This window comes from Natrialba magadii ATCC 43099, assembly GCF_000025625.1.
GTDB classification, from domain to species: domain Archaea; phylum Halobacteriota; class Halobacteria; order Halobacteriales; family Natrialbaceae; genus Natrialba; species Natrialba magadii.
Window position 1 is genome coordinate 966,636 of the sequence record NC_013922.1, and the last position, 53,867, is coordinate 1,020,502.

At 61.8% G+C, this 53,867-nt stretch carries 62 protein-coding genes and 1 tRNA gene (1 of these 63 only partly in view); 39 read left to right on the forward strand and 24 right to left on the reverse strand.

The annotated features are described in order from the left end of the window. Positions 1-36, reverse strand: partial view of a methyl-accepting chemotaxis protein gene (locus tag NMAG_RS04470; RefSeq protein WP_004216727.1) — the 5' portion only. Its footprint begins 2,931 nt before the window's first position; 36 of the gene's 2,967 nt are visible here — the first part of the coding sequence; its start codon is at positions 34-36; its stop codon lies beyond the left edge, outside the window. A 184-nt stretch (positions 37-220) separates the two neighbouring features. On the opposite strand from NMAG_RS04470, the gene NMAG_RS04475 reads away from it, so the two are divergent. The 5 genes from NMAG_RS04475 to ribB all read left to right on the forward strand — a co-directional run bounded on the left by NMAG_RS04475 (position 221) and on the right by ribB (position 3,991). Beyond that, positions 221-892 (forward strand): HAD-IIB family hydrolase, encoded by a 672-nt coding sequence (locus NMAG_RS04475; protein WP_004216729.1) that lies wholly within the window; start codon positions 221-223, stop codon positions 890-892. A gap of 104 nt (positions 893-996) precedes the next feature. Beyond that, entirely contained in the window at positions 997-1,323 is a 327-nt protein-coding gene (locus NMAG_RS04480) for a hypothetical protein (RefSeq protein ID WP_004216730.1), read from the forward strand. An 81-nt stretch (positions 1,324-1,404) separates the two neighbouring features. After that, positions 1,405-2,457, forward strand: coding sequence for a 4-demethylwyosine synthase TYW1 (twy1, locus tag NMAG_RS04485; protein WP_004216731.1), 1,053 nt, complete (start codon positions 1,405-1,407; stop codon positions 2,455-2,457). A gap of 98 nt (positions 2,458-2,555) precedes the next feature. Beyond that, entirely contained in the window at positions 2,556-3,263 is a 708-nt protein-coding gene (locus NMAG_RS04490; protein ID WP_004216733.1) for a DUF120 domain-containing protein, read from the forward strand. Further along, positions 3,260-3,991: a 3,4-dihydroxy-2-butanone-4-phosphate synthase gene (ribB, locus tag NMAG_RS04495; RefSeq protein ID WP_004216739.1), complete on the forward strand. Its 732-nt coding sequence runs from the start codon at positions 3,260-3,262 to the stop codon at positions 3,989-3,991. The genes NMAG_RS04490 and ribB overlap by 4 nt, the downstream gene beginning before the upstream one ends. A gap of 31 nt (positions 3,992-4,022) precedes the next feature. On the opposite strand, the gene NMAG_RS04500 is transcribed toward ribB, so the two are convergent. Next, complete coding sequence (locus NMAG_RS04500; RefSeq protein ID WP_004216741.1) at positions 4,023-4,352, reverse strand: DUF7471 family protein; 330 nt, start codon at positions 4,350-4,352, stop codon at positions 4,023-4,025. A 320-nt stretch (positions 4,353-4,672) separates the two neighbouring features. Between NMAG_RS04500 and NMAG_RS04505 the strand changes: the two genes are divergently transcribed. From NMAG_RS04505 to NMAG_RS04520, 4 genes are all read left to right on the forward strand, one after another. Next, positions 4,673-5,197, forward strand: coding sequence for a winged helix-turn-helix transcriptional regulator (locus NMAG_RS04505; RefSeq protein WP_004216742.1), 525 nt, complete (start codon positions 4,673-4,675; stop codon positions 5,195-5,197). Positions 5,198-5,373: 176 nt separating this feature from the next. Next, entirely contained in the window at positions 5,374-6,630 is a 1,257-nt protein-coding gene (locus NMAG_RS04510) for a YncE family protein (protein ID WP_004216743.1), read from the forward strand. A 3-nt stretch (positions 6,631-6,633) separates the two neighbouring features. Next, the gene (locus tag NMAG_RS04515; protein WP_004216744.1) at positions 6,634-8,727 is read left to right on the forward strand and encodes a copper resistance CopC/CopD family protein; all 2,094 of its coding nucleotides are present in this window, start codon (positions 6,634-6,636) and stop codon (positions 8,725-8,727) included. 121 nt (positions 8,728-8,848) lie between these two features. Next, positions 8,849-9,778 (forward strand): branched-chain amino acid transaminase, encoded by a 930-nt coding sequence (locus tag NMAG_RS04520; RefSeq protein WP_004216745.1) that lies wholly within the window; start codon positions 8,849-8,851, stop codon positions 9,776-9,778. 121 nt (positions 9,779-9,899) lie between these two features. Here the strand turns inward: NMAG_RS04520 and NMAG_RS04525 are convergent, their stop codons facing one another. Next, entirely contained in the window at positions 9,900-10,589 is a 690-nt protein-coding gene (locus NMAG_RS04525) for a DUF502 domain-containing protein (RefSeq protein ID WP_004216746.1), read from the reverse strand. 58 nt (positions 10,590-10,647) lie between these two features. Further along, positions 10,648-11,535, reverse strand: a complete 888-nt coding sequence (locus tag NMAG_RS04530) for a proline dehydrogenase family protein (protein WP_004216747.1) — start codon at positions 11,533-11,535, stop codon at positions 10,648-10,650. A gap of 238 nt (positions 11,536-11,773) precedes the next feature. On the opposite strand from NMAG_RS04530, the gene NMAG_RS04535 reads away from it, so the two are divergent. After that, positions 11,774-12,319, forward strand: coding sequence for a CDP-2,3-bis-(O-geranylgeranyl)-sn-glycerol synthase (locus NMAG_RS04535; RefSeq protein WP_004216749.1), 546 nt, complete (start codon positions 11,774-11,776; stop codon positions 12,317-12,319). 62 nt (positions 12,320-12,381) lie between these two features. On the opposite strand, the gene NMAG_RS04540 is transcribed toward NMAG_RS04535, so the two are convergent. After that, entirely contained in the window at positions 12,382-12,924 is a 543-nt protein-coding gene (locus NMAG_RS04540; protein ID WP_004216750.1) for a response regulator, read from the reverse strand. A gap of 170 nt (positions 12,925-13,094) precedes the next feature. Beyond that, positions 13,095-14,051, reverse strand: coding sequence for an alpha/beta hydrolase (locus NMAG_RS04545; protein WP_004216752.1), 957 nt, complete (start codon positions 14,049-14,051; stop codon positions 13,095-13,097). A 109-nt stretch (positions 14,052-14,160) separates the two neighbouring features. On the opposite strand from NMAG_RS04545, the gene pyrE reads away from it, so the two are divergent. Further along, the gene (pyrE, locus tag NMAG_RS04550) at positions 14,161-14,712 is read left to right on the forward strand and encodes an orotate phosphoribosyltransferase (RefSeq protein WP_004216753.1); all 552 of its coding nucleotides are present in this window, start codon (positions 14,161-14,163) and stop codon (positions 14,710-14,712) included. Between the two features lie 142 nt (positions 14,713-14,854). On the opposite strand, the gene NMAG_RS04555 is transcribed toward pyrE, so the two are convergent. Next, the gene (locus tag NMAG_RS04555) at positions 14,855-15,184 is read right to left on the reverse strand and encodes a DUF7322 domain-containing protein (RefSeq protein WP_004216755.1); all 330 of its coding nucleotides are present in this window, start codon (positions 15,182-15,184) and stop codon (positions 14,855-14,857) included. A gap of 402 nt (positions 15,185-15,586) precedes the next feature. On the opposite strand from NMAG_RS04555, the gene thrS reads away from it, so the two are divergent. Beyond that, on the forward strand, positions 15,587-17,539 hold the full coding sequence (gene thrS / locus NMAG_RS04560; protein ID WP_004216756.1) for a threonine--tRNA ligase: 1,953 nt from the start codon (positions 15,587-15,589) through the stop codon (positions 17,537-17,539). A gap of 20 nt (positions 17,540-17,559) precedes the next feature. On the opposite strand, the gene NMAG_RS04565 is transcribed toward thrS, so the two are convergent. Beyond that, the gene (locus NMAG_RS04565) at positions 17,560-18,189 is read right to left on the reverse strand and encodes a methyltransferase family protein (protein ID WP_012996445.1); all 630 of its coding nucleotides are present in this window, start codon (positions 18,187-18,189) and stop codon (positions 17,560-17,562) included. A 90-nt stretch (positions 18,190-18,279) separates the two neighbouring features. On the opposite strand from NMAG_RS04565, the gene NMAG_RS04570 reads away from it, so the two are divergent. Beyond that, positions 18,280-18,987 carry a helix-turn-helix domain-containing protein gene (locus NMAG_RS04570; protein WP_004216759.1) on the forward strand — a complete coding sequence of 236 codons (708 nt, stop codon included), beginning with the start codon at positions 18,280-18,282 and terminating at the stop codon, positions 18,985-18,987. A 99-nt stretch (positions 18,988-19,086) separates the two neighbouring features. Continuing rightward, a complete protein-coding gene (locus NMAG_RS04575; protein WP_004216761.1) occupies positions 19,087-19,797 on the forward strand; it encodes a phosphoribosyltransferase family protein in 711 nt (236 codons plus the stop codon). A gap of 279 nt (positions 19,798-20,076) precedes the next feature. On the opposite strand, the gene NMAG_RS04580 is transcribed toward NMAG_RS04575, so the two are convergent. The 3 genes from NMAG_RS04580 to NMAG_RS04590 all read right to left on the reverse strand — a co-directional run bounded on the left by NMAG_RS04580 (position 20,077) and on the right by NMAG_RS04590 (position 21,730). Continuing rightward, positions 20,077-20,511 carry a universal stress protein gene (locus NMAG_RS04580; RefSeq protein WP_004216763.1) on the reverse strand — a complete coding sequence of 145 codons (435 nt, stop codon included), beginning with the start codon at positions 20,509-20,511 and terminating at the stop codon, positions 20,077-20,079. A 209-nt stretch (positions 20,512-20,720) separates the two neighbouring features. After that, positions 20,721-21,311 carry a 50S ribosomal protein L15e gene (locus NMAG_RS04585; RefSeq protein WP_004216765.1) on the reverse strand — a complete coding sequence of 197 codons (591 nt, stop codon included), beginning with the start codon at positions 21,309-21,311 and terminating at the stop codon, positions 20,721-20,723. A gap of 215 nt (positions 21,312-21,526) precedes the next feature. Beyond that, entirely contained in the window at positions 21,527-21,730 is a 204-nt protein-coding gene (locus NMAG_RS04590; RefSeq protein ID WP_004216766.1) for a hypothetical protein, read from the reverse strand. A gap of 606 nt (positions 21,731-22,336) precedes the next feature. Here NMAG_RS04590 and NMAG_RS04595 point away from each other — a divergent pair. The 4 genes from NMAG_RS04595 (at position 22,337) to NMAG_RS04610 (ending at position 25,914) form a co-directional block, all read left to right on the forward strand. Further along, complete coding sequence (locus tag NMAG_RS04595; RefSeq protein WP_241432090.1) at positions 22,337-22,807, forward strand: metal-dependent transcriptional regulator; 471 nt, start codon at positions 22,337-22,339, stop codon at positions 22,805-22,807. A 256-nt stretch (positions 22,808-23,063) separates the two neighbouring features. Beyond that, positions 23,064-24,026: a metal ABC transporter substrate-binding protein gene (locus NMAG_RS04600; protein WP_012996446.1), complete on the forward strand. Its 963-nt coding sequence runs from the start codon at positions 23,064-23,066 to the stop codon at positions 24,024-24,026. 60 nt (positions 24,027-24,086) lie between these two features. Continuing rightward, complete coding sequence (locus NMAG_RS04605; protein ID WP_004216771.1) at positions 24,087-24,839, forward strand: metal ABC transporter ATP-binding protein; 753 nt, start codon at positions 24,087-24,089, stop codon at positions 24,837-24,839. A 1-nt stretch (position 24,840) separates the two neighbouring features. Then, positions 24,841-25,914 (forward strand): metal ABC transporter permease, encoded by a 1,074-nt coding sequence (locus NMAG_RS04610; protein ID WP_004216772.1) that lies wholly within the window; start codon positions 24,841-24,843, stop codon positions 25,912-25,914. Positions 25,915-26,401: 487 nt separating this feature from the next. Here NMAG_RS04610 and NMAG_RS04615 read toward each other — a convergent pair whose 3' ends face one another. Next, entirely contained in the window at positions 26,402-27,307 is a 906-nt protein-coding gene (locus NMAG_RS04615) for a serine/threonine-protein kinase RIO2 (RefSeq protein ID WP_004216773.1), read from the reverse strand. A 180-nt stretch (positions 27,308-27,487) separates the two neighbouring features. Between NMAG_RS04615 and NMAG_RS04620 the strand changes: the two genes are divergently transcribed. From NMAG_RS04620 to NMAG_RS04630, 3 genes are all read left to right on the forward strand, one after another. Then, positions 27,488-28,324, forward strand: coding sequence for a lipoate--protein ligase family protein (locus tag NMAG_RS04620; protein ID WP_004216774.1), 837 nt, complete (start codon positions 27,488-27,490; stop codon positions 28,322-28,324). Between the two features lie 75 nt (positions 28,325-28,399). Next, positions 28,400-29,380, forward strand: coding sequence for a M48 family metallopeptidase (locus NMAG_RS04625; RefSeq protein ID WP_004216775.1), 981 nt, complete (start codon positions 28,400-28,402; stop codon positions 29,378-29,380). A 136-nt stretch (positions 29,381-29,516) separates the two neighbouring features. Further along, positions 29,517-30,398 carry a deoxyribonuclease IV gene (locus tag NMAG_RS04630; RefSeq protein WP_049916408.1) on the forward strand — a complete coding sequence of 294 codons (882 nt, stop codon included), beginning with the start codon at positions 29,517-29,519 and terminating at the stop codon, positions 30,396-30,398. A 120-nt stretch (positions 30,399-30,518) separates the two neighbouring features. Here NMAG_RS04630 and NMAG_RS04635 read toward each other — a convergent pair whose 3' ends face one another. Beyond that, on the reverse strand, positions 30,519-31,403 hold the full coding sequence (locus tag NMAG_RS04635; protein WP_004216777.1) for a hypothetical protein: 885 nt from the start codon (positions 31,401-31,403) through the stop codon (positions 30,519-30,521). A 554-nt stretch (positions 31,404-31,957) separates the two neighbouring features. Between NMAG_RS04635 and NMAG_RS04645 the strand changes: the two genes are divergently transcribed. Further along, on the forward strand, positions 31,958-32,767 hold the full coding sequence (locus NMAG_RS04645; RefSeq protein ID WP_004216779.1) for a class I SAM-dependent methyltransferase: 810 nt from the start codon (positions 31,958-31,960) through the stop codon (positions 32,765-32,767). A gap of 37 nt (positions 32,768-32,804) precedes the next feature. Here NMAG_RS04645 and NMAG_RS04650 read toward each other — a convergent pair whose 3' ends face one another. The 3 genes from NMAG_RS04650 to NMAG_RS04660 form a co-directional block, all read right to left on the reverse strand. Next, positions 32,805-33,014: a hypothetical protein gene (locus tag NMAG_RS04650; RefSeq protein ID WP_004216780.1), complete on the reverse strand. Its 210-nt coding sequence runs from the start codon at positions 33,012-33,014 to the stop codon at positions 32,805-32,807. 234 nt (positions 33,015-33,248) lie between these two features. Continuing rightward, positions 33,249-34,058, reverse strand: coding sequence for a DUF7095 family protein (locus tag NMAG_RS04655; RefSeq protein WP_004216781.1), 810 nt, complete (start codon positions 34,056-34,058; stop codon positions 33,249-33,251). A gap of 51 nt (positions 34,059-34,109) precedes the next feature. Beyond that, on the reverse strand, positions 34,110-34,583 hold the full coding sequence (locus NMAG_RS04660; RefSeq protein ID WP_004216783.1) for a DUF4442 domain-containing protein: 474 nt from the start codon (positions 34,581-34,583) through the stop codon (positions 34,110-34,112). 163 nt (positions 34,584-34,746) lie between these two features. On the opposite strand from NMAG_RS04660, the gene NMAG_RS04665 reads away from it, so the two are divergent. Together NMAG_RS04665 and ncsA are read left to right on the forward strand one after the other, a co-directional pair. After that, entirely contained in the window at positions 34,747-35,496 is a 750-nt protein-coding gene (locus NMAG_RS04665) for an alpha/beta hydrolase (protein WP_004216785.1), read from the forward strand. 116 nt (positions 35,497-35,612) lie between these two features. Next, positions 35,613-36,572: a tRNA 2-thiolation protein NcsA gene (ncsA, locus tag NMAG_RS04670; protein ID WP_004216787.1), complete on the forward strand. Its 960-nt coding sequence runs from the start codon at positions 35,613-35,615 to the stop codon at positions 36,570-36,572. Here the strand turns inward: ncsA and NMAG_RS04675 are convergent, their stop codons facing one another. The 5 genes from NMAG_RS04675 to NMAG_RS04695 form a co-directional block, all read right to left on the reverse strand. Next, positions 36,573-37,085: a zinc ribbon domain-containing protein gene (locus NMAG_RS04675; protein ID WP_012996447.1), complete on the reverse strand. Its 513-nt coding sequence runs from the start codon at positions 37,083-37,085 to the stop codon at positions 36,573-36,575. 71 nt (positions 37,086-37,156) lie between these two features. Next, a complete protein-coding gene (locus tag NMAG_RS04680) occupies positions 37,157-38,014 on the reverse strand; it encodes a nucleotidyltransferase family protein (protein WP_004216790.1) in 858 nt (285 codons plus the stop codon). Between the two features lie 187 nt (positions 38,015-38,201). Then, on the reverse strand, positions 38,202-39,389 hold the full coding sequence (gene ftsZ, locus NMAG_RS04685; protein WP_004216791.1) for a cell division protein FtsZ: 1,188 nt from the start codon (positions 39,387-39,389) through the stop codon (positions 38,202-38,204). A 2-nt stretch (positions 39,390-39,391) separates the two neighbouring features. Continuing rightward, positions 39,392-39,571: a ribbon-helix-helix domain-containing protein gene (locus NMAG_RS04690; RefSeq protein ID WP_004216792.1), complete on the reverse strand. Its 180-nt coding sequence runs from the start codon at positions 39,569-39,571 to the stop codon at positions 39,392-39,394. A gap of 220 nt (positions 39,572-39,791) precedes the next feature. Next, complete coding sequence (locus NMAG_RS04695; protein WP_004216793.1) at positions 39,792-40,532, reverse strand: double zinc ribbon domain-containing protein; 741 nt, start codon at positions 40,530-40,532, stop codon at positions 39,792-39,794. A gap of 123 nt (positions 40,533-40,655) precedes the next feature. On the opposite strand from NMAG_RS04695, the gene NMAG_RS04700 reads away from it, so the two are divergent. The 13 genes from NMAG_RS04700 (at position 40,656) to NMAG_RS04760 (ending at position 50,712) form a co-directional block, all read left to right on the forward strand. Further along, positions 40,656-40,729: transfer RNA gene (locus tag NMAG_RS04700), tRNA-Tyr, on the forward strand. 539 nt (positions 40,730-41,268) lie between these two features. After that, positions 41,269-41,571, forward strand: coding sequence for a HalOD1 output domain-containing protein (locus tag NMAG_RS22745; protein ID WP_012996448.1), 303 nt, complete (start codon positions 41,269-41,271; stop codon positions 41,569-41,571). A 361-nt stretch (positions 41,572-41,932) separates the two neighbouring features. Further along, complete coding sequence (locus NMAG_RS04710; RefSeq protein ID WP_004216795.1) at positions 41,933-42,394, forward strand: DUF5789 family protein; 462 nt, start codon at positions 41,933-41,935, stop codon at positions 42,392-42,394. 91 nt (positions 42,395-42,485) lie between these two features. Next, positions 42,486-43,097: a translation initiation factor IF-2 subunit beta gene (locus NMAG_RS04715; protein ID WP_004216797.1), complete on the forward strand. Its 612-nt coding sequence runs from the start codon at positions 42,486-42,488 to the stop codon at positions 43,095-43,097. 265 nt (positions 43,098-43,362) lie between these two features. Then, positions 43,363-44,103, forward strand: coding sequence for an HAD family hydrolase (locus tag NMAG_RS04720; protein WP_004216799.1), 741 nt, complete (start codon positions 43,363-43,365; stop codon positions 44,101-44,103). Positions 44,104-44,152: 49 nt separating this feature from the next. Continuing rightward, positions 44,153-45,175, forward strand: coding sequence for an adenosylcobinamide-phosphate synthase CbiB (gene cbiB, locus NMAG_RS04725; protein ID WP_004216800.1), 1,023 nt, complete (start codon positions 44,153-44,155; stop codon positions 45,173-45,175). After that, a complete protein-coding gene (cobS, locus tag NMAG_RS04730; protein ID WP_004216801.1) occupies positions 45,166-45,927 on the forward strand; it encodes an adenosylcobinamide-GDP ribazoletransferase in 762 nt (253 codons plus the stop codon). The genes cbiB and cobS overlap by 10 nt, the downstream gene beginning before the upstream one ends. Next, positions 45,927-46,658 (forward strand): NTP transferase domain-containing protein, encoded by a 732-nt coding sequence (locus NMAG_RS04735; RefSeq protein WP_004216802.1) that lies wholly within the window; start codon positions 45,927-45,929, stop codon positions 46,656-46,658. The genes cobS and NMAG_RS04735 overlap by 1 nt, the downstream gene beginning before the upstream one ends. Beyond that, positions 46,655-47,821, forward strand: a complete 1,167-nt coding sequence (gene cobT, locus NMAG_RS04740; protein WP_004216803.1) for a nicotinate mononucleotide-dependent phosphoribosyltransferase CobT — start codon at positions 46,655-46,657, stop codon at positions 47,819-47,821. Before NMAG_RS04735 ends, cobT begins: the two co-directional genes overlap by 4 nt. Then, positions 47,811-48,962 (forward strand): pyridoxal phosphate-dependent aminotransferase, encoded by a 1,152-nt coding sequence (locus NMAG_RS04745; protein WP_004216804.1) that lies wholly within the window; start codon positions 47,811-47,813, stop codon positions 48,960-48,962. Before cobT ends, NMAG_RS04745 begins: the two co-directional genes overlap by 11 nt. Further along, on the forward strand, positions 48,962-49,828 hold the full coding sequence (locus tag NMAG_RS04750; RefSeq protein WP_004216805.1) for an adenosylcobinamide amidohydrolase: 867 nt from the start codon (positions 48,962-48,964) through the stop codon (positions 49,826-49,828). The genes NMAG_RS04745 and NMAG_RS04750 overlap by 1 nt, the downstream gene beginning before the upstream one ends. Positions 49,829-49,854: 26 nt before the next feature. After that, positions 49,855-50,352, forward strand: a complete 498-nt coding sequence (locus NMAG_RS04755; RefSeq protein WP_004216807.1) for a hypothetical protein — start codon at positions 49,855-49,857, stop codon at positions 50,350-50,352. Positions 50,353-50,493: 141 nt separating this feature from the next. Then, positions 50,494-50,712, forward strand: coding sequence for a hypothetical protein (locus tag NMAG_RS04760; RefSeq protein WP_049916403.1), 219 nt, complete (start codon positions 50,494-50,496; stop codon positions 50,710-50,712). Positions 50,713-50,945: 233 nt separating this feature from the next. Here the strand turns inward: NMAG_RS04760 and NMAG_RS04765 are convergent, their stop codons facing one another. After that, a complete protein-coding gene (locus tag NMAG_RS04765; protein WP_004216811.1) occupies positions 50,946-51,836 on the reverse strand; it encodes a sulfurtransferase in 891 nt (296 codons plus the stop codon). Between the two features lie 105 nt (positions 51,837-51,941). Between NMAG_RS04765 and NMAG_RS04770 the strand changes: the two genes are divergently transcribed. Next, positions 51,942-52,700, forward strand: a complete 759-nt coding sequence (locus tag NMAG_RS04770) for a fumarylacetoacetate hydrolase family protein (RefSeq protein ID WP_004216813.1) — start codon at positions 51,942-51,944, stop codon at positions 52,698-52,700. A 6-nt stretch (positions 52,701-52,706) separates the two neighbouring features. On the opposite strand, the gene NMAG_RS04775 is transcribed toward NMAG_RS04770, so the two are convergent. Then, positions 52,707-52,967 carry a hypothetical protein gene (locus tag NMAG_RS04775; RefSeq protein WP_004216815.1) on the reverse strand — a complete coding sequence of 87 codons (261 nt, stop codon included), beginning with the start codon at positions 52,965-52,967 and terminating at the stop codon, positions 52,707-52,709. A 3-nt stretch (positions 52,968-52,970) separates the two neighbouring features. After that, positions 52,971-53,123 carry a hypothetical protein gene (locus NMAG_RS21975; protein WP_004216817.1) on the reverse strand — a complete coding sequence of 51 codons (153 nt, stop codon included), beginning with the start codon at positions 53,121-53,123 and terminating at the stop codon, positions 52,971-52,973. 130 nt (positions 53,124-53,253) lie between these two features. Here NMAG_RS21975 and NMAG_RS04780 point away from each other — a divergent pair, with 130 nt between their 5' ends. Beyond that, positions 53,254-53,766, forward strand: coding sequence for a YkgJ family cysteine cluster protein (locus NMAG_RS04780; protein WP_012996449.1), 513 nt, complete (start codon positions 53,254-53,256; stop codon positions 53,764-53,766). The last annotated feature ends 101 nt before the right edge of the window (positions 53,767-53,867 follow it).

Sequence of the window (53,867 nt, forward strand, 5' to 3'; positions counted from 1 at the left end):
GAACGACGGGATGAGACGCCGTCCCTTCCACACCATAGGTGCTAACGCCCAGCACCACTCTTAGTTCTTATCGCCACACAGGACATACCAGCCATAGTATAACTACCAGTACACATGCCTCAACCAGTATACGTTCTGTAAAATTCTGGTACGCTGTGGTGGTGTTGCAGTCGCCGATGGCAGTCAGACGTTTTTAGGTGCTGGTCCGCCATCTGCTCGTATGTCCACGCCACCGCTGGTTCTCGATATCGACGGGACGTTGACTCGGCCTGACGGCTGGGGCATTGACTCGCGGGTGTTCGATCCGCTTCGCGAGTGGGACGCGCCGGTCGTGCTCGCCACCGGGAAGGCCTTTCCCTATCCGATCGCGCTCTGTCACTTCATCGGCGTTCCAGAACTTGTCGTTGCCGAAAACGGTGGTATCGTCTACACCGGCGATGCGGTACACGTCACGGCCGACGCCGACGCTGCACGAACGGTCGTCGCGGAGTACCGCGCCGCCGGCTACGACCTCGGCTGGGGTGACGACGATACCGTCAATCGCTGGCGCGAGACGGAGGTCGCTGTCAGTCGCGACCAGCCCGTCGAACTCTTGCGCGAACTCGCCACCGCGGCGGGACTCGAGGTGATCGATACCGGGTACGCCTACCACGTGAAGGATGCCGATCAGAACAAGGGCGACGGTGTCAGGACGATCGCAGACCACGTCGGGTTCGACCTCGCGGATTGCGTCGCGATCGGCGACTCGATCAACGACGTTTCGACGTTCGAAGTCGTCGGTCGGAGCTTCGCTGTTGCAAATGCCGACGACGCGGCACGAGTGGCAGCCGACGAGGTGCTCGCAGAGGCACACGCAGATGGGACGCTCACGGTGCTCGATCGAGTTCGGTAAGTGCGCGTTCGAGCGGGGTCGATGAGAGGCTCTGTGGGGGAGGCGTGTCAGCAGCGGCCGACGCCACGCAGAACGCTTTTGCGTATCCCGGCGAAGGTCCACGTATGGATGCAGTCGACGCGGCGATCGTGCTGTTCGGCGTCGCCGGGACGGTGCTGATATACGTCTATATCGGTCGCGATGCGACCCGAAACGACGTTTCGCGGTCGCAACTCTGGGCTGCAATCGCTGCAGTTCCGTTCCTGCTCGGGGTCGGCCTCTACCTGTTCGCATCAGTCCCAACGACAGGCGTCATTATGACGGCGAACACCGGGCTCGTCCTGTACACGTTCGAACGCGAAATTGCGAACGAGGACGAGGAGCCGGCCGAGCCGGGTGAGTTGCCGCCCGGTCCGAACGTCGGCAGTAGCTCCGAGGAACACACGGAGTAATCCTCTGTATCACTGTGCCTCTGTTAATACAGCGCGCGACACCACACGTCTTTTAGTGGTTCCTGTCCAAGCGAGAGCAACATGAGCGATTCCGCCGACGCAGGCGTCGACGTCGAGGTGGGGGGCGACGCCGATGCCGATTCAGGGACAGACGACGGTAACCGCGACGGTGGACCGGCACAGGTCTCGAGTCCGAACTATCACAGCGAGAACCACACTGCCGCCCAGACCTGCGGCTGGACGGCCAACGCCCTGCGCGGCGAGGGCCGGTGTTACAAGAACATCTACTACGGCATCGAGTCCCACCGCTGCATCCAGATGACGCCGGTCGTGAAATGCAACGAGCGCTGTGTCTTCTGCTGGCGTGACCACCAGGGCCACGCCTACGAGATGGACGACGTCGAGTGGGACGACCCCGAGGCCGTCGTCGACGCCTCGATCAAACTGCAGAAGAAGCTCCTGTCAGGCTTTGGCGGGAACGACGAGGTCCCACGGGAGGTTTTCGACGAGGCGATGGAACCCCGCCACGTCGCCATCTCCCTCGACGGCGAACCGACGCTGTATCCCTACCTGCCGGAACTACTCGCGGCGTTCCACGACCGGGACATCACCACGTTCCTCGTCTCGAACGGCACTCGCCCCGAGGTGCTTCGGGAGTGTGACCCCACCCAACTGTACGTCAGCGTCGACGCCCCCGAACGTCACACCTTCGATCAGGTCGTCAAGGCCGTCGAAGACGACGCCTGGGACCGCCTCCTCGAGACGATGGACGTCCTGCGGCAGAAAGAGGAAACCCGGACGGTCTTGCGGACGACGCTGGTCAAAGGCGAGAACATGCACCACCCCGACTGGTACGCCGGCTTCTACCAGCAGGCCGACCCCGACTTCATCGAACTCAAAGCGTACATGCACGTCGGCCACTCCCAGGGACGACTCGACCGGTCGTCGATGCCCGACCACGAGGAAGTCGTCGAGTTCGCCGAATCTGTTGCCGAGTACATGCCCGAGTTCACCGAGTGCAAGGGCGTCCCTTCCTCTCGCGTCGCACTCCTTTCGAAGACGAGCGATACGTGGGTCCCGAAACTGAAGAAGGGCAGCGAGTTCTGGGCGCGCGATCCGATAACTGGTGACTGAAGCGGTAGTCGTCGATAAACACTCGACAACGCCATAACAGTTCTGTGATGCGTACCACATTCGGTACGCTTTTGACTGGTGCTGACAAAGCCCCGTCTATGTCAACGACAGCGGAATCTGCCGTCGGCCACGACGAACTTGCCGTCCTGAAGCTTCTCGCACTCGAGGGCGGACTCGCGGGCGACGTCAAAATCTCCTGTTCTCACCTCGCGGATCGCCTCGACGCCTCCAATCAGACCGCCTCCCGACGCCTTCAGCGCCTCGAAAGCGCAGCCCTCCTCGAGCGTGATACGGTCAGCGACGGTCAGTGGGTCGCCATCACCGACGACGGCGAGCGCGCACTCCACGCCGAGTACGAGGACTACCGTCGCATCTTCGAGGCAGACTCGGAAGTCGAACTCCAGGGGACCGTCACCAGCGGCATGGGCGAGGGTCGCCACTACATCTCGCTGTCCGGCTACCAGCGCCAGTTCGAAGACCGCCTCGGCTACGAGCCGTTCCCCGGGACGCTCAACGTCGACCTTCGAGCCGAGAGCGTTCGGCGTCGGAGTGCCGTCTCCTCGCTCGACCCCGTCCCGATCGACGGCTGGGAGGACGACGACCGTACCTACGGACCTGCGGTCTGTTACGCCGCAACGATCGAGACCGCCGACGGGCAGACCTACGAAAACGCTCACACCATCGCCCCGGAACGAACCCATCACGACGAGGACCAACTCGAGATCATCGCCCCCGAGAAGCTGCGGGACGAACTCGAGTTAGCCGACGATGACCACGTCACGATTTCGGTGGGTGATCGCGAATGACGGGTCAGCACGCGGGGACAACGCCGAGCGAGACGAGCGGTTCGGGTGATTCGAACGCGAGTCTTGACACCGCCGGCAGGGAGGACGCCTCGGTGGACGACGCGCTGACGGCGTTGCAGGCCGGTGAGCCGATTCTCGTCCACGACGCGGCAGATCGGGAGGGCGAGACCGACCTCATCTATCACGCCGATGCCGTCACCCCCGACGCGGTTGCTCGACTCCGAAACGACGCTGGCGGGCTGGTCTGTGTCGCACTCGGCCACGAGACGGCAGAGGCGTTCGATCTGCCGTTCTACGGCGAGGAGGTCGATCATCCCGCGACCGCAGACCACCAGCTCGGCTACGACGAGCGCTCATCGTTTTCGCTGACGGTCAACCACCGGGACACCTACACTGGGATCACGGACAACGACCGTTCGACGACGATTCAGGCACTCGGCGAGGCTGCGGCCGATCCTAACGCGGCTGCGTTCGCCGAGGAGTTCCGTGTTCCAGGCCACGTCCACCTGTTGAAGGGTGCACCGGACCTGCTGGCACAGCGTAAAGGACACACGGAACTCGGCCTCGCGCTCGCCGAGGCGGCTGCCCTTTCGCCCGCCGTCGTCGTCTGTGAGATGCTAGACGACGAAACGGGTGAGGCACTCTCACCGGCAGATGCGCGTGCGTACGCCGCGGATAACGAGTTCCTGTATCTGGAGGGACGGACGGTTATCGACCGACTCGCCTGAGAATCGCCTCACGACGAATCTGGGAATTGTATTACTCCGCTGGCACTACTGTTCCGCTGCGATAGACGGCATACAGGACGAGGACAGCGATCGCGAAGTCGCTGCTGTGCTCGACGAGGTGATGAATCGTCATCGGGACGAGACCAAACACAGTCCCGAGTCCGACCAGCGACCGCGCGACGAGCAACCCGAGGACGATCGTGATCAACAGATATCGGGTCGTCCGACGTCGCGAGTAGGCTACAATCGCCGCACCAAAGAGGATCGTCGTGCCGGCGACCGCGAGACAGATCACTGCCAGTAAGACGGGTGCAAGTTCGGGTGCAAGCCACTCGGCCTCGAACGGGTTCGTATGGTTCATCGACGCGAAGCTACGTGGGATGGTCTGGAACGAAACGACGTATGTGCTTCGGTCATCTCTTTTCCAGTGTGGATCGGGACACAGCCAGGCAATACAGCCAACCAGGCAATACAGCCACTACACTCACCACTACGACACTCACAATTTCCATAGTTCCCGACAACCGGGAACGAGCAAAACGGGTTATGGTGGTCGCGCCCATAGACGATGCTACCTGTCTCGAGTTGACTCGATTCGCCTTCAGCCGATCCCTCCAATGCGTTCCCGTCCACGCATTCGCCGCTATCCACCCTCCGACACACCACTCAACCGCACACACTATGACCACAACCCGACGCCAGATCCGAACGCACGTGCAGGACAACGCCGGAATCCATTTCAACGAACTCGTCCGCGAGTCTGAGTTCGCACCAGGACAGGTCCAGTACCACATCCGCCGCCTGCTCGCTGCAGACGAACTCGTCCGCAGCGAGTTCTACGGTCGAACCCACTACTATCCTCCCGAGTACGACGAGTGGGAGCGCGCCACTCTCGCACTCTTTCGGCGTGAAACTGCCCGGGACATCGTTGTCCACCTCATCGAACACGAACCCGCAACTCCCGCGGCCGTCGCCGACACGCTCGGCATTGCACGGAGTACACTCGAGTACCATCTCGACCGACTCGTCGAACAGGGTGTCGTCGAGAAGACCTACGACGAGCGCAATCGCGTGACGCTTCGGCTGGCGAACGCCGAGGGGACCGGCCGGTTACTATCGACAGTCGAGCCGACGGTGCCAGACCGACTGGTCGACCGGTTTACGCGGCTGGTGGATGGATTGCTCGACGAACCAGCGAACGGATAACACGCTGCGTTACTCGCCGGTTGGTGCCTGGCATGGTCAGTCAAAGTCACTGCTCGCAGTCGTCGTCTCAGCGGCGGGCGTTCTCACGGTTGTGCTTCTCTGGCAGTCGAGAGTCGAACCACGCTTTCGACAGCCGTACCAGAACTACAAATAACATTACAGTCGGAGAGTGGCGTATGGATCCCTCCACAGATCGACGACGATTCGTGCAGGCAATGGGCGGCGGATTTGCGGTTGCACTCGCCGGTTGTTTGAGTGACGACGAGGAAAACGGTGGGGAGAACGGTGGTGACGGGACTGCCACCGAGAACGGTGACGATGATGGAACCGGTGACGCCGACACCGAGGGCAGCGAGGGCCTCGTCTACGCCTTCGCACCGGATCAAATCGCAATCATCGACCCCGAAGAGGGCGAACTCGTCGACGAGATTACTGACGGGATCGACGACGAAGGATGGGGTGACCCGCGAATTACTGCGGACTACAGCGAGATTTACGTCATTCGAGAGTCGCCGTCGCAGGTGCTCGTCATCGACACCGACACCCGCGAAGTGGTCGACGAAGTCGACGTTGGCCCGGGGCCGACGCACATGTATCACCCGAACGACGACGAGATGTGGGTTCACTCGGACGACGAAGGCACGTTCTACGTTATCGACACTGACTCCCACGAGGTCACGGAGATCATCGAGTCGGGCCGCGAAAACGAGGGCCACGGCAAACTGCTCTACCACGAGGACTTTGGCTCGATGGGGTACGCGACGAACGTGAACGACCCTGGCGCGCCGGTGATCGACCTCGAAAACTACGAGCGAAGCGATTTCATCGAATTCGACGATGTCGACGATCAGGGCACCCATTACAAGGCGTACAGCCCCGAAACGGGGCTCGCGTACTTCGAATTCGGGGACGAGACCGTCGTTGTGGACACCGAGGACGACGAAATCGTCGACACACTCGACTTTGCGGGCGGTATGTACCTCTCGCCCGACGAGCAGGTGCTCGGCTTCCTCGACGGTGACAGTATCCGGTTCATCGACGCGACCAATGAGGACAGCGAAGAACTCGGCGTCGTCGACGTCGGTGAGGGTCCTGACGCGCTCCGCTATCACGAAGGTGAGGACGGTGCGCTGTACGCGGCGACCGCCCACACTCACACCGACGAGGCGTCGATTATCGACGTCGACGAACTCGAGGTCGTCGAGACGGTCGACGTCGGCGACATCGTCCGTCCCGAGGGCGCCCACCACTTCCACCGCTCCGGCGTCGCCGGCGGCGACTACTTCATTACTCCCGCCGACGAGGACGGAATCGTCGCGATCGTGGACATGGAAGCACAAGAGGTCGTCGACCACGTCGAGGTGGCGGAGGGTGTCGACACGGTCCAGTACGTCGGGGACTCGGGCGTCGGCTACTCCAGTCGACTCCGCTAACCAATGCGTGCGAGATCGTCGTTCACTGAACGCGACGTTCCCCCTCGACGGTCGCTTCTCGCGGCGATACTCGCATGTCTCGTCGTCGCTGCGCTTGCGGTCGGACTCGTTGCGACGCCGGCTGCGGCCCACGCCTACCTGAGCGAATCGGACCCGGCGAACGGCGAGCAGGTCGACGACGTGCCCGAGGAGGTCACCCTCTTCTTCTCGGGTGATGGTGTCGTCAACGCCGATATCACCGTCGAGGGGCCGGACGGTGAGGTCGTCTCGGCTGAACCGGAGATCGATCCCGACGACACGCAGGTCGTGCGCGTGCCGATCGAAGACGCCGACACTGAGGGTGGTGCTGACGCGGACGGCGACGACGGTGACGCTGACGGTGCGGATGGCATGTACACCGTCGACTGGGAGGTCCTCGCTGACGACGGCCACACCACCTCGGGCTCGTTCTTCTTCGCTGTTGGCGACGAACCGCTCGACCGTGACGCCGTTCTCGAGGGGTACGAAGACGACGAGACGGACGAGTCGGTCCCACCCGTCGAAGCAGGTGCAAAAGCGCTGTTGCTCGTCGGCGTCGTCGGTCTGATCGGCATTCCGGCGATCACGACCCTCGCAGTCGGTCCCGTCTTCGCTCGTGCGGAGCGACGAGAGGCAATCGACCGCCGCCTCACGCGACTACTGGTCGGTGCTGCAGCACTCACGCTCGTCGGCGCGTTCGCACTCGGACTCGCCCGGAGTACGGCACTGGGACCACTCTCCGTCGAGACGATCACCCAATTTACGGAGACGCCACTCGGTCAGGCCTGGCTCGTCCAGTCCGTCCTCAGCCTCGCGTTGGTCGGGCTCGCGGTAGCGATGACTCGTAGACGACCTCCCCGTCGCACGTCGCTCGTCGGCACGTTTATCGGGGCGCTCGCCGTCGCGGGCACGATCGCGTGGACGAGTCACTCGGCGACTGCGATCGACCGATTCCAGGGTGCGGTCGTCGATTTCGTCCACCTCGTCGGTGCCGGACTCTGGGTGGGTGGCCTGGTCGTCCTCGCGTTCGTCGTCGTTCCCCACGTTCGCGCGGCTGACACCGACGACCGATCCGCGCTCCTCGCACGCACGATCCGCCGGTACTCGGTCCTTGCGCTCGTCGGCGTCACGCTCGTCGTGACGACAGGACTCGCCCTCGCCTCGTGGCATGTCCCGACTGCTGATGGTCTTACGGACACGTTCTACGGCCTCACACTGCTCGCGAAACTGGTTCTCATCGCCGCCGCGCTCGCACTCGGCGGCATCACCCGATTCGTCCTCCTGGGCCGACTCGAGTCGGCCCACGAAACTGGGACGACTGGCGACGTACGGCCGGCGAGCACGGACGGCGGCGTCGACCGGGACGACGACTTCACCACGGGCTCTCGAATTGCTCACGCTGTTCGACTCGAGGTCGCACTCTTGATCGTCGTCGTGCTCCTCTCGGGTGTACTCACGTCTGCACCGACGGCCGCGGTTGCGGGCGTCGATGACGAAGTCACCGAGGCAACGATCGAGTACGAGTACGACGACGTGCTCGTCGAGGTGACGGCGCTCCCGGTCGTCGACGCAACGAACGAGTCGTTCACGCTCGAGGTGGACGAGCCGATCGTCTTCGAGGTCACGTTCCTCGACGACGAGGAGCCGGTTGAGTCGGACCAATCCGTCCGGTTGCTTGCAAGCAGCGAGGAGGGCACGGAGATGGAAGTCGGACTCGAAGCCCACGACGACGGCACGTACGCGACGGTTCAACCCCTTCCCGACGAGGGTCACTGGGATCTTCGCGTGACCGGCGCTCCCGACGGATCGTACGTGAGCGAGTGGATCGATGCAACTGCCGTTGCAGCGGGTAGTCACGACGAGCACGAGCACGATCATGACGACGAGCACAACGGCCACGATCACGACCACGATGACCACGCAGACCATGCCCACGACGAGCCCGCGGATCAGGCCCACGACGATCACGACTCGAGTCCCGACACCGCCTTCGCGACGCTGTTGCAGTTCGGGGCCGTCGCCATCGCTGTCGTCGGCTCGGTTGCCGTCGTGATCGAGGCAACTCGCTTCCGCGAGTGACCGCCTTCACAGACGGAGCTGTGGGCTCTTCTCTCGGACCACCGCCACCGCCACCGTCACAGGCAGGGATTGCCTCGGAAATCGCGAACACTTAGTACGGTGGCTTGCAACACACTCGATCATGGGATTCGACGACATGGACGTCGACACGATCTGGATGGACGGCGAATTCGTCGACTGGGACGACGCGCAGGTCCACGTCCTCACACACGGCCTCCACTACGGCAGCGGCATCTTCGAAGGTGCACGCTGCTACGACACCGAAAACGGCCCCGCAATCTTCCGCTGGGAGGAACACCTCGACCGTCTCTTCCAGTCCGCAAAGCCCTACGAGATGGAGATCGACCACTCACGCGAGGAACTCACCGAGGCGACGCTCGAACTCATCCGCCGGCAAGACCTCTCCTCGTGTTACATCCGCCCGGTCGCCTTCTACGGCTACAACTCACTCGGTGTCAGCCCCGAAGACTGCCCGACACGTACCGCCATTGCCGCCTGGCCCTGGGGTACCTACCTCGGCGAGGAAGCACTCGAGAAGGGGATCGACGTGATGGTCTCTTCCTGGCGCAAGCACGCCTCGAGTCAGGTGCCGACGAACGCCAAGACGACGGGGCTGTACGCCAACAGCCTGCTCGCGGGCGAAGAGGCACGCCGGAACGGCTACGCCGAGGCGCTGGTCCTCAACAAGGAGGGCAACGTCGCCGAGGGGCCGGGGGAGAATATCTTCCTCGTGCGCGACGGCGAAATCTTCACGCCGGGACTCTCGGAGTCAATTCTCGACGGCATCACCCGCAACACGGTGATCACGCTCGCCGAGGATCTGGGCTATACGGTCCACGACAACGTCTCCATCTCGCGGGGCGAACTCAACACGGCAGACGAACTGTTCTTCACCGGCTCTGCGGCCGAGGTGACGCCGATTCGGAAGATCGACAACGTCACCATCGGTGACGGCTCGCGCGGTCCAGTGACCGAGGACGTCCAGTCGCGGTTCTTCGATGTCGTCGAACGGACGACCGACGAGTACGACGAGTGGTTCCAGTACGTCTGAGGTAGCTGCCCACTGTTGTTTCTGGAACCAGTTCGAGAATAGGTGCCGCGTTCAGTTTCTCCTCTGCCGTGACTGATGATCAGCGGCTGGCGTACTGGAAGACTCGCACACAGAAAACGGCTCAGTCGTCGTCGGACTGTGTCTTCTTCGCGCTGTTCTCGTCGATCACGTCGATCGGAACGCCCGCATCCATGCCGCGCGTTCGGTCAGCATCACCGAAGCCCGCACTCAGTACCCGCGTAAGCGCCTCCTCCACGTCCTCATCTAGCTCAGTGATGCGCTCTGACTGGACCTCGATGACGAATCCGGTCGTAATGTTCGGCGACGTCGGGAGAAAGAGCACCTCTCTGCCGTCTTCGGTGACTTTCCCCGTCTTGAACGCCGTCATCCGGAGGCCGTCCCACACCTCGAGTTTGACCGGCGTCTGGAGCGAATCCTGCTTGCCGAAGGCGGTCTCTGCGGCCATCTTCGATGCGTTGTAAACGACACGCATAACCGGAACCCGGTTTGCGACGTTGTCGACGAGTCGCTCAACCAGACTGCCAAGCGTCGTCCGCATGAGATAGCCGACGGAAAACGTCAGGATCACGAGGACAGTCAGTGCGACGACGACACGAAGGAACTGTGCGAGCTGCTCACGAGTCTGTTCACCGGAGATAAACGGCATCGGCTCGAGCGCCTCCGCCTCGAGAATGAGGCTGGGCGTAATGCCGGCGATGAGGCCGTAGAGCCAGTAGATGACGTAGAGCGTAATGAGGACGGGCCCGAGGACGATCAGGCCGCTCGCAAAGTCCCGCTTCCACGAAGCCATGTCGACTCCCTCTCACTACGGGCTAATGAGCCCTTCCCTTTAGGTCACCACTTCGTCGCTACCGACCCACGATGGCCCGTAGCGCAAACCAGAGGTTCTCCTTTCGCTCCATAACGCGCCGATAGAAGTACGACTTCCAGCGCCCGCCATAGGGGACGTACTGCCAGACCTCGTGCTCCTCGGCGAGGTCGTACTGTGCGTCCTCTCGCACCCCCATCAGCATCTGAACCTCGAAGCCCGTGCCGTACTCCTCGTGGAGTTCGATGGCTCGCTCGATCATCGCCGGATCGTGACTGCCGACCGCCACGCCGTCCTCGAAGTGCTCGAAGGCGTACTCGAGTAGCGCCTCGTATTCCTCGTTGACCCGCTGGGTGTCCGTGTAGGCCACGTCGGCGGGCTCGTCGTACGCGCCCTTGACGAAGCGGACCTTGCCGGGAACGTCGGCGAGCCGTTCGACGTCCTCGCGCGTACGCTTGAGGTTCGCCTGGACGCAGACGCCGACGCCGCCGTCGGCCCACGGGTCCGACGAGGATTGTGAGTCGTCAGAATCCTCGCCGCCGTAGTATTCGCGGGCGAGTTCCTCGTAGGCGTCGAGCGTCGCGTCGGTCGTCGTGTGGTCTTCCATGTCGATCCAGACGAAGACGCCGCGGTCGGCCGCCGTGGCGACGATGCCCTCGAGTTCCTCGCGGAAGACGTCTTCGCCCAGGTCGAGACCGAGCTGGGAGGGTTTGACGGAGATACAGGCGTCGAGATCGGCGTTTGCGATGTCTTCGACGAGCGAGCGGTACTCTGCGGCGTCGTCGCTTGCGGGTGCGCGGTCATCGTAGTGTTCACCGAGCAGATTGACGATTACGTTCACGTTCCGCTGATTGACGGTTCGAACGTGGTCGAGGGCCTCGGCGGGAGACTCCCCGGCGACGAACCGGTTTGCGATCGGCGGGATCATACAGATATCCTCGTCACCCAGTCATAAGGAGTTTAATATCTCTCGCTGCCTGGTTCTCTCTGCTGGCGATTACTCTCTGATTGGTGAACGAATGGGCGCTAGTGCATCGGATTCGTGCCGGACCCATCACCTCGGCGACGCGTTGTGGCGCTCGCGGATTCGCAGTCGAACGAACGTGTGCTCTCATCGCGGGCACGAATCACTGCCGGTTAAGGCGTTTCGGCGCATCGCGGCGAATATGGCAGTACTCGAGACAGTCGTGATCGCGTTCTGGGCGATGTTGCCGGCGTACGTTCCGAACAACGCGGCGGTGCTCGGCGGCGGCGGCCGACCGATCGACGGCGGCCGGACACTGGGCGACGCGCGACTGCTTGGCGACGGCAAGACCTGGCGCGGAACAGCGTCGGGAATCACGGCAGGACTCGTCCTCGCAGGCGTGTTGACCCTTGTCGCCGACGACGTGAGCAGTGCGATTGGCTTTGCTGTACCGACGTTCGAGCCGCTCGCGGCGCTCGGACTCGCTGCCGGTGCGATGCTTGGCGACATCCTCGCCTCGTTCCTGAAGCGCCGCACCGGCCGCCAGCGCGGTGCGATGTTCCCCGGACTCGATCAGCTCGACTTCGTCGTCGTCTCGCTCCCGCTGACGGCGCTGCTCGCGACGGAGTGGTTCTTCACGTGGTTTACGTGGGACGTCATCCTCGTCGTCGTGGTACTGACGCCGATTCTCCACGTGACGACGAACATGATCGCGTACAAACTCGGATTGAAGAACGAACCCTGGTAACGGAACAAATCGAGTACGATACGTTCCCGTTACAGTCCAATTCAAACCTGGGAGCAACTGCCTTACGACGGTGTCGGCGGCAGCATCGCCTCGTCCATCCAGAACGACTTGACGGCCTTCCCGAGCGAGGCGAACTCGCCCGGTCCGTTCGGCTTCGTGAGGTAGGCGTTCGCGCATAGGTCGTAACTCCTGGCGATATCCTCGGTCGCCTCCGAACTCGTTAGCACGATAATAGGTAACGATGCGAGATCGGGGTCGCATCGAACCTCCTCGAGTACCTCGAAGCCGCTCGTTCGAGGTAGGTTGAGATCGAGCAAGACCAGGTCGACGGGAAGTGCTGAGTCGGTGTCGGTCTCGGCGTTCGAGTCCGAATCCGAGTCCGAATCCGAGTCCGAGTCACCCTCACTCTCAGTGTCAGCCCCGTCTCCGACGCGCTCTCGAAGGATAGCAAGCGCTTCGTCACCGTCGCGGGCGGTGTGAAACGTCGTCTCGATATCGACGTCGCGAAACGCTTCCTGCGTGAGTCGGACGTCACCGGGGTTGTCCTCGACTAACAGTATGTGTACCGACTTGCGTGTCGATGGGGAGGAAGATTTCGTACTCACAGGTTACTAGCACAAAATCGGACTAGTCGGTTAAGGCTGTGTACAAACAGCCTTGGTATGTGGGTCGCTCCCGGTCAGTTCCGGGTCGTGGCTACCGTGGATCAGAATCGGTTGAAACCGATCTCTGCCAACCCCAGCCGATCACAGCCGATCACTGGTCGTGAGACCAATCAGGAGCCGAGTTCCGCCCGAAGATCTCCGATAACATCGTCGTAGACGTCGTGAGTCCGCTCAATCTCCATCGGCTCACGGGTCATGCCAAAGAACCCGTGAATCAGGTCGTCGTAGTTGCGATGAACCGTCTCCACGCCGGCGTCGTCGAGTCGGTCCGCGTAGGCCGCCCCGTCGTCTCGCAGCGGATCGAAGCCCGCCGTCACGACCGTTGCCGGCGGCAGTCCGGAGAGATCGTTCGCGAGTCGCGGCATCGCGTAGATGTTCCCCCGATCGAGTTCTCGATCGAAGTAGTGTCCCTCGAACCAGTCCATCTCATCGGTCGTCAGGATGTAGCCCTCGGCGTTCTCTTCGTAGGCATCCGTCCCCTCGACCGGCCCAGTCACTGGATAGAGCAGGAGCTGATAGGCGATGGCCGGCCCATCCTGATCGCGGCTGTAAAGTGCCGTCGCTGCCGCGAGGTTCCCACCAGCACTGTCACCCGCGAGCACGAGTCGGTCCGGGTCTGCGTCGAGCCCCGGTGCCGCATCGGCGGCCCACTCGAGTACGGCGTAGCAATCTTGCAGGCCGGCGGGGAACGGGTGTTCGGGTGCGAGCCGATAGTCGACACTGATGACGGGGTAGCCGGACTCGGAAGCGAGCTTTCGGCAGGTGCCGTCGTGCGTGTCGATGCTGCCGATGACCCAGCCGCCGCCGTGGAAGTAGAGCACGAGCGGCTGGTCACCCCGCTCACCCGCCGGCCGTGGTTCGTAGACCCGGATCGGAACCTCGCCGTCCGGCCCGTCGATTGTCCGATCTGAGACGGACTCGAGTTCGATCGCTGGCTCGACGTCTCGCAGTTCGGCCATCAGCTGGCGGGCCGTTTCGACGGACACCTCGGTGAACGACGGTGCGTCGAAGGAATTGTAGAGGTCGAGGACGGCCTGGGCGTCGGGGTGAGGTTCGGCTGCGCGCATGGTGTCAACAGGGAGTACAGTATGGCCTCCCAAAAAGATACGTCGCGGTCGCGGCGTCGGCGACTCGGTTCCACACCGCTTATTTCGGTTCGTCTCGCCACTACGAGCAATGACGGGCGATACCCAGACTGAGGCCCAGACCCAGACACTCATCGACGCGCTTCGCGACGCCGACGCCGTCCAGTTCGGCGAGTTCGAGCTCGCCCACGGTGGCACCAGCGAGTACTACGTCGACAAGTACCGCTTCGAAACCGACCCCGACTGCCTCGAAACCGTCGCCGAGGCCTTCGCGGACCGCATCGACTCCGACGACAAACTCGCCGGCGTCGCTCTCGGTGCTGTCCCGCTCGCCGCTGCGACCAGCGTCGTCGCCGGCGCACCCTACGTCATCGCGCGCAAACAGCGCAAGGAGTACGGCACGGCCAACCTGATCGAGGGCGAACTCGAGGAGGGTGAGGAAGTGGTGGTACTCGAGGACATCGTGACGACGGGGACGAGTCTGGTCGATGCGATCGAATCGCTTCGGGAGGCGGGCGCGACGGTCGACCGCGCGCTGGTGGTCGTCGACCGCGAGGAGGGCGGCCGCGAGAACGTCGAAGATGCAGACGTCGAGATGGAGGCACTGGTGACGGCGAGTGAGTTGCTGGCTGATCAGGACTGAGGTAGCGGAGGAACTCGACGAACTATAGTAGCCACTGCAAGTCACTGCACACCTGATCGCCAGCCTGCTCGGCGATCAGTGTGTAACTAGTTGCAGTTGTTCCTATAGTGACCTGTTGTGGAATCGACGTGCTACCGACCGGCTACGCGTCCCGTTTGGCCTTGTACCGACGGTAGATCCCCACCGAGAGGACCAACGCTCCCACTCCAGCGACTGCGAGTGATCCACCGACGACCCACTGGCCACGGAATCCGACCAGCATCGCACCGAGACTCGCTGCGAAGATTCCGCCGTGAACGAGGACCCCGACGGTGACGAACGCAAGCAATGTCGACCGATCGATCGACTCGAACGTACTCGCAATGTCCTCATCGGCTTCTCCGCCTCCGGTGGAGCCGTCGCCGAAGGGATCGTCGAGCGAGTCATCCCCAAACGGGTCCTCGAACGGATCGTCGTCTGATGGGTCCAACACGTTGATTTGTTGGCGAGGTGGACTCAAAACCGTTCGGCTGTCGTTTCTATCACTCAGTCCACCATTGGTTCCGGCTCATTCCGTTCTGTCTGCCCGGTTTCGTTTCGATCCCGTGTCCGTCGGAGCCCCCTCATCACAATGTTTTTATCCTGCACCGGACAAACCGTAGCTACGATGGTAGGTGTCCGCTTTACAGGGGCTTTCGCCCGCTTCTAACCCTCACCTACCGCTCGCTGTGTCGGCCGCGACCCACAGCAGAGCGGCAGACGTGCACGCCGCACACGGCCACGAACTCGGACTCGGAAACGGACGCGGACGCGGACGCGGTCAGGCGGACACCGATCCGAACTTCTCGCAGGGCCACCACCAACAGAAGTTCACCAGTCACAACCAGCCAGAGCCATGTCAGAATCAGACCCACAATCAGAGCCAGCACAGCTAACGGTCGTCCTCCCGGACGGCTCCGAACTCCACGTCGACGAGGGCGCAACGGTCGAAGACTGCGCCTACGAAATCGGCCCCGGCCTCGGCCGCGACACCGTCGCCGGCAAACTCGATGGCGACCTCGTCGCCAAGGAGCAACCCGCCTACGATGGTGCCGAACTCGAGATCATCACGGACCAGTCAGAAGAGTACCTCGCCGTCATGCGTCACTCGGCCTCCCACTGTCTCGCACAGGCAGTCGAGCGCCACTACGACGACGTCGACCTCGCCATCGGCCCGCCGACGGACGAGGGCTTTTACTACGACTTCGACAACCTCGACATCGACGAGGACGACCTCGCGGCACTCGAGTCCGAAATCGCAGACATCGTCGACGAGGACTACGAGATCGAGCGTGAGGAAGTCTCGATCGAGGAGGCTGAAGAGCGTCTCGCGGACGAGCCCTACAAGCTCGAACTCCTCTCCGAGTTCGCCGACGAGAACGAGCAGGTCACCTTCTACACGCAGGGCGAGTGGGAGGACCTCTGTGCGGGACCTCACGTCGATTCCACGGGTGAGATCGGCCCCGTCAAGCTCCTAGAAATTGCTGGCGCCTACTGGCGCGGCGACGAGGAGAACCCGATGCAGACGCGCATCTACGGCACCGCGTTCGAAGACGAGAGCGATCTCGAAAACTTCCTCGAACGAAAACAGGAGGCCGAAAAGCGCGACCACCGCCGCATCGGCAACGAGATGAACCTGTTCTCGATTCAGGACGTAACTGGTCCCGGCCTGCCGCTGTACCACCCGCCGGGGAAGACGGTCCTGAAGGAACTCGAGGACTTCGTCGAGGACCTGAACAAAGATGCGGGCTATGACTACGTCGAGACGCCCCACGTCTTCAAGACGGATCTCTGGCACCGCTCGGGCCACTACGAGAACTATCAGGACGATATGTTCATCTTCAACGTCGGCGACGACGAGTTCGGTCTGAAGCCGATGAACTGCCCCGGCCACGCCGCCATCTTCCAGGATCAGTCCTGGAGCTACCGCGACCTGCCGATCCGCTACGCCGAGAACGGCAAAGTGTATCGAAAGGAACAGCGCGGCGAGCTCTCCGGTCTCTCTCGCGTCTGGGCCTTTACGATCGACGACGGCCACCTGTTCATCCGCCCCGACCAGATCGAACAGGAAGTCGAGGAGATCATGGACATGATCATCGACGTGCTCGAGACGTTCGATCTCGAGTACGAGATGGCACTCGCCACGCGCCCCGAGAAATCCGTCGGCAGCGACGAGATCTGGGAGCACGCAGAGGAACAACTCGAGACCGTCCTCGAAAAGCGCAATCTCGAGTACGATATCGAGGAGGGCGACGGTGCGTTCTACGGGCCGAAAATCGACTTCGCGTTCGAGGACGCCATCGGTCGCGCGTGGGACGGGCCGACGGTCCAGTTGGACTTCAACATGCCAGACCGCTTCGACCTCTCCTACGTCGGCGAGGACAACGAGGAGCACGAGCCGGTGATGATCCACCGCGCGCTCTACGGCAGCTACGAGCGGTTCTTCATGATGCTCATCGAGCACTACGAGGGCAAGTTCCCGTTCTGGCTCGCGCCGGAGCAGGTCCGCGTCCTCCCGATTTCGGACGCGAACCTGGGCTACGCCTACCAGGTCGCAAACGAGTTCGATGACTTCCGCGTCGAGGTCGACGACCGCGACAGCACCCTCGAGCGAAAGATCCGCGCGGCCCACGACGACCGGGTGCCGTACCAGATCATCGTCGGCGACAACGAGGAAGAAGACGGCAACATCTCGGTCCGCGACCGCTTCGAGGACCAGGAGTACGACGTCGAAATCGAGGACTTCCACGACCATCTCGTTGCCGAACGCGACGAGCAGCGCTCCGAGCCGGACTTCCTGCAGGACTGAGACGGGCTGCTGTCGCGGTCTCACTCCGTGAGTGTGGACTCCCGATCTCGTGCGCCAATGAGTTCGCGAATCGTTTCCACCCCGACGAACCGCGGCACGCGTTCGGCGTAGTGTTCGTACTCCCTGCCGTACTGCTTTCGGAGCCACGGCTCTTCGGCGAAGGGAAGTGTTAGCCACCAGCCGACGTAGATCACACAGAGGACGGCGACCAGCACCGAGTTCGCGAGCAGTGCAAAGCCGACGCTCGCAACGACGTAGCCAACGTACTGCGGATTTCGAGAATAGCGGTACCAGCCACCCGTTCGCAGTTCACCGGTCAATCCCGCGGTCTCCTCGCGACCCAGATCGAATCCGGATGCGATAGCCACGACGAATCCAGAACCGAACAGCACCAGGCCGACGAGCAACGACGGCAGCCGCGGCAGTCCGAGGCTGTTCCAGTCCAGCAGCGCGACGATCAGTACACTCACCGTAAATACCTGTGAGAGCGTCCACTGTGCATAGAATCGCCAGTCGCGCTCACCGGGCGGCCAGTAGTTCGTGGCACCGACTGCGCTGGCGACGACGCCGACGAAGTTGATGAGCAACGCACTCCCGCCAACAACGAAGACGATTGTCGATAGCGACTCGAGTGAACTCGATTCCATCATGGGTGGCGATTCTGCCGGCCAGGCCCTCGACGTTCTCACGGACACACTAGTGTATTTATAAGCGACCGTGCCAACCTCGAGCAGACACCGATGAAGTACCTCGACGTGTGCCTCTCCCAGCCCGACTGGATGCTCCACCCGATGCAGCGGTTCATCAGAGACACTGACGCAGTTCGGTACGAAGAACTCCAGGCCTGGAACGTCGACGCCCGAGATCCAACCCTCGAGTACGAACTGTTCTACGTCGAGGCGGATCGTGAGCCCTACGAGACAGCACTCGAGAGCGTCGACTCGATTCGCTGGTACGACCTGACGACTGTCGATGACGACGCCTTTTACCTCTACGTCTGTCAGGAAACGCGTGATGAGGACGTTCGCTGGCGAGAGGCGCTTACCGCTCTGGATCTCGTCATCGTGCCACCGATAGCATACGACTCGACAGCCGCCTTCTCGGTAACAGTCGTCGGCACCAGCGAGAACTTGCAGACGATGCTCGAAATGCTTCCCGACGAGATCGATGTCGCTGTACGCGCGATCGGCGAGTACGACCGTCGGCATGCTCCCCTCGTTGCCGACCTCACCGACCGTCAACTCGAGGCCATCACAACTGCAGTCGACGCCGGCTACTTCGAAGTCCCGCGTGAGGCCGGCGTTGCTGAGGTCGCCGACGAATTGGGCTGTGCCTCGAGTACGGCGTCGCGACTACTCCAGAAGGCGCAGGCACGTGTGATGCGGCGTCTGGTGCGGCGATACGGTCGAAAATGGTCGATCAATGGTTCGTCCATCCGTTCTCTCTAACGGTCGGTTTCATTTCTCCCTCGAAAGCCCACGTTCGTGATGGTCTCTCACTCACGAAGAGATCGAAATCCCCATAGTTGCGGAATCGTGCATATCTATATGAACCGAGCCGAGAAGGCCGCCCTCCAGCTGCGGGCGGTCGACGTCTTGCGGATGCTGAAGGAGACGCGAACCTACGACGAACTCGCCGAGACGACGGGTTTGCCCGCGGGTGACCTCAACCGATACGTCAACGGCCACGTCCTCCCCGGCACCGAACGCGCCCGTGAGGTCGTCGACGACATCGGTCGCGAGGCCATCGCGGACGAACTCAACGCCCGCATTCGCGTCGACGATGAGGGGTACGTCGACAACTCCGGCACCGTCTTCGATCAGTCGTTCCTCGATCTCGTTGCACCCGTCGTCGCCAACGGCTTCGAGTTCGACCGACCGGACGTCGTCCTCACCGCCGCGACGGACGGGATCACACTCGCTGCCTCGCTCGCGAGCTACTACGGCACTCGCTGTGCCTACGCGAAGAAAAGCAAGGAAACCGCCGTCGAGGAGTTCATCGAGGCCCGCCAGCGCCTCCAGTCCGGTATCGAACTCACCTACTATCTTCCCGCCTCTGCCGTCGACGCTGGTGACTCTGTCCTCGTCGTGGACGACCTCATCCGGTCGGGTGAGACCCAGGAACTGCTCCTCGATATCGTCGAAACCTCCGAGGCGGAGGTCGCTGGCGTCTTCGCGCTCATCGCCGCCGGCGATGACGGAATCGAACGCGCACGCGAACGAACCGACGCACCGGTTGGCGCGCTGACGACCGTCTAACATCTATTCGCTGTTCCCGTCGCTACGCCCACGCCCCGTCTACTCGACTATGCGTTCTCGCGTCGCCGTTTCACACCGCCGTCGAGTACCTGCTCACGGTCTCGTCCGTGTGGATCCGGGTGGTCCCAATCGTGGCAGTCTACGTCCCGAGTGGCACGCTCGCGTTCGACGTAGGCACTAAGCGTTCGTGTGAGGGACGGAGACGCGGGCACAGCAGTCGGCGTAGCTGTCTCAGAACGGCTGCTCAGTGCCTGCGTCGACGAGAACTGGTGGGACGACTTATCGGACGATCGTCACCGGTACCGGCGACCGCCGTGCAACGTTCTCGGCCACGCTGCCAAGCAGAATCCGGCTCGCACCTGTTCGGCCGTGACTACCGAGTGCAATGTGGTCGACGTCGTTCTCCTCGGCGTAGTTCACGATCGAGCGCGAGATGCCGCCGACGACGCGGTCGGTCTGGACCTCGACCCCGTGCGTCTCTGCCTGTTCGCGGGCCGACTCGAGTAACTCGTCGGCACGATTCTCGTGGTGTTTCTGAATCTCTTCGTAGTTCGCCATCGCACCACCTTCGATCCCTGTTGCGGCGTAGAAGTCGCCCGGGTCGATGACGTGCAGTGCCGTAATCGTCGCGTCGGGGTACTCCTGGCAGGCGAACTCGAGTGCCTCGGTCGCGCGGTCGGACTCGTCGATTGGGACGAGGACGTGTTGTGGCATAGTGGCCACTACGGCTGACTGCGATTTAAACTCCGGGCCGTCCTCTCGGGTGGTGGGATGCCCGAGTGGGTTCGTGTTCCAGTGGAGTGGCTGAAGTGGCTGCCCGTCGTATGCCGGTCAGACCGTTGCAGTGACTGTCGCCGTCGCTGTGTGGCTGTAAGATCAACAACGCAAAACTCGAATTCGAGAGGGTCGAGAAATTCGAGAGCTTACTTCGCGCGACCCCGGCCGCCCGTGTTGGACGGTCGGACCTTCTCTGCGCCCTTGCCGCGGTTGTTGAGACCACGGTTGTCCTTGCCGGCGTTGGTGAGCCCACGGAACGCGCGGTTCGTGTGGGCGTCGTCGCAGATCCAGTTCAGGTCGTCGTCGTTCTGGATCGCAGGGTGTTCGGGATCCACGAGGATCACTTCGAACCACTTCTGGCTGCCGTCCTCGCCGACCCAGTAGCTGTTGAGGACGCGCAGGTTGGGGTACTTGCGCGACACGCGCTCTTCACCGATGCGCTGGATGTTCTTGCGCCGCCCGATGCGGTTGACACCCTGGCGCTTGGTTCGGCGACCGGCCTTGAAGCGTTGCTTGCGTGCAGTCCCCTTGCGGACCGACACGCGGGTCACGATGATGCCCTGCTTTGCCTTGTAGCCGAGTTCGCGCGCTTTGTCGAGGCGGGTCGGACGGTCGATGCGCTCGATTGCGCCCTGCTTTCGCCATTCCTGCTTTCGTTGCCACTGCAGTTCCCCGAGCTTACCGTCGTCGGGGTCCTTCCATGCCTCCTTGATGTGGGAGTAGAAGCTTTTTGCCATTGATTGTCACCGCGGGCGTTTCCTGGTTCAATCCGAGCGTCGGATCACATCCCGTCCTGTGGCGGCGTCGAATGTGCCGAACAGGTGCCCGCTGGTGCCCGCGATCCAGCGAGTCAGTTTCACCTATTCAACTCCCGAGTATAAGGGCTTCGAAGCGGGCGGACCATGTTGTGCCGTACCGATGCGGTCAGTCCCGCTGTGACGATCAGGGTGAGTTATGCGATCTCTTTCCGTTCGAGTACTTCGTACTCCCGCGAGAGATCGTCCCACAACTGATCCACCGACTGCATTGACTCGACGTCCGCGAGTCGGTCGTGCAACTGCTTGGCCTCCGCCTCTGAGGCCGTCCCGACGTACACTGCCTCATCGATTACCGTTGCGAGCACGTGCTTTTGGTACTCGAGTGCTGTCTCTGACATCCCGAGTGAACGGATGACACAGTGACTGATAGCTATGAACAGCACTAGACCGTTTCCACAGGACTAACAGGCTGCTAAGTGCCGACGAGTGTGATCAGTCACCCGAACGTACAGCTTGACGCATTGGCCGCCACAAATCCCGAGACGAGACACTGATATTTCACCTACTGAAACGGTTCGGTATCAGAGTAGACCTGGTTTTGTTTGCAGGAGTGTTCTGTACACACGGTAGTCTCTCACCGTTGCTAAGTTCGGTTTGTTCTGATTGTTGTTCCGCTATGGTAACAACTGCAACTCGTTACACGCTGATCGAACTTTCGCGGTTCTCACTCACTTCGTTCGCTCACGGGTCACGCTGTTCCCCGTTCGTTATTCCGCGTTTCTCACTCACTTCGCTCGCTCCGAACCGCGCTCGTTCCGAACCGCGCTGCCGTCATCCGATCAGGTACGCAGTGACTTACAGTGGCTACTATCGTGCTTGCTGTTTACAGACAATCCGGAACTACTCTCGGAGAGACGGGAGAACTAATCGTGGGCCTGACCAGTGTTCGCCCCCACAATATTAATTATTAGCCCCGACTAAACCTGGATATGGTAAGTGTCATAATGGAGGATTATCTTAAAGCGATTTACTATTTGCAGTGGAATAGTAACAGGGCGAGAGTGCGGACATCAGAACTGGCCGCCCACCTCAATGTTACCTCTCCTACTGTCTCGAGTATGTACACAAACCTCTCGGAGAGGGGCCTGATCGAGCACAAAAAATACAAGGGCGCGGTTTTGACGACAGAAGGTGAACAGATCGCGCTGAACGTCCTGCGAAATTACTGGCTTATCGAAGCCTATCTCACGACAGAGTTCGACTACCAGCTAAACGAGGTGGGTGACGAAGCAGACGTATTGGAACACCATCTCAGCGACCGCCTTGCAAACGCCCTCACAGAGACGCTGGGTAGACCAGATAGAACTCTTCACGGTGAGTCGGTCCCACGTCCGTCACTCGAGTCTTCTGCTCTTCATCGGAGCGATTTCCTGGCTCGGGCGGCGAAGAACCGTTCGTCTACACCCGAACAGTGAGTGTTCTGCGGTCGATTCGCAAGTCCTTCCCTACTCCTGGCATTGTTCCGAAACGCAGCGAACCCGTACGTGACAGACATCATCGGGGTCACAGTCTCACAGTCTGTTCTTCTGCGATTGGGGTGTCCTATGGCAGTATTGTCGTCAATGCGCGCGGAGCAACTAGTTACTAAGTTTGAGATATCCAAGGATTAGCCATATCTAATCTAGAAGATTGATACACAATTTATTTTACTTAGCAAATTCGAATATCGCCATGGTCGATGATACGACTATGTCGAATCAGTATGCATTGACGCGGCGATCAGCACTCGCTAGCGCTAGCGGGCTGCTCGTTGGCGTTGCAGGCTGTCTTAGTGGAGACGACAACGAGGTGGACAGTGGTGACGGCGAAGCAGAGTACACTGTCTCCGCTGGATTCTTGGCCCTCTGGGATTTCACACGGCAGATCGCAGGTGAGCACATGAATGTCGTCGATCTGGTGCCCGTTGGCGAGCATGGACACGACTTCAACCCCGGCCCAAGCGTCGTCGCAGATGTCGAGGAGTCTGATGCGTTCGTGTATCTCCGTGATTTCGCGAGTTGGCAAGATGATACGGCAGCCGAACTCGAGAGCGAGGACGACGTTCACGTCATTGAAGCCGCGGAAGGCATCGAATTCTTCGACAGCCCTGCCGAGGACGACGACGAGCACTTCTGGATGGATCCGGTGACCTGCCAGGAAGGGGTCGACAATATCGCGGACGCACTCTCGGAGATCGATCCGGAGAACGCCGACGAGTATGCGGAAAACGCAGCGTCGTTCAACGAGGAACTCCAGGACGTCCACGAAGAGTTCGAGGATATCGTCGATCGTGCTGAGACCAGTGACCTGATCGTTGCAACCCACGACTCCTTCCAGTGGTGGCACGATCGATACGGCCTCGATATCTATTCTCCGATCGGTACCTCGCCGGACAACGAAGCCACACCACAGGAAACCGAAGAGATCGAACGTATCATGGAAGAGAACGACATCGGACATGTCCTCTATGACGTCGGCGAGCCCGATGATCTCGCAAACTATCTCGCTGACGAAACCGATGCCGAAGTGCTCCCAATCTCACCAGTTGAGACGCAGTTGCCGGAGTACGACGAAGCAGATTGGGGGTACGTCGATCACTATCGCGAGGTAAACTTCCCGACACTCGAAGAAGCCCTCGAAGCGAGCCCGAATTAGCGGGAAAGAGCAGAACGGAGAACACACAGACCAAGATATGTCGCTATTGAACCATATATCATGAGTGCCGTAATTCACGCCGAGAACGTTAGTTTCGCCTACGACGATCAGGTTGTCGTAGATGATATCACTCTCTCTGTCACTGAGGGTGACTTCCTGGGGTTGATCGGTCCAAATGGATCGGGTAAGACGACGCTCCTGAAGATTATGCTCGGGTTGCGACAGCCGGATACCGGCTCAGTTGAACTCTTTGGGACACCTGCGTCGGAGTTCACTGACGGTACCCGGCTCGGCTACGTTTCCCAGCAGTCTTCGGAAGCAGATTCGATGATGCCAGTTACCGTCCGTGAAGTGGTCGAGATGGGACGATATCCCCACGTTGGTGTCCGTCGACTGTCGGAAGCGGATCAGAAAATCATCGACGATGCGCTTGCGAAAGTCGAAATTTCGGACCTCGCCGACAGACGGATCAGTCGCCTCTCCGGTGGACAGAAACAGCGGGCATACATCGCTCGCGCCCTCGCCTCCGAGGCTGATCTGTTGGCTCTCGACGAGCCGACGGTCGGCGTTGACGCCGAGTCTGTCGATCAGTTCTACACCCTCCTCGACGAACTCAACAGGAGTGGCATTACGATCGTGTTGATCGAGCACGATCTCGGCATCGTCACCGAACACGCCGATATGATGGCCTGTCTCGACTGCGAATTGTACGAACATTGTGAGACGGCCGAGTTCCTCGAGAGCGATGCGCTCGAACGAGCGTATAGTTCGGCTCGCGTGCTCAAATCGGCCGGATTCGCCACGGGTGACTGAGATGTCGACTGAATGGGTAACAAAGTGGAATCCAACCGTTGGACTACTCGCTGGTATCCCCGTCCTGCTGGTTGGCTTTTACATTTTCGTCTACGTCCTCTTTCCACCGCTCTTCGAGAGTTTTTGGGGAGCGACCTGTGGAACTGTCGACACGTGGCTGGTTTGTAGCGGTTTCCTCCAGCGGGGGTTCACTGCTGGTATCCTCATCGGAATCACCGCTCCGATCGTCGGTGCCTACCTTGTTAACCGCCAGATGGCGTTGATCGGCGAGGCGCTGGCTCACATGGCGTTTGGAGGTGTCGCAATTGGATTGTTCGTCGGTGCTGCGGTTCCGAGTATGGATTATCCTCTCGTCTTCGCACTGATTGCAGCGACGCTCGCTGCGCTCGTGATGCAGTACATCGCGATCAAAACTGATGGCTACGCCGATATTCCGATCGCAATTATGCTCACCGGTGGGTTCGCACTCGGTGTTGCGGTAATCTCCTACGGAGTGACGTTTCACTCGACCGTCGATAGTTATCTCTTCGGCGACATTCTTTTCGTCCCGTTCGAGAACGTCCAGCTGATGGTTGGACTCACGTTGTTGGTAATCGGGGCGATCGCACTGACACACAAGCAACTGTTGTTCATCACGTTCGACCGCGAGGCCGCACGTCTGGCACGAATCAACGTCCGATTCTACGACACACTGCTGATCGTCCTGACCGCACTTGTCGTCGTCGCCGCGATGCAAATTATCGGCGCGATTCTCGTCGCCGGAATGCTCGTTATTCCCGTCGCAGCAGCGATGCAGGTCACGAACAGCTTTAACCGTGGTCTCCTTCTCTCTATTCTTCTTGGACAGGTCGCGGTCTTCGTGGGTATTTTTCTCTCGGCCGAATGGAACATCGCAACCGGTGCGATGATCATCCTCGTTGCGATCGCCCTCTATCTCTGGACGCTCAACGTCACGATCGGTTCGGTTATCATCCTCACCGCACTCTTCGCCTCGCTTGTGAGCTGGAATCTTGCACTCGGTGTTTCCTTCCTCCTCGCTGTCGTTGCTGTCTTCTGTCTGGTTCGGTTCCGCTGATCATCATTTGTCCGAATATTCCTGACCGATATCTCACCGTCCAACTGTCACTCAAACCGCTGCCTATGACCTGAGGGGCCCGCTTTAGCTACGTGAGTTCCACACCTGTTACCGGCCGAACTGGGTGAGAAAGGTGCGTTCTTGGCGGTTGTTTCTCTAGATCACGTCTGCAAGCCCGATTTCATATATCGACGTACGGTGTATCTGTCCCCCACTTTTGGTGGCTAGACGACGTTTTGTGCGATACCTCTCACATATGTGGTCGCTATCGAGACAGAAACGTCCCGAAAAACACCTCGTCACAGTAGTACTGGCCACTTGCCGGTGTCCCAGATTGCTTACCCCGGGAGTAGCGACCCATGCAGAAGAGCCCGTCTTACCGTTGTCTCACCTCGGATCACGGTCTCCATTGCACTCTACCAGCGCATCCAACTCGCGTTCTCTCAAGCACAGGAGCATACCACCGCGCGCCGCCGATGTCTCCGCCTCACTCCTGACGAATCGTCTCGAACTCGCCGTCGATAATTTCGGTCGCGATCTCGTCGCCATCGAGTTCATCTGAAACGTGCTGTGGATACTTTCGCCGAAAGTACCCTACCGCGTTTCGGAGGTCGCGCCGGAGGAACTCCTCGGCGTTTTCGTGATCCGTCGGCACGGCCTGGGGCCAGTCGAAGATCGTGACGCCCCCTTCGTCCAAGAAGACGTTGTACTCGCTCATGTCGGCGTGGACGTAGCCGTGTTCGTACGCGCGTGCGATTTCGGAGACGAGCAGGTCGAGTACACCGAGTACCTGGTCGTCCTCGAGTTTCGTTCGCGAGAGCTCGACGCCGTCCATCTTCTCCATGACGATGGCGTGGCGGTTCTGGTCGATCGGCTGGGGAACCGCGACATCCGGGTACAGCTCTTCGAGAATCTCGTATTCGCGCTCGGCAGCCTTCCGGGCGGTGTACATCCAGGAGACATGCTCCTTGTCGGACGTGTAGTCGCGTTCTTTCTGGACTTCGCGGAAGTTCGTATACCCCTCGCGGTGGTACTTCAGCGCGAGCGGTTTGTACGATCGAACCTCGTAGACGTCGCTCTCCTTGCCGACGCCCAGTGGCGAGCCAAACTCCGAGATCGTCTCGCGTTCGACGAGCGCCCGAAGCGCGAGGATGTCGTAGCCCTCGAACTGCAGGGTGTACCCCTCGTACTGGATGGTTTTCTTCTCGACGAGCCCCCGTTTGAGACAGCGCTCGAGACGGTAGTCCACCTCCTCTTCGGTGAGACTCGAGAACTTTGGGAGCTTCTCGCGCTGGACCCACTCCGAGAAGCGCATCCCCTGTTCGACCCCCGAGAGGAGATAGAAATCCTGCTCCTCGAGCTCGGGCAACATTTCGGCGACGTTCCGCACCATATAGTCGGCGTAGCCGCCGTGTACGTAAAAACGTCGTGACACGGCACACCGCCGAGGTAAACTGGATAGAGCTATATCGAATGTGGACAGGTCTTCCGGATTCTGGCTGGGGCAAAACTCCCTACTCTCTCATACGAACCGAACCCATACCACTAACTCGACCGGCGGCAAGAAACAGGTATGACTGCGCTTGCCGACCGCGAGTGGCGACTCATCACCGACGAGGCCCGCGACGGCGCGACACAGATGGCACTCGAGGAGGTCGCCGCTCGGACGGCACTTGAAGAGGACGTTCGAACGGTTCGCGTGTATTCGTGGGAGCCGAGCACCCTGTCGCTCGGGTACCGACAGGAGGCCGACTCAGTGGACTGGGACTTTTGCGACCGCGAGGGAATCGACGTGACCCGTCGTCAGACGGGGGGTGGCGGGATCTATCACGACCGATACGCTGACATCTCCTACACGGTCGTCGCGCCGGCCGAGGAGGTGCCGGGCGATCTGATGGAGTGCTACGCGCTCTTTTGTGAGCCGATCCTCACAGCCTTCGAAGAGATGGGCGTCGACGCCGACTTCGCCGCCGCCGAGCAGTCGACGATCTACAAACCGTCGTGCTATCTGCGGGATATCAACCCGGCCCACGACGTGGTCGCGCCGGCGAGTTCGCCCACAGAGTCCCGGAAAATCAGCGGTAACGCCCAGTACCGCCAGCGCGATGTCGTCATCCAGCACGGCTCGCTCAGCTACGCCCGCGAACCCGACAAGCACGTCGGCGTCTTCGACGAGGTACTCGAGACGGACACCTTCACCGACCGGGTGACGAGCATTCGCGAGGAGTCCGGAATCGACCGCGAGGAAGCGGTCGACACCCTTGCGGCGGCGCTCGGTGACTGGTGTGACGCGACGCCGGGCGAGTGGCGAAACGAGGAGCTAACGGCCGCTCGGGAACTCGCAGACCAGAAGTATGGATCGGAGGCGTGGATCCGAGACCGGGAGGTTCTCGAGGCGCACGAGCAGTAACGCTTCAGGCGCTACCGACCGCTCGGCAGGTACCGAAAACGGACCGCTTTTGATCCGGCGGTCGTACCGCTCAGTATGCGACTGACCGGACCGATCGGGATCGGTGTTCGAGCCCTGCTCGGTGCCGGCATCACTGCCGTCACGTTGCTCGCGAGCGCGTACGTCATCACCGTCTTCGCTGCGGCTGTTCTCATCTTCGTCGCGATGCAACTCGGCCCACTCGAGTTCACGGAGACGGGATTTCTGTGGGCGCTCGCCATCGGCGCGATTCCGGTGCTGCCCTGTTTTGCGATCGTCATCGCACACGCAATCCGGCTGGAGCGCGTTGAACTTCTCGAGGGGACCGTTCCAGCCGCGGAGATCGACGCGAACGGTGGGCGAACGCTTGAGGCGTCGGCGACGCGACTGGCGACGCAGTTCGACATTGCAACACCCGAAGTTCGGGTGCGTTCGGACACGACGCCGCTGGCGTACACGACCGCCCGGCCGACCGACCCGGTGCTCGCTGTCCGCCGCCGTAGTTCACCAGTCATCGTCGTTTCGAAGGGACTCGTGCAGACGCTCTCGAGTGCCGAACTCGAGGCCGTGCTGGCTCACGAGTGTGCCCATCTGGCGAACGACGATCTCCAACTCATCTCGTGGCTGCTCGTTCCGCTGTTTGCCGCTGAGTTCCTGTATGAAGCCCACGAAGACGACGAAGACAGCGAAGACAACGAAGACAAACAGTGGCAACTCGACCCGCTCGGCTGGACGCTCACATCGCTCTCGCTCGTCGGCCTTGGTGTCTTCTCCCGCGGGCGCGAACTCGCGGCGGACCGCGCGGCTGTCGAAGCCACCGGCGATCCTGGCGCGCTCGCGTCGGCACTCGAGCGACTCGCGAATCGCCGTCACCGTCGCCGTCGCCGCCCATCGACGGACCTTCGTCACGCGCAGTCGACGAACGCGATCAACATCATGCCGACGCTGGGTGAGGGTGGCGACTTGGGTGGTCTGCGATCGACGCATCCACCGCTCGAGGTACGACTCAGGGAACTTCGATCGGTGGCCGCCGCGTAGTGATCGCCGGTCGGAACGTAGCGAGCGGACGGTCGGCTCGTAGTGAGCGAACGGTCTGATCGTCGAGGTAGCGAGCGAACGATCGGATTGGTCCGAAGTACCTATCACGAACCGGTACTGACGAGGATTCATGACCATGAAGGTCGGCGCACACGTTTCGATCTCCGGTTCGCGCGTCTCCTCCGACACCGAGACGCCGCCGTACGACGACGTTCGCAACGCAATCCCTCGCCAGCTCGCCTTCGGCGGCAACTGCGGACAGATCTTCACCACCTCGCCGCAGGTCTGGGCCCAGCCCGAGATCAGCGACGAGGCCGCCGCAGGCTTCCGCGAAGAAACCGACGCGGAACTCGAGGGACCGTGGGTTATCCACTCCTCGTACCTCGTCAACCTCTGTACTCCGAAGGACGACCTCCGCCGGAAGTCCAAAGAGAGCATGCAGGCCGAGCTCGACGCCGCCGACAAACTCGGCGTTCCGTACGTCAACGTCCACCTCGGCGCACACACCGGGGCCGGCGTCGAGGGCGGCCTCGACAATGCAGCGAGCCTGATCGACGAACTCGACGTTCCCGAGGGCGTCGAGATCCTGATCGAGTCCGACGCGGGCAGCGGGACCAAACTCGGCGGCGAGTTCTCCCACCTCGCGGGGATCATCGACCGCACCGAGACGGAGATCGGCATCTGTATCGACACTGCCCACACGCTCGTCGCAGGCAACGACCTCACGACGGCCGAAGCCGTCGACGAGACCATCGGCCGATTCGACGACGAGGTCGGACTCGAGTACCTGAAGTACATCCACCTGAACGACTCGAAGCACGACGTGGGCACGCACAAGGACGAACACGCCCACATCGGAGAGGGCTACATCGGCGAGGACGGTATGCAGGCGATCGTCAACCACCCAGACCTGCGCGAGTTGCCGTTTGCACTCGAGACGCCGACCGAGGACGGCCGTGGCTTCGCCTGGAACATCGAGAAGGTCAAAGAGCTGCGAGAGGCGGAAGTAAAAGCCTGAGCATTGCAACGGATACGAAGGTAGTGTGGCACTCGGGAGTCACAGCCAGCTTCACTCCGACGCCACCCCGAAAATCGATCCGTTTTACCCGATACGGTGGAAGATCGTTATTCGACGACTCTACCGAGGGTCTCCGGACGTGAAAGACGTCCCGTCAGGCGTCCAAGAAAGGCCTGTGTACGGCCATCCGTCGAAGTCGATCTCGTAGGGGAACGATATTTCGACGAATCCCTGTACGCCCTCGTCCTCGGGATCACCATCGTCGTTTTTCCAGTAGACCGCGTATTCGCCGCCAACACCAGGACTGTACTCGTCCTGCCCGTAATATCCCTCGTGCCACGATTGCGTCCAACTAAATCCGAAGCCGACGTCTCCGTATTCCCCCGACATCGAAAGAGTCACCGGCTGGCTGTTGTACGAGTGGATCGAATCCGGATTCCGGTCGTGGAATTCGAGATCCGCAGACGCACTGTCCGGATTACACTCGACGTGGCTCATGAGGTGGTCCACATACGGCCCCGAACAACCTAAGCCCGAGTCTTCGAGACGCTGGGCCGATGCGTACAACTCAATGACGTACCGGTAGTTCCCATCGCCATCGGTTGGCGGGTCGCCGGTTCCCTCATCTAACATCCACACGTAACAATGGTGGTCATACTCCACTGTCCCATCGGAGGCGAACGTACAGCCCAGTTCGCTCTGCCAATCATCTTCCCAGCCGGCAACGTACGTCAGATCTCCGTCCGGAGGGCTAGGGTTCGAAAGCGTGGCATCCGGAGCGATTGCACTTCGCGCTAGTGCTTGCTGCCTGTCAACCGTCGGTTCGTCTTTGTCTAAATCGATGGTTCGTTTCTGCTCACTCGGTCGATTGTTGTCCTCTCCGGATTTTTCGGTTCCACGTCCCGAACCCGCACTCGCGACTCCGGAGGCAACGCCAACGGTGCCAACACTGCTCAGTGCTGCCAGTACCGTTCGGCGCTGCCAGCTCGATGTCGAGTTGGACATCGTGAATTTAGTTTATTTCGATAGTATTAAACCTAGTTAATCATCACTATTCACACATTATAGATCCTGATATCTTAAATATAACTATCCATTAATAGAGTGTATGAATGTGATCGGCCGGATTTACCTTGGAACAATAGCATTCGCTGCAATTGTTATCGCATTTAGGGCCGCTTCCGAACTGGATATTGGGCCTACAGGGGGCTTCTTTATCGGGTGGACACTGATCGCGTTCGCCGTTCTGGTGCCAATGGTTATTCTCATCGATGTGCTTCGAAGTATCCGAGAGTGACGACCCTCTTTGGAAGACGATTCGTCCCAGAATACGTCCGCGTCCACCTGTCATCGCAAACCAACCGCGCCACGGCATCGAGGACGGCCTCGACAATATGGGGAGTTGCGAGAGGCGGAAGTAGCGGTCCGAGCACTGCGCAGGGGTGGAAGTGTGGCGCTCGGGGGTGTCTGTGGATTTCACCCGGGTTCCGTCCCGACACCACCCCAACCCTACCCGGAAAATCGACCCGCTTTTACCCGACACCCTTCTACAGGCGTCCGTGCGCGAGTTCTCCGAAGACTACCTTCACCGGACCCGCGAAGGCATGTGGGACGACTCCCGGGCGGCACTCGAGCCACTCGCACTCGAGTCCCGCGAGCGGATTCTCGACGTCGGCTGCGGGACCGGCGAACTGAGTCGCGTGCTCGCGGCGGAGTCGCCAGGCGAGGTCGTCGGCTGCGACGCCGATCCCGACCTGATTCGGGCTGCAGCGGCTCACGCGCCGGCGATCGCAACCGTTGCCGGGGACGCCCACCGCCTCCCGTTTCCCGACGACGCCTTTGACCTCGTCATCTGCCAGGCGCTGCTGATCAACCTGCCCGACCCGTCGGCTGCGCTCGACGAGTTCGCTCGCGTCTCGCGCGACCTCGTCGCAGCCGTCGAACCGGACAACGGCGCCGTCGAGGTGGACTCGAGTGTCGGTGCCGAGGACGCCCTCGAGCGGCGGGCTCGCGATGCCTACCTCGCCGGTGTCCAAACCGACGTTGCGCTCGGTGCTGACGCCCGTGAGGCGTTTGCAGCGGCGGATGCGGAGTTCGAGCTACTCGAGACGCGCCGGTACGATCACGTTCGGACCATCGAACCGCCCTACAGCGAGGGGGCAGTCGCTGCGGCGCGCCGGAAGGCGACGGGTGCGGGACTGGCCGACGACCGGGAGACGATGCTCGAGGGGACGCTGACGGCGGCGGAGTATGACGACCTGCGAAGCGAGTGGCGAGCGATGGGCCGTGACGTGATCGAACAGATGGAAGCGCGAGCGTATCGCCGGCGTGAGGCGGTTCCGTTTTTCGTTACCGTCGGTCGCGTTTGACGCGCTGTTTGACGGGTGGGCGCTGTCGGTTCGCTGGCTACTCCTCGTCGTCCTCACTGCGTTGCCCGAGTAACGACGCGTAGATTCCGATAAAACCGATCGTGACGATAAGGAGTCCAGTGAGCAGGTCGACCATCGAAAGCAGCGCGAGTACGGAGCCGGTGAGCACGAGCGCGACATTCGCGAGCAGCGCGGCACGCGGCGACTGAATCCGATCGAGAAGCGCAGACGGCGACAGCGAACTCATATCGGTGACCACCGACAGCAGCGACAAAATTCTTCGTATTACGTTCGAAACAGCGAGTGGTCGATGCTGGGTCACTCCATAACTGCCCGCCAATCGGCCGGCCGATTCGCGATCACTATGCTACTCCTGTGATCTGTTCAGTCTGGTCGTAATCGTCTCGCGAGACTGACGAAGGACTGCGGGTGGTGCTAGCCAACGACGACAATGTCACTTTTCCGTTGAGCGCACCGAACGTTAGACCACGTCGCCTCGAACTGTCACTCCATCCTGTTCCTCGCGCCAGGCGTGGAGCTCCCTGGCCGCGGTCGTCGCTTCCTCGTCCTCCATTCCAAGCATCTCCAGAGCCGCCGACAGCGTCGGCAGCGCCAGTTCGCTCTCGCGGAGCTTTCGGAACGCCTCGTCGCTCCGTGTACCGTCAGCCCAGAGGCAGACGCCGCGGGGATCGAGCAGTTGGGTATAGTCCTCACGGAGTTTTGCACCTCGAAGCCGTTGTGTGACGTTGTCCTCGAAGGAGGCGTTGCAGACTTCGAGGTGGATTGGCTCGTCGCCGGCCCCGTGTTCGGTCCCGAGCAGGTGCGCTGCGAGACACTGCTCCGGTGCGGCGTGTCCGTTCGCGTTTGCACGCAGGAACTCGGGGTACTCCGCGGCCCAGTCCGCGCGGACGGATTTCCCGACACCTTCGATTCCGTGGGACTCCTGAAACCGCGCATCTGGGTCCTGCTCGTCTCCTTCTTCATCGCTGTCTCCAGCGGATGCGCTCTCGTCACGCAGCAGAATATCCTTGGTCAGGTAGATATCGAGCCGTTCGACCGGATCCAGCCCCAGTGCAACGTCACCGAAGGCCCAGACCTCGCGGACCGGAACCGGCATCCGTTCGTTCTCTACGGTGTCGACGAGGGACTCGAGTCGGTCGACTGCGTTGGCGCGGTTGAACCCGCTGGCGCTGCCGCTACTGTTGCCGTTGTCGTTACCGTTCACGTCCCCGTTCCGACCCCCGCTCTCGCTCTCCGTCTCGCGCTCGCTATCGCCACCAGTGTCGCTCATTGTTCACGGTGGGTACTCGAGTTGCAAAACGGTTTCTCAGCCAATCCCTGCTCAGGCGCGCTTTGACCGATCCGTCGTCACGTACACGGTCTTTCGAATCGATGCGTGGACGGTACCCTCGGCATCGACGAGGTCGACGGTGTAGTGGCGGTCGATCGAGTCCGTTCCCTCGCGGTCGAGTTCGGCTCGAATTGCGTCGAGTTCCGCGTCGGACATTGTAAACCGCGCGTATAGCGTCTCAGTACCGGGTTTTTTGAAGCGAATCTCGGCTTCCTTGTCCCAGACGGTGTACTCGTCGCCAAGGTTCTGCAGGAGCATCATCATGTGGAACGGGTCTGTTGCGGCGTACATGCTGCCGCCGAAGGTCGTTCCAACGTAGTTGCGCGTCCGCCAGGTGTGTGGGAGTTTGATTCGGATCTCTTGCCAGTCGGGCGCGATGTAGGTGACTCGGCCGCCGGTACGGCGATACGCGGGAAAGAGGTTGAACCCGAGCCGGTAGAGTCGGGCGCGGAGGGAGTCGAACATAGGTCGACTCACACGGGCGGTTTCAAAGCAGTTCCCAAACGCTGCGGTCGTGGCTGTGCGTTGTCTCTCCGCGGAGCCATTGTATCGCCACCGTCGATAGTCCGTCATCTCCCTGTCCTGTCAAGAGAGCAGGTTTTTATCTGATCCGCCCGAAGTGAACCGTATGCGACACCGCGTCTTCAACGAGGACGGCGAGACCGAACTCGTCTTCGTCATGGGCTGGGGCAACCGCTGGACCCACGAGAACGTCAGCTGGCTCATCGGGAAGCTCACCGAGGCCGGCTATCGGGTCCACGCCTTCGAACTCCCGACGAATATCGAGGACTTCAAAGCCGACTGGCTCGAGCCGGTCGCGGAGTACGTCCTCGACCTAGAGGAGTACCAGCTACTCGCACACAGTGCGGGCGCACTCGTCGCGCAGGCACTCGACGGCGCGGACAACCACGTCTACCTGAGTCCATGGTGGGGGTTCAACGTCGACTTGCCCGAGCAGACGCTTGACCTCGTCTCGAACGTCCCGACGACGCTCCCGTGCATTCCCATTGGAGAGATGGGGCGCGACGTGCTCGGTGAGAAGGCGACGGACCATCAGATTTCGACGAGCCCGCGCTGGGTCTCGCCGGCGTTCGTCCGGGAGATCCACCACGCCCAACAAAATCTCCTGACGATCGACCACGATGCGGTGGTCTTCTGTACGCTGCGTGACTCCCTCGTCGACCTCGAACCGATCGGTGAGCGCGTCCCTGCAGAACACGTCGTGCTCTATGACGGCGGCCACGAACTGTTCTCCTCGCCGACGCGCGAGCGATACGTCGACCTGCTCCTCGACTCACTCCAGGACGGTGCTGAGGCCATCGAGGACCGTTCTGTCGTCCCGCCACGGACACCGGCTGCGCCAGGACCAGCCGAGTAGCGAGTCCAGCAGCGAGTTCAGTAGTGATCTCGGCAACGACTCCAGCAACGATCCCAGAAGCCACGCGCACGCAGGAGACGAAACCGACATACGCGTCCGACGGCAACCTCACCGCGATGGACTGCAATCGGTGTGACGAGGAGGCGGTCATGCACGCCGCCTACTCCGGGGCACACCTCTGTGCGGATCACTTCCGTGAATCGGTCGAGAAGCGGGTGCGCCGGCGGGTGCGTCGGGACGACCTCGTCCCGAAGGACGCAACACCTGAAAACCCGCAAACGTGGGTTATCGGCCTCTCCGGCGGCAAAGACAGCGTCGTCCTCACCCAGATTCTCCACGAAACGTTCGCCAAGGACCCGCGTATCGAACTCGTCGGCCTGACGATTCACGAGGGGATCGAGGGCTACCGCGACAAGAGCCTCGACGCCTGCGTCGAACTGTCCGACGACCTCGACATCCGCCACGAGGTCGTCAGCTACGAAGACGAATTCGGCATCCAGATGGACGACGTAGTCGAGGACGACCCCGAAAACATGGCCGCCTGCGCCTACTGCGGCGTCTTCCGGCGCGATATCCTCTCACGCTACGCAGACGACCTCGGCGCAGATCTCCTGTTGACGGGCCACAACCTGGACGACGAAGCCCAGACCGCGTTGATGAACTTCCTCGAGGGCGACGTCGAACAGATCGCCAAACACTTCGATGCGAGCCTCGGGCCGCTCTCCGAGCGCGAGCAACAGGAGGAGTTCGTCCCGCGCGCCAAGCCGCTTCGTGACGTCCCCGAGAAGGAAGTCGCACTCTACGCCCACCTTAACGACCTACCGGCGCACATCACGGAGTGTCCACACGCGAGCGAGGCCTACCGTGGCGAGATCCAGCAGCTGTTGTACGAACTGGAAGAGAATCATCCCGGGACTCGTCACTCGATTCTCTCCGGCTACGAAGAACTCGCAGGCATCACGTCCGACGAATTCAGCGGCGAGAACGGCGCAGACCTCCAGGACTGTACCGAGTGTGGATCCACGACAACCCGTGAGGTCTGTCGGAAGTGCTCCCTGCTCGAGGCGCTGGTGTAGCTACTCGAGTACCGTCTCGCAGTACGCACACGTTTCCTGTCCCGAATCGTTCGGTGAGCCACAGTGAGGACAGTTAATCGTGCCAGTGCGACCGGTCGCGTCCGTTTCGCCCGCCTCGAATCTCGAATCACTGTCGTCGACGGCGTCAAGCGGTGCACCACAGCCGGCACAGTAGTGTACACGCCATGGCTGCCCATCCGAACCCTCGCTGTCCGCGTGGCGATTGCTCTCGGGACCCGGACCGCATTTCTCGCCATCAACAGCGTCGGTAGCCGTAGCGTCGAGTACATCTTCCTCGACTGCCGTGCCACAGTTCGGACAGTAGTCCGGCAGTTCGTTGTCCGCCTCGCCGGTTTCGGGCCGATTTCGAGTTCGATACACCTGTACGGCCCCGATCATGAGCAACGGAACGAACACCACCATCCCGATCGGGCCCATCGCCAGCAGCGTGACGAACAGCAGATAACCGGCGGCGAGAGTTCCGAGGATCCGAAGCGCAAGCGAGACCGCCATTTCGTCCGGGTTCGGATTCACGCCACGTACGTTTCAGGGATGATCACGGCCGCGTGTCATCGGCAGGTCGCTCACCACCTGCCGCCGTTTTCGCTTCGTTCCCCATCACTGGCCGCCCCCTCGAACCGTTCCCGCGCCCGCTGGAGGTCGGCCGGCGTGTTTACGTTCCGGTGCCAGCCCTCGAGTTCGACGCCGACGTACTGGGCACCGTCTGCGAGCAGGGACTCGAGTGCAGCCGTGAGTTCGAACTCGCCGCTGTCGGCGCGGTCGAGTGTCCGACAGGCGTCGAGCAGGGCCGGTCCGTCGTGGGTCTGGACGCCGGCGGCCATGTAACCCGTCGTCTGCCCACGTTCGAGTGTCGACTCGACGGATCGAATACGGCCGTCGTCTGCGAGCGAACACAGTGCTGTCGCTTCGGCTTCGTTTCGCGAGACGCGGTCGAGTAGGAGTGCCCCGTCGACGCTGGGTTCGCGATGGCGGTCGACGAGCGCCGAGAGGTCACAGTCGAGGGCGTTGTCGCCGTTGATTATCAGTATGTCGTCCGGGAACGCGGTGTCTGACACGTTTGCGTTTTTGTCCTCTCCCTCGTCTTCGCCTTCGCCTTCGTTCTCGTCTACAGATTCGAGTGTGACACCGTAGCCGTCTTCGGCCGCCCGGCAAACAGCGTGTGCGAGGCCTTGACGATTACGTTGCCACGCGTAAGACACCGGCACGCCGTCGAACGTGTCGCCGATGCAGTCGACGATTTCGTCGCCTCGGTAGCCGACGACGATAGTGAACTGCTCGATTCCGGAAACGGTGTCAGCGACCGTTTGCAGGGTCCGACGAAGCAAGGGTTCCCCAGCGATTTCGAGCAGTGGCTTCGGCGTGTCGTCGGTGTACGGCTGCAGTCGCGTGCCACGACCGGCAGCGAACACGAGTGCGTGCATCGATGGTCGTCTCACACTGTCCGCGTGTGGCCTGTTGTACATTCCGGTTGGATATCGCACGGGGCAGAATCATACGACACGCAGTCTGCACGCAGTATACAGCACCCACTATCAAGTAAGACACCCGAAAACGAGACGAACGAAAACGAAACCGCACCGCAGTGACTATGCCGAAATCGTGCGTCAGTTAGCGGATAACGTCGACGCCGTTTTGCTTCTTGAGTTCGCTACGCCCGCCGTCACTCTGGGCACCGAAGCTCTGTCCTGATTGTTCGACGTTGTTGCTTGCGTCGAAGTCAGTGTCGTTGAGCCCCTCGATGCTCGCGCGGGACTTGTCGGCCTGCTTCTGCGTCGTCGGACCCAGGACCTGCGCGCTCTGGACACCGGTCATGATCGCCATGACGCGGACCTTGCCCTTGTAGTTCTCCTGAATACGGGCACCCCAGATGACGTTTGCAGACGCCTCGAGGCGCTCCGTGATGTTGTCCGCGATGCCCTCGGCCTCTTTGAGTGTGAGGTCCGGGCCACCCGTAATGTGGACAAGACCACCGGATGCACCACGGTAGTCGACGTCCAGCAGTGGGTGGTTCATCGCGTCCTTGACGACCTCGTCGGTCTTGTTCTTGTCCTGTGTCTCACCGACGAGCATCACCGCGACGCCGCCCTGATTCATGATCGTGGACATGTCCGCGTAGTCCAGGTTGATCAGCGACGGCTGGGTGATCGTCTCCGAGATCCCTTTGACCGTTTCGGCGATGATCTGGTCCATGACCGAGAACGCCTTGCCGATCGGGAGGTTCGGGACGTAATCGAGCAGTCGATTGTTGTCGAGGACGATGATCGAGTCCGCCTGATCGCGAAGCTTCTCGAGTCCTTCCTCGGCCTTGACCGTGCGGGCACGTTCGACGTTGAACGGCGTCGAGACCATGCCGACGACGATCGCACCCTGCTCCTTGGCAATCTTCGAGACGACCGGGGCGGCACCCGTGCCGGTGCCACCACCCATACCTGCCGTCACGAAGACGAGGTCTGCGTCGCCGAGAACCTCTTTGACCGTACTCTGGGCCATCTCGGTCGCGCGTTCGCCCATCGAGGGATCGCCGCCAGCGCCGAGCCCGTTCGTGAGCGACTTGCCGACGAGGATCTTCGTGTCGGCTTCGATCATCTTCAGGTGCTGTTTGTCGGTGTTGATCGCGACGGTGTCAGCGCCGTCGACACCGATGTTGTACAGCCGGTTGATGGTGTTGTTCCCGGCACCGCCACAGCCGACGATGACGATTCGGGGGTCACCGAACTCGTCGTCGTCCATCGTGGCGTCCATCTCTCGGGCTTCCTGTTCCGCGTTCTCGAGGGCGTCCTGTACAATATCCTGCATTGTTAGACCTTGGCCCAGTTGTGTTTCCCGGCCTGTTCGCTGTGGCCGTCGTACTGCTCGTTGATCATTTCGCGGACGGCCGACCGGATTGCCTCACTCCGGTTCGGGAACTCGCCCGAGTCAACCAGCTGCTCTACCTCGTCAATCTGCTGTTTCGGAATTCGCAGTGTCACACGCTCCATTGTTGTATTCCCCGTTGGGTAAGACGGTGGCGCGCCCCTGTCAGACGCACCGTGTCTTACACCGGATTGGGCGGTCGTCGGGCGTTTTTCGCCGACTTCCGGCCGGTGTAAGACAATCGTCTTACGCAACTAAACGGAATACTGTCTTACATAATAAAACTATCGGCGAGAGAGATTTTCTGTGTCTTACAACCGTCCGTCAGACGTGACTGTCACCGACTTAGCGCGGCTCCAGAACGTCTGCTGCTGGTGTTCGTCTCCCACAGCCCGGGCAGAACGACCAGTCTGACCGATACTCGTCGCCACATTCACAGAACAGCCGCCGCGAGGCTTTCTCTCCACAGTTTGGGCAGTATACATGGTCCTCATCGACGCTTTCGCCACACTGTCCACACGCGTGTGTCGTTTCCGAGGACTCCGTTTGCGGGCCCGACTGGGGCTGTTTACTGTGTGGCGACGGCTGATCCTGTCCGACATCCTCGCGGGACTGTGCATGCGTCTGTTTCTGGTCCTCGTTCGTGGCCTGCGTAGCAGACGGCTGTACACCGATGTCTTCGCTGCCATCCGTCAGCGAAATCGTGACGTTTACATCCTGTGTCTCCCGCGTCGGTGGCCACATTTGACCGCCATTTCCGCGTCGCGTTCCGATGTCAGACATCGCCTTCGGTTGCTGTGAGTGACTGTGGCCGGCTCTCGCTGTTTCGCCACCGAGTCGTTCGTCAATCCGATCGTCTACGTGCTCGCGCACAAGCGACTCAATGAGACACTCGAGTTGTGATCCCACTCCCGCTGTCTCGCCGGCGGGACGTTCCGCGCGCTCCTCGCTCGTGGCCCCGGTCCTGTTCTCATCGTGACCGAGGTACGACCGAAGCGCCTGACGCATCGCCTCGCTCTTGGAAATCTCGAGGGACTCGAGTTCCTGCACGAGGTCGTCGTCAGCACGGAACGTGATCTTGCTCATGGCCGATATACAGGCATATTGATACGCATCCTATATCAATCATACTGTTGCGTGCTACCACACTTGGGCGAGAGCTGAAATAATAACCCTTATGTCTACCTCGGCGACTATGTTTGAGTGCGACCGCCCTTAGCTCAGACTGGTAGAGCAGTCGACTGTAGATCGACTTGCCCCCCGTTCAAATCGGGGAGGGCGGACTTTTGCTGCGAACAACGTGAGCAGTCGAGAGTTTATCCCGACACGATTTGAGCTTGTGAGTCCCAGCCCCGGAACAGCGCGTAGCGCTGCATGCCCGGAACGTCTCACTCCGTTCAAATCGGGGAGGGCGGACTTCTTCCCAAGCCGATACTGAATCGCAAGCGTCCAGCAATTTGCTTTTGTGCGCTCCCTCGTCCGTGGTAGTGTCCACCTCCGCCAATAGCGCTTCGCGGTGAAAGACAGCGGTACCAGTGATACCCAAAACGATTCACGGAGAACGTGAATACAGACCGGACGCGTACTGTTCCCTCCTCCAGGAGAGCTCTGGTGTTGGTCTTGGTGCGCCACTTGGACGCCACGGAATCGGCTCTACAGCCACCCTGTCACGGACATAATTTGTAAAAATGAACGTAATTAAACAACCACCAGACGAATAGATGACTTTGATGAAAATAGTCAATGGATATTAAGATAATTGTTGGAAGATACCAAAGTGTGTTGGAACGGTGCTTTTTTCTCTACGTTCTCAAAACTTGATATGGTCCTGAACGACTACTGCCCTCCATTGGCGGACCAGCAAGCGGTTTCTCAGTCAGAGCGAACGGAAACAGAGTCAATAACACACACTGTTGTAAGAGCATTGGCAAGTGCCAAAAACGTCCCTGTGACTGAGATAGAACCATTGCACAAGCACGTGGATACAGAGGCCCTCAACAGTCTCTACGACGATGTGACGCACTCCACGTCCAACGTAAAGACACGGTTCACGTTCCAGAACTATTGTGTCGTTATTCCGCACGGAGGTCACGTCTACATCTACAAACGACGAGACCGCGCTTAGACAAGCCAGCACCGTTCAAACCATCAAACAATCTGATCCAATAGGGTCGGGGGGACCGTCTGTTGCAACCAGTGAAGCCTGAGCAGTGACTCCCTCTTCTGGTTCGCAGCGACGACAACCGCCGACAGAACGCAATGTGCCCTGCGGTAGTGGTAGGTGGTGACGGTGGTAACTGACACTACCGCGGGCATCAGTGTCATCGTGGTGCCGAGAGTAAGCGCCTGTGGACGTGGCAAACGAGGTTTTCACGGCTTCGAAGTCGAAGGGTCTGCTGTGACTGGATACGTCACCCGCTAGCCTGCCGATCGGACACGCACGCGCCGGCCGACGGCTTTTGGTCGGCGTGATGATAGCGCCGCGTATGAGTGAGAACGGCCCTGGCGGAAACAACGAGAGCGGCGCCAACGGAAGTGAGAGAGCTTCCAGCCCAGAATCGAACACAGAACCGGAACCGGATGTCGATCGCGTACAGGACCGCGCCGAACAGCGCAAATCCCAGCGTGCAAACACCACAGAGTCCGTCCTCGAGGACGTCGAGCAACAGCTCGGGGAACTCGAGTACCCGGTCACTGGCGAGGAGATCGCGACCGAGTACGGGAGCGACCCGATCGATATGCCGAACGAGACGGAGTCGCTTGGCAGTGTGTTCGACCGTCTCGCGAACGAGGAATTCGAGAGCGAAGCGGCGGCACGGGAGGCGATTTATGGCGAAGTGACGGGCGAAGCGGGTGGTCGAGCAGAGGCGAATCCGGAGCGAGATCTGGACAGTCTCGACGACGAGACGCAGGGGTCGGCTAGCGACACGGGAAGCGAGTCGCTCTGAGGATACCGGGGGATACCGGGTTCCTGTCCCGGTTCCGTCGCCGGATCGTGATAGCAGAACGGATTTACGTCAGCGTCGTCTTTCATCGCACATGGATTACGAGTCGAGTCTCGACCGAGCGATGGAGGACGTTCCCGACATTGGGGGCGACGAAGAACGGTTACAGATCCCTGACGCACAGACACAGAAAGACGGCGCGTTCACCCGGTTTACGAACCTGGGCGAAATCGCTGACGTGCTCTCGCGCGAGGACGAGCACCTCCACCGCTTCGTCCAGCGGGAGATGGGGACCAGCGGCAAGTTCGAGGAAGGGCGCGGCCGGTACAACGGGACCTTCTCCGAGCAGGACTTCAACGCGGCGGTCGACGCGTACGTCGACGAGTACGTCCTCTGTACGGAGTGTGGCCTGCCGGACACCCGCCTCGTTCGCGAGGATCGTACGCCAATGCTGCGCTGTGACGCCTGTGGTGCGTTCCGGCCGGTCACCAAGCGTTCGACGAGCGCCGCCCAGCAGCAACAGCAGGACGCCGTCGAGGAGGGCAAGACCTACACCGTCGAAATCACCGGCACTGGCCGCAAAGGCGACGGTGTCGCCGAGAAGGGAGAGTACACGATTTTCGTCCCCGGCGCGCAGGAGGGTGACGTCGTCGATATCTACATCAAGAACATCTCGGGCAACCTCGCGTTCGCGCGACTCGACTGAATCGCTGGCTTCGACCGAATGCGTGCGGAGCGGGTTCTGTTTCTGTTTCTGTTTCTGTTTCTGTTTCTGTTTCTGACCACCCGTTTCTCTTCGCTTCTTCCGACTCACTGTCTCCGCCATCGCCGTTGTCGCTCTGGTACGATACTTCAGTCGCTGCCCCTCTGACGTGCCGATACCGGTCGATACTGGTTCGCTGGAATCGGTTCCGAAGCGACGATTCGCGGGAACCGCGAAGATAAAGTTGACTTGGGGTAATCACACGAGCGTGGGAGTTTCGTTCGACCTCTTCGATACGCTCGTTACCGCCGACTACCCGGCCGACCCCGCTGCAGCCGTCGCGACCGAACTCGCCGAGCGCGGCGTTTCGGTGCCTGACGACTGGGCGGACGCGTACACGGAGGTTCACATCGACGCTCCCGACGGCGCAGAAGTCCCGCTTCCCGCACACGTCTCTCGCGCGCTCGCGAGTCGTGACGTTGCAGTCAAGGGAAACGCAGCCAGACGAGCGGTCGTTGCCGCGTTTGACCCTACTGTCGAAACCAGACCGGGTGCACGGGCGGCGATCGACGCCGCTCGCGACCGCGGCCACGAAGTCGCGCTCTGCTCGAACTGCAGCGTTCCCGAACTCGTCGGACGGGCGCTCGTCCGATCTTCACTCTCGCGCGATGACTTCGACGGGATCGTCACGAGCGTCGGCTGTGGCTGGCGAAAACCCGCACCCGAAATCTTCGAACAAACCGCGGCCGAACTCGGCGTTTCCGCCACAGACCTCGTCCACGTCGGCGACGACCCGCGAACTGACGGCGGTCTCGCGTCCGTTGGCGGAACCGCGCTCTTGCTCGCCGACGACCGTATGACAGACGGCAGCAGCGTGTCAGCCGAGGGTCCCAGTGGTGAGCCGGGAGACACACACGTACTCGAGTCCCTCGCTGAACTCCCCGACGCACTCGACGCACTCCCCGACACACTCGACAAGACCGAGTCCGGAGGTGACCGACTGCGATGACGATCACTGTTTCTGGCCATCTCATCGAACGCGCGAGGGCTGACCCGTGGTGACCACGGCCTTCCTCCTCGCCGTCGCCCTCGGCCTCGATCACATCGTTGGCGAGCCGCGAAACGCGTTCCATCCGGTCGCCTGGCTCGGTCGTCTCATCGCACCACTTGACCGTGAGTGGAGCGACCGCGACCGGTACCAGCGCCTCGCTGGCGTTCCAATCGCGCTCGTCGTCCCGCTCGTGCCCGCCGCTGCGGCCGCCGGGTTCGTTCTCGCTGCAGCCGCCCTCTCGCCGCTCGTCGGCATCGCGGCTGCCGCTCTCGTTCTCTGGCTGACGATCAGTTTGCGATCCCTACTCGAGTTGACCGACGAGGTCGTCCGCGCGACGGCTGGTTCCGCGGCGGAACTCGAGACGGCTCGCGACCGCGTACGCGGTCTCGTTGGCCGGGACACAGCATCGCTTTCGCCGGCCGAACTTCGCAGTGGGGCACTCGAGAGCGCGGCGGAGAATCTCGCGGACGGTCTCGTCGCGACGCTCCTGCCGTTCGCGCTGCTCGCCCCGTTTTCGTTGCCCGCTGCCGCAGCGGCTGCGGCGTGGGTGAAGGGCGTCAACACGCTCGATTCGATGCTTGGCTATCCGTCGAAGCCCCACGGGACCGCGAGCGCGCGCCTCGATGATTTCGTGATGTGGATCCCCGCTCGTCTCTCCGCAGTGTCGATCGCTCTCGCCGCAGGTGCGCCGCTTGCACTCCGACGCGCGGCAGCGTGGGCTCGGACACCGCCGTCGCCGAACTCGGGGTGGCCGATGGCGACGCTCGCGTGCGCGCTCTCGGTTCGCCTCCGCAAACGGAACGTGTACGACCTCAACCCCGATGCGGAATTGCCGGCACCCGAGGACGGCGAGCGCGCGACGAGCGTGATTCGCGTCGCTGCTATCGTCTCGGCCGTGATTTCGCTGGCGCTCGCGACGGGGGTGGCCGTTCTCGCAGCCGAGTTTGGCACTGTGGACGGACCGTTTATCGCTGACAGCATCCTACTGGAGCCACTGCTTGCTCTCCCGGAGGTGGTGCAGTGGTCGTAAGACGCTGGCTTCGGGCAACCCGCGGCGCGCTCGGCTTCCTGACGCGACTGCCGGTTCACCACCGTGATGGCGACTGGGAGGCGTTCCGATCCACGCCGGCCGCGTTCCCGCTCGTCGGACTCGTCGCTGGCACACTCGCCGCAGTGCCGCTGCTCGCGGCCGATGTACTCACACCGCCGGTCGTCGCCTTCGGCTACCTGCTCGCCGTTTACGCGGTGACCGGCATTCACCACCTCGACGGCGTCGCCGACCTCGGCGACGCGCTCGTCGTCCACGGCGACGCCGACCGCCGGCGCGAGGTCCTGAAAGACACGACGACCGGCGTCGGTGCGATCCTCGCCGTCGCGATTACGATTTCGGGACTTGCACTCGGCGGGCTCGGTCTCGCCGCGCTTCCGGCGCTGACGGCCGTCACGGTCGCCATCGGTACCGAAGTCGGCTCGAAGTTCGGGATGGCGACGATGGCCTGCTTCGGCCGCGCGCCGTACGAAGGCATGGGTCGACAGTTCACCGAGGCGTCGACGCCTGGCGGCTGGCTCGTCCCCGCAGCGCTCGTCCTCTCGGCGGCGGCGTTCACCTGGCCGCGCCCGGTCGCGCTCGCCGTCGCTGGCGGCGTCGCCGGCGTCTGTCTCCCCTGGTACTGGGCGACTCGCCACCTCGGCGGGATCAACGGCGACATCTTCGGCGCGGCGAACGAACTCGGCCGCGTCGCAGGACTGCACGCGGGGGTGATCGCGTGGACGCTCTTGTGATGTGCGGCGGGAAAGGCACCCGACTCGAGAGCGATCACGAAAAGCCGCTCCACCCCATCGCGGGGGTTCCGATGGTCGACCGCGTCGTGGGTGCACTCGAGTCCAGCCAGATCGAGACGATCTACGCTGCAGTTTCTCCGAACGCACCGAAAACGCACGCACACCTTTCTGAATCAGACCGAGATGTCAATCTCGTCGAGACGGCGGGCGAGGGTTACGTCGCGGACTTGCTGACTACGCTCGACCGGCCGGAGATTTCCCAGCCACTACTCACAGTCGCAGCGGACCTCCCGTTGCTCTCCGCAGCCGCCGTCGACCAGGTGGTTACAGCGTATGACGAGCGCGGTGGTGCCGGATCGATGACCATTTGCATTCCCGAAGCTCGGAAGCGAGAACTCGGGGTCAGCATCGACTCGCGGCTCGAACAGGCGGATCATGACGCTGGCACTGCCTCTGACGATACCGCTCTTGTCCCGACCGGCGTCAACGTCGTCGGCGAGTCGACTGCTGACGACACGACCGACCAAGACACCACAGACGACACCCAACCATCCATGACCTACGTAACCGACGACCCGCGACTCGCGGTCAACGTGAACCAACGCGAAGACGCTCGCATTGCTACCGCGTACATCCGGGATCCGGAAACGCGAGCAATGCGAGAAACGAAAGAAGCGCACGAAACGCACGAAACGCACGAAACGGACGGCAGACACGGTGACAAACAATGACTCGTCCGCGTCTCATCCTCCCAGCAGGGACCACCGAAACCGCGCTCATCGACGGCATCAGCGCCGCCGGCGCGGCTCCCGAACTGATGGCGCACACTCCCTCCGCCGACGTCGAGATACTCGAGTTCGGCGCGCCCGCGCGCTCGCCGGTGACGCCGGTCAGTCCGACTGGCTGCCCGACGCCGGCGGCGGTCACGCGGGCCGTCCGCGAGGTATGCGGATTCGACGTGACGGTGGTCGACGCCGGACTGGCCAAGCCGACGAGCGTTCCCACGGTCGACCTCGGTGTCGAGCCAGGGAACGATATCCGCGAGCCCGCAGCCGTCCCGGACGCAACGGCGATTTTCGACCGCGCGCACGGCTACGGAGCGAGCTTTCCCGACGGCGAGGACGACATCGTCATCGGCGAGACGATTCCCGGCGGCACGACGACCGCACTCGGTGTGCTCACCGCGCTCGGCGAGCCGACCAGCGTCTCCTCGTCGCTCCCGGAGAATCCCGTTGAGCGAAAGCGCCGCGTCGTCGACGAGGCCCTCGCCGCGAGCGACCTCGCAGCCGGCGACTGCGAGTCCGCACCGTTCGACGCGATTCGGGCCGTCGGTGATCCAGTTCAGCCGACCGTCGCCGGTATTGTGGCGGGGATACTCGAGTCCACACCCACTGCGAGCGTCACCCTCGCTGGCGGGACGCAGATGGTTGCCGTAGCCGCAATCCTCCGTCACGCGGGTGTCGACGCACCGCTCGAGATTGCGACGACCTCGTTCGTCGCGGCCGAGCAGGGCGAGCAACTCGAGTCGGCCTGCGCTGCGCTCGACTGTGAACTGACGGTGACCGATCCCGGCTTCGCCGACCACGAGCGCGAGCACGTCGCGATGGACCGCTACTGCGCCGGTGAGGCAAAGGAGGGCGTCGGCATGGGTGGTGCGCTCTCCCTGGTTCCAGCGGGCGAGTTGGCGGCAGTCAGAGACCAGTTCGAGATGGTTTGTCGGCGGCTGGGAATCGAATCTGACGGGTCTGGAGAGCGTTCTGGCCTCGACACCGACCCCGACCCCGACACCGACATCGACACCGACCCCGACACCGACCCCGACCCCGACACCGACATCGACACACCTTCCAGAACCGACCCGGAACCAGCACCCAACGTCGATCATGGACCCTGACTCGATCCACACCACCGGCCGCGTTCCTCACGGCGGTGAGCCCGACCCGGCCGTCGTCGATGCCTCGGCGAACACCAACGCGAACACACCCGACGGCGTCGACGAGGTGTACCGCAACGCACTCGAGGAGTCCCGACGCTATCCCGACGACGAGTACGCCGAGTTCCGGGCCGCGGCAGCCGACTTCGTGGGCTGTGAACCCGAACAGGTAATTTCGACGCCCGGCGGGCTAGCCGCGATTCGACTGGCGATGGAACTCGCGCTCGAGCCCGGCGACGAGGCACTCGTCCCCTACCCCAGTTTCGGCGAGTACGCCCGCGAAGTCCGCCTGCAGGGTGCGACGCCGCAGTTCGTCCGCTACGACGACATGCCGTCGCTGCGCGCGGCTGCACTCGAGTCCGCTTCGCTCGCGATTATCTGTACGCCGAACAATCCGACGGGTGACGCGGTCGACCCGGCCGACCTCGTCGCCTTTGCGAACCGCTGTGCGGAGGCGGGGACGACGCTGCTCGTCGACGAGGCGTTTCTCGGCTTTACTGACCTGCCCTCCGCGGCAGCCGTTGCACTCGAGTCCGACTACGCGTACGGCCGGGAGCACGTTATCGTCGCCCGCTCGCTCACCAAACTGTTCGGCCTGCCGGGTCTACGCGCTGGCTTCGCCATCGGATTCGGCGAGAACAGACGGGCACTCGAGTCGGCCCGCCGCGCGTGGTCGCTCGGAACGCCGGCCGCGCGCGTCGGTGCACACTGTCTTCGGCAGGACGAGTTCGTCCGTGAGACACGCGAGCGGGTTGCCGAGGAGCGCGCGCGAGTTCGCGAGCGGGTGGAAACCGAGCCCGAGTCCGAGCCCGAGTCCGAGCCCGAGTCCGAGCCCGAGCCCGAATCCGAATCCGAACTCGGGTTCGACGTCGCGCCGTCGGACGCACCGTATCTGCTGTGTGACGTAGGCGACCGCAACGTCGACGACGTGATCGAGACGGCGCGCGAGCGCGGGGTGGCCATCCGCGACGCCCGCACGTTCCGGGCGCTCGACTCGCACGTTCGAATCGCGATCAAAGATCGGGAGACGAACGACCGGGTGCTCGCGGCACTCGGTGCTGGCGGGCCGGAGGAGTCGGAAGGTGGTAGTGGTGGTGGCTGATGACCGCTGACGAACCAGCTTTCCAGGCCGTTCGTCGCGACGGCGTGCTTCGGGTGTCACGATCCGAAACCGAGTGGCTCTCGAGTGGCTGGAACGGCGGCCGCTGGCAGTCCGAGGCTGCGTACAACATCTCGGTGCCGGAGGAGTGGGGTCACCAGGATCTCGGCGCGTACGTTTCGTCGCGACTCGAGCGGGCAGGATTCCAGGACGTGGCGTTTCCCGAGCGCGATGGCCGGTCGAACTCGCACGCACAGCAGCCAGGACCGGCCCTCCTCACTGGTGTCGACATGACCGACGCCCGCGGCGCACACTGCGGCCCCGTTACAGCCTACGCGACCGCCGGCATCTCGAACCCCGCCGCGCTTCCGATGGATCCCGCAGGTGGTTCGCTGCCTCCCACGGACGCTCAGACTAGCGAGACAGATGAAACAGAGACCACCATCGGCACCGTCAACGTCATCGTCGGAACCACGCGCGCACTCGAGTCCGGCGCGCTCGCGAACCTCCTGGCAGTCGCTGTCGAGGCCAAGACCGCGACGCTCCTCGCCGAAACTGGCTTCCCGGGGACCACGAGCGACGCGGTGATCGTCGGCCACGATCCGGCAGGTACGCCTGCGGCGTTCACCGGCAGCGCGACCCGCGTCGGCGCGGCGACGCGGGCCTGTGTCCGCGAGGCGGTTCGGTCCTCACTTCACGCGCACTACGAGGACGGGACGTACACACTCCCCGATTCTGTGGCGGACGCGACCTACGGTGTGTCGACTGCTGTCGAGGCAACGGTGTTCGAACCGACGGTTGGTGAGTTTCCGGCTGATGATTCAGTCGCCAGTCAGGACGCAACGACCGTCCCCGACAGCCAGGATTAACTCCCCCCGAACCGAAGCCACCGCCGATGGGTGTCGACTCCGATCCGGCAGCGATTCGCTCGATTGCCGTCTCGCCAGCGGATGTCGTCGACGCCTACGCCTACACGCAGGAGAACCCCGGCGAGGCCGTCCTTCGGATCACACCGCCGTTCCACGGCCGAATGCGGGCCCGTATCCACGTCTACCGACACGACGATGCCGAACTGACCGGTGCCGTTCACGTTCGCCCGGCGGACGTACTCGAGTCCGACGTGATCGAGGCCTACCCGGCGTTCGACGAGGTGGCGACCGGTGGGAGATCGGCCGATGGAGAGGGAAGCGTAGACGGTTCGGATGATGCGGATGGGGCGGCGAATGAGAGTGATTCTACTACTGCTACTGATGCTGTCTCCGACGACCGCCGCAAACATCACGCCGAGGCTGTCGAGCGGTGGCAGGAACGTGCGCGTGAGGCACTTCTCGATGAGGTGCAGATCGATACCGAAAGCGGCCAGCGACCGGTCGACGTCAAGTCACTCGGCTGATCGGACAGCGTTGCCGACCAGTATAGCGTACCGACAGTGAATTTCCCCGGGGGAATTCGAGCGAGAGAGGTTCGGAACCGACTACTTTCACTTTCACCACGGACGGGTCGGATTGACATACTGTCAGTCCAAGTGATGAGTATGACACTGATCGTCGACCGAAGTGATGACCGCTCCCGTAGCGACCTCACCGAGGACGAAGCCAGCCATAGCGAAGCCACGCAGCGCGAACGAATCGAAGTCACCGAACTGCACGCGGCCGGCGTCGAGGAGTTCATCCACGACCAGACTGACGTCGACACCGATCAGGTCTCACTCGAGCACCGAGGTGCGCGTACGTACCTCGTCCTCGAGGAGTAAGTCGGCTGTCGGCGGGCAGTCGCGGGCAGTCGCGGGCAGTCGCGGGCAGTCGCGGGCAGTCGCGGGCAGTCGCGGGCAGTCGCGGGCAGTCGCGGGCAGTCGCGGGCAGTCGCGGGCAGTCGCGGGCAGTCAGCCAGCAAAGACGGTTCTGACGGAGCCACACGCAGTCACGTCACACGATTGCTCCACCCACACTAACCCCACCAAACACACCAACCCCACCAAACACACTCTCACCCCGACTCGCCGCGCTCAATCGGCGCGCGGACGAGATTCCCCCACTCCGTCCAGGAGCCGTCGTAGTTGTGCACGTCGTCGTACTCGAGTAACTCGTGGAGCGCGAACCACGCGATCGCAGAGCGCTCGCCGACGCGACAGTAGGTGACGACGGATTCGTCGCCGTCAATGCCTTCGTCTGCGTACAGCTCCTCGAGTTCGTCCGGCTCTTTGAACCGGCCGTCGTCGCGCAGGTTAGTCTTCACCGGGACGTTCGACGCGCCGGGGATGTGCCCGCCCCGCTGGGCGGTCTCCTGGAGCCCCTCGGGCGCGATAATCTCGCCGGAGAACTCCGCGGGTGAGCGAACGTCGACCATCGGGATGCCGGCCTCGCGGGCCTTGTCCACGTCGTCCTTGTAGGCGCGAATACTCTCGAATGGTCCTTTCGCGGTGTACTCGACGGCGTCGAAGTTGGGTTCGTCCTCAGTTAGTGGATACTCCTCGTTCACCCAGTAGTCCTTGCCGCCGTCGAGGACGCGTGCGTCGTCGTGGCCGTAGTATTTGAATTCCCAGTAGGCGAAGAGGGCGAACCAGTTCGGGATCCAGCCGTTGCCGTAGAAGACGACCGTGGAGTCCTCGCTGATACCGTGTTCGCCGACTGTCGCCTCGAAATCGTCTTTCTTCAGGATGTCTCGCTGGTCCTGATCGGAGAGGTCTTCGTCCCACTGCATCCTGACTGCGCCGGGGATGTGGCCTTCATCGTACCGCGAGGGAAAGTCGCCTTTGTCGGGGGATTCAGGGCTGTTGACCTCCACGAGCCGGTACTCCGATTCGGCTGCCTGAAACTCGTTCAGGTGGTCTTCGACCCAGTCCGCCGAAACCAGTACGTCGGTGTCGTAGTCGGACATGCGGCGACTACTCCGACGAGCACCGTCAAAAGCGTAACACGCGGTTGTCGGACACGTCCGAAACCGAACCGGTAGGCCTACTTCGATCGGTTCACGACCCCCTGTATGCGACTCGCACGGATCGAGACCGAGAGCGGACCTGTAGTTGGACGATATGAGGACGGCGTCGTTCACCCGATAGACGGGAGCGGCGATACCGACGACACCGACGACAGCACGTACGAGGTCGGCGTCGACGGCGACCTGCTCCCACCCTGCGAGCCGACGGCGCTCTACTGCGTCGGTCGAAACTATGCCGAGACGCTCGAGCAGATGGAGTACGAACGTCCCGAGGAGCCGGACTTTTTCATCAAACCACCGGCATCGCTACTGGCCCACGAGGAACCGATTCCGTACCCTGACTTTACCGACGAACTCACGTACGCCGGCGAACTTGCGGCCGTCATCGACGAGGAGTGTCACGATGTGGCCGAGGACGAAGTCTCCGAGGTCGTCCGCGGCTACACGATCATGAACGACGTGGACGCGCTCGACCAGCAGGGCCGCACCGCGCGGAAGGCATTCGATGGCTCCGGCCCGCTCGGTCCGTGGATCGAAACCGAACTCGACGCGACGGAGACGGAACTCGAGATGCACACCGACGTGGCGGGCGAACGCCGCCAGGAAGCGACGACGAATCTGATGTTGTTCGGTGTTGCCGAGGTCGTTTCCTATCTTTCGAAGCGATTTACGTTCCAGCCGGGCGATGTCGTCGCCTTCGGCAGCCCCGCAAACCCTGGCCTCGTCGAACCGGGTGATACGATCGAAATTACGTACGAAGGTGTCGGTACATTGCGGAACACGGTTGCCGAGACGACCGACTAGCTGTCCTCATCTGGAGGTACTCGACCGTCGGCCGCTCCCACTATCAAGGCGTTCGCCGCCCGTTGCGCCGAGACCGAATCCGATCAGGAACAAGACGCCCAGAAGGATGTGCACCGGGCTGTCGAACGGTCCCGTGGTCACCTCGAGGTAGCCCCACCAGGCGAGGTAGACGAAGAATCCACCGACAAGGAGAGAATCGGTGCGCACCCCGGTGAACCGCGAGAACAGTGCGCCGGAGACAGCGCAGATGAGTACCAGTGAGAGCATCAGTCACAGTTCGCCGATCCAGGCTTCGACCGTCGACCAGGTGACACGCGCTAGCACCGTGAGAACGTACGAGACGAGGAAGACGAAGCCAGCCCCGCCGAGAATTTCGGTGAATCGGTCGGATATTTCTTGCTCGTTATGCGGTTGGTCGGGCATCTGTTGCTTGGTATGCAGTTTTCTGTCGACGACTATACGTTTTCGTCTCGAACAGTTGTCCGCAGACGACTCCGGTTCGCACCCGGTACCGGTAGAAAGGCACTTCAGCGCGAACCGTCTCCACGAACACGTGAGCGCTGACACGACACGACGTGTCGAAGTCTACCCCGACCGCGAGGCCGTCGTCGAGTTCGATCCCAATCTCACTTTCGAGTGTGTCGACGACTGCACCTGGTGCTGTCACCACGGCGTCCTCCTCTACGATCGGGACCTTCTCGAACTCGCCCAGCGGGCGAACCTCGCCGAGACGACGACCGACTTCCGCGGCGAGAAGTTCGTCACGCGCGAGGCAAAAGACCGAGAGGAACACGTCGCAGACGACGGCTCCGCCTGCGCGTTTCTCCGTGAGGACGGCCTCTGCTCGTTGCATCTGGAGGAGGACTGGAAGCCGGCGCGGTGTTCTGTCTTCCCGCTCGGCGTCTGGCTCGAGGACGGCGACCTCCACGTTGACATCCGCGAATCTGCCCACGACCACTGTGACGGCCTGAACGTCAGCGAGCGCCGCGTCATCGACAATCTCGAGGCCTTCCTGCCGGAACTGTTGTGGGAACTCCAGAACCCTGATTCAGAGCGCGAGCTCTAATACACTTGATACAAATACGCTGAAACGACCGATTTCCCCACACCAGGGCCGTGGTGCGTGGTACCACGACTTTCCGATGATTTAAACGTCTGCCGAACGTA

What these genes read in the sequence shown, in the direction of transcription:
- NMAG_RS04475 (WP_004216729.1), top strand. Translation starts at nt 221, where the DNA reads ATGTCCACGCCACCGCTGGTTCTCGATATCGACGGGACGTTGACTCGG.
- NMAG_RS04480 (WP_004216730.1), top strand. Translation starts at nt 997, where the DNA reads ATGGATGCAGTCGACGCGGCGATCGTGCTGTTCGGCGTCGCCGGGACG.
- twy1 (WP_004216731.1), top strand. Translation starts at nt 1,405, where the DNA reads ATGAGCGATTCCGCCGACGCAGGCGTCGACGTCGAGGTGGGGGGCGAC.
- NMAG_RS04490 (WP_004216733.1), top strand. Translation starts at nt 2,556, where the DNA reads ATGTCAACGACAGCGGAATCTGCCGTCGGCCACGACGAACTTGCCGTC.
- ribB (WP_004216739.1), top strand. Translation starts at nt 3,260, where the DNA reads ATGACGGGTCAGCACGCGGGGACAACGCCGAGCGAGACGAGCGGTTCG.
- NMAG_RS04500 (WP_004216741.1), bottom strand. Translation starts at nt 4,352, where the DNA reads ATGAACCATACGAACCCGTTCGAGGCCGAGTGGCTTGCACCCGAACTT.
- NMAG_RS04505 (WP_004216742.1), top strand. Translation starts at nt 4,673, where the DNA reads ATGACCACAACCCGACGCCAGATCCGAACGCACGTGCAGGACAACGCC.
- NMAG_RS04510 (WP_004216743.1), top strand. Translation starts at nt 5,374, where the DNA reads ATGGATCCCTCCACAGATCGACGACGATTCGTGCAGGCAATGGGCGGC.
- NMAG_RS04515 (WP_004216744.1), top strand. Translation starts at nt 6,634, where the DNA reads ATGCGTGCGAGATCGTCGTTCACTGAACGCGACGTTCCCCCTCGACGG.
- NMAG_RS04520 (WP_004216745.1), top strand. Translation starts at nt 8,849, where the DNA reads ATGGGATTCGACGACATGGACGTCGACACGATCTGGATGGACGGCGAA.
- NMAG_RS04525 (WP_004216746.1), bottom strand. Translation starts at nt 10,589, where the DNA reads ATGGCTTCGTGGAAGCGGGACTTTGCGAGCGGCCTGATCGTCCTCGGG.
- NMAG_RS04530 (WP_004216747.1), bottom strand. Translation starts at nt 11,535, where the DNA reads ATGATCCCGCCGATCGCAAACCGGTTCGTCGCCGGGGAGTCTCCCGCC.
- NMAG_RS04535 (WP_004216749.1), top strand. Translation starts at nt 11,774, where the DNA reads ATGGCAGTACTCGAGACAGTCGTGATCGCGTTCTGGGCGATGTTGCCG.
- NMAG_RS04545 (WP_004216752.1), bottom strand. Translation starts at nt 14,051, where the DNA reads ATGCGCGCAGCCGAACCTCACCCCGACGCCCAGGCCGTCCTCGACCTC.
- pyrE (WP_004216753.1), top strand. Translation starts at nt 14,161, where the DNA reads ATGACGGGCGATACCCAGACTGAGGCCCAGACCCAGACACTCATCGAC.
- thrS (WP_004216756.1), top strand. Translation starts at nt 15,587, where the DNA reads ATGTCAGAATCAGACCCACAATCAGAGCCAGCACAGCTAACGGTCGTC.
- NMAG_RS04565 (WP_012996445.1), bottom strand. Translation starts at nt 18,189, where the DNA reads ATGATGGAATCGAGTTCACTCGAGTCGCTATCGACAATCGTCTTCGTT.
- NMAG_RS04570 (WP_004216759.1), top strand. Translation starts at nt 18,280, where the DNA reads ATGAAGTACCTCGACGTGTGCCTCTCCCAGCCCGACTGGATGCTCCAC.
- NMAG_RS04575 (WP_004216761.1), top strand. Translation starts at nt 19,087, where the DNA reads ATGAACCGAGCCGAGAAGGCCGCCCTCCAGCTGCGGGCGGTCGACGTC.
- NMAG_RS04580 (WP_004216763.1), bottom strand. Translation starts at nt 20,511, where the DNA reads ATGCCACAACACGTCCTCGTCCCAATCGACGAGTCCGACCGCGCGACC.
- NMAG_RS04585 (WP_004216765.1), bottom strand. Translation starts at nt 21,311, where the DNA reads ATGGCAAAAAGCTTCTACTCCCACATCAAGGAGGCATGGAAGGACCCC.
- NMAG_RS04590 (WP_004216766.1), bottom strand. Translation starts at nt 21,730, where the DNA reads ATGTCAGAGACAGCACTCGAGTACCAAAAGCACGTGCTCGCAACGGTA.
- NMAG_RS04595 (WP_241432090.1), top strand. Translation starts at nt 22,337, where the DNA reads ATGGAGGATTATCTTAAAGCGATTTACTATTTGCAGTGGAATAGTAAC.
- NMAG_RS04600 (WP_012996446.1), top strand. Translation starts at nt 23,064, where the DNA reads ATGGTCGATGATACGACTATGTCGAATCAGTATGCATTGACGCGGCGA.
- NMAG_RS04605 (WP_004216771.1), top strand. Translation starts at nt 24,087, where the DNA reads ATGAGTGCCGTAATTCACGCCGAGAACGTTAGTTTCGCCTACGACGAT.
- NMAG_RS04610 (WP_004216772.1), top strand. Translation starts at nt 24,841, where the DNA reads ATGTCGACTGAATGGGTAACAAAGTGGAATCCAACCGTTGGACTACTC.
- NMAG_RS04615 (WP_004216773.1), bottom strand. Translation starts at nt 27,307, where the DNA reads ATGGTGCGGAACGTCGCCGAAATGTTGCCCGAGCTCGAGGAGCAGGAT.
- NMAG_RS04620 (WP_004216774.1), top strand. Translation starts at nt 27,488, where the DNA reads ATGACTGCGCTTGCCGACCGCGAGTGGCGACTCATCACCGACGAGGCC.
- NMAG_RS04625 (WP_004216775.1), top strand. Translation starts at nt 28,400, where the DNA reads ATGCGACTGACCGGACCGATCGGGATCGGTGTTCGAGCCCTGCTCGGT.
- NMAG_RS04630 (WP_049916408.1), top strand. Translation starts at nt 29,517, where the DNA reads ATGAAGGTCGGCGCACACGTTTCGATCTCCGGTTCGCGCGTCTCCTCC.
- NMAG_RS04635 (WP_004216777.1), bottom strand. Translation starts at nt 31,403, where the DNA reads ATGTCCAACTCGACATCGAGCTGGCAGCGCCGAACGGTACTGGCAGCA.
- NMAG_RS04650 (WP_004216780.1), bottom strand. Translation starts at nt 33,014, where the DNA reads ATGAGTTCGCTGTCGCCGTCTGCGCTTCTCGATCGGATTCAGTCGCCG.
- NMAG_RS04655 (WP_004216781.1), bottom strand. Translation starts at nt 34,058, where the DNA reads ATGAGCGACACTGGTGGCGATAGCGAGCGCGAGACGGAGAGCGAGAGC.
- NMAG_RS04660 (WP_004216783.1), bottom strand. Translation starts at nt 34,583, where the DNA reads ATGTTCGACTCCCTCCGCGCCCGACTCTACCGGCTCGGGTTCAACCTC.
- NMAG_RS04665 (WP_004216785.1), top strand. Translation starts at nt 34,747, where the DNA reads ATGCGACACCGCGTCTTCAACGAGGACGGCGAGACCGAACTCGTCTTC.
- ncsA (WP_004216787.1), top strand. Translation starts at nt 35,613, where the DNA reads ATGGACTGCAATCGGTGTGACGAGGAGGCGGTCATGCACGCCGCCTAC.
- NMAG_RS04675 (WP_012996447.1), bottom strand. Translation starts at nt 37,085, where the DNA reads ATGGCGGTCTCGCTTGCGCTTCGGATCCTCGGAACTCTCGCCGCCGGT.
- NMAG_RS04680 (WP_004216790.1), bottom strand. Translation starts at nt 38,014, where the DNA reads ATGCACGCACTCGTGTTCGCTGCCGGTCGTGGCACGCGACTGCAGCCG.
- ftsZ (WP_004216791.1), bottom strand. Translation starts at nt 39,389, where the DNA reads ATGCAGGATATTGTACAGGACGCCCTCGAGAACGCGGAACAGGAAGCC.
- NMAG_RS04690 (WP_004216792.1), bottom strand. Translation starts at nt 39,571, where the DNA reads ATGGAGCGTGTGACACTGCGAATTCCGAAACAGCAGATTGACGAGGTA.
- NMAG_RS04695 (WP_004216793.1), bottom strand. Translation starts at nt 40,532, where the DNA reads ATGAGCAAGATCACGTTCCGTGCTGACGACGACCTCGTGCAGGAACTC.
- NMAG_RS22745 (WP_012996448.1), top strand. Translation starts at nt 41,269, where the DNA reads ATGGTCCTGAACGACTACTGCCCTCCATTGGCGGACCAGCAAGCGGTT.
- NMAG_RS04710 (WP_004216795.1), top strand. Translation starts at nt 41,933, where the DNA reads ATGAGTGAGAACGGCCCTGGCGGAAACAACGAGAGCGGCGCCAACGGA.
- NMAG_RS04715 (WP_004216797.1), top strand. Translation starts at nt 42,486, where the DNA reads ATGGATTACGAGTCGAGTCTCGACCGAGCGATGGAGGACGTTCCCGAC.
- NMAG_RS04735 (WP_004216802.1), top strand. Translation starts at nt 45,927, where the DNA reads ATGTGCGGCGGGAAAGGCACCCGACTCGAGAGCGATCACGAAAAGCCG.
- cobT (WP_004216803.1), top strand. Translation starts at nt 46,655, where the DNA reads ATGACTCGTCCGCGTCTCATCCTCCCAGCAGGGACCACCGAAACCGCG.
- NMAG_RS04745 (WP_004216804.1), top strand. Translation starts at nt 47,811, where the DNA reads ATGGACCCTGACTCGATCCACACCACCGGCCGCGTTCCTCACGGCGGT.
- NMAG_RS04750 (WP_004216805.1), top strand. Translation starts at nt 48,962, where the DNA reads ATGACCGCTGACGAACCAGCTTTCCAGGCCGTTCGTCGCGACGGCGTG.
- NMAG_RS04755 (WP_004216807.1), top strand. Translation starts at nt 49,855, where the DNA reads ATGGGTGTCGACTCCGATCCGGCAGCGATTCGCTCGATTGCCGTCTCG.
- NMAG_RS04760 (WP_049916403.1), top strand. Translation starts at nt 50,494, where the DNA reads ATGACACTGATCGTCGACCGAAGTGATGACCGCTCCCGTAGCGACCTC.
- NMAG_RS04765 (WP_004216811.1), bottom strand. Translation starts at nt 51,836, where the DNA reads ATGTCCGACTACGACACCGACGTACTGGTTTCGGCGGACTGGGTCGAA.
- NMAG_RS04770 (WP_004216813.1), top strand. Translation starts at nt 51,942, where the DNA reads ATGCGACTCGCACGGATCGAGACCGAGAGCGGACCTGTAGTTGGACGA.
- NMAG_RS04775 (WP_004216815.1), bottom strand. Translation starts at nt 52,967, where the DNA reads ATGCTCTCACTGGTACTCATCTGCGCTGTCTCCGGCGCACTGTTCTCG.
- NMAG_RS21975 (WP_004216817.1), bottom strand. Translation starts at nt 53,123, where the DNA reads ATGCCCGACCAACCGCATAACGAGCAAGAAATATCCGACCGATTCACC.